Annotated in this window: 57 protein-coding genes, 1 other RNA gene and 1 pseudogene (1 of these 59 running past the window's edge); 34 read left to right on the top strand and 25 right to left on the bottom strand. The window is 43.5% G+C overall.

Annotated elements, in window-relative coordinates; translation table 11 throughout:
* Positions 1 to 41 carry the start of a hemerythrin gene (locus tag G458_RS0115925; RefSeq protein WP_026952777.1) on the bottom strand. The gene continues 718 nt to the left of window position 1, outside the view, so only the first 41 of its 759 coding nucleotides appear in the window; the start codon lies at positions 39 to 41; the stop codon falls past the left edge of the window.
* A gap of 157 nt (positions 42 to 198) precedes the next feature.
* On the opposite strand from G458_RS0115925, the gene G458_RS0115920 reads away from it, so the two are divergent.
* The 4 genes from G458_RS0115920 to G458_RS0115905 all read left to right on the top strand — a co-directional run bounded on the left by G458_RS0115920 (position 199) and on the right by G458_RS0115905 (position 4,609).
* Complete coding sequence (locus tag G458_RS0115920) at positions 199 to 1,851, top strand: S41 family peptidase (protein ID WP_026952776.1); 1,653 nt, start codon at positions 199 to 201, stop codon at positions 1,849 to 1,851.
* Positions 1,852 to 1,949: 98 nt separating this feature from the next.
* Positions 1,950 to 2,381 carry a VOC family protein gene (locus tag G458_RS0115915; protein ID WP_026952775.1) on the top strand — a complete coding sequence of 144 codons (432 nt, stop codon included), beginning with the start codon at positions 1,950 to 1,952 and terminating at the stop codon, positions 2,379 to 2,381.
* Between the two features lie 48 nt (positions 2,382 to 2,429).
* Positions 2,430 to 3,917, top strand: a complete 1,488-nt coding sequence (locus G458_RS0115910) for a DUF5687 family protein (RefSeq protein ID WP_026952774.1) — start codon at positions 2,430 to 2,432, stop codon at positions 3,915 to 3,917.
* Entirely contained in the window at positions 3,914 to 4,609 is a 696-nt protein-coding gene (locus tag G458_RS0115905) for an ABC transporter ATP-binding protein (protein ID WP_026952773.1), read from the top strand. Before G458_RS0115910 ends, G458_RS0115905 begins: the two co-directional genes overlap by 4 nt.
* Before the next feature lie 12 nt (positions 4,610 to 4,621).
* On the opposite strand, the gene G458_RS0115900 is transcribed toward G458_RS0115905, so the two are convergent.
* Together G458_RS0115900 and ssrA are read right to left on the bottom strand one after the other, a co-directional pair.
* Positions 4,622 to 4,975 (bottom strand): hypothetical protein, encoded by a 354-nt coding sequence (locus tag G458_RS0115900; protein WP_026952772.1) that lies wholly within the window; start codon positions 4,973 to 4,975, stop codon positions 4,622 to 4,624.
* Positions 4,976 to 5,095: 120 nt separating this feature from the next.
* Positions 5,096 to 5,496: a transfer-messenger RNA gene (gene ssrA / locus G458_RS21700) on the bottom strand.
* A 283-nt stretch (positions 5,497 to 5,779) separates the two neighbouring features.
* Here ssrA and G458_RS0115890 point away from each other — a divergent pair.
* Together G458_RS0115890 and G458_RS0115885 are read left to right on the top strand one after the other, a co-directional pair.
* Complete coding sequence (locus G458_RS0115890) at positions 5,780 to 6,922, top strand: DNA polymerase III subunit gamma/tau (protein ID WP_026952771.1); 1,143 nt, start codon at positions 5,780 to 5,782, stop codon at positions 6,920 to 6,922.
* Positions 6,923 to 7,041: 119 nt separating this feature from the next.
* Positions 7,042 to 7,494, top strand: a complete 453-nt coding sequence (locus G458_RS0115885; RefSeq protein WP_026952770.1) for a hypothetical protein — start codon at positions 7,042 to 7,044, stop codon at positions 7,492 to 7,494.
* On the opposite strand, the gene G458_RS0115880 is transcribed toward G458_RS0115885, so the two are convergent.
* From G458_RS0115880 to G458_RS0115865, 4 genes are all read right to left on the bottom strand, one after another.
* Entirely contained in the window at positions 7,491 to 8,483 is a 993-nt protein-coding gene (locus tag G458_RS0115880) for a DUF3078 domain-containing protein (RefSeq protein WP_026952769.1), read from the bottom strand. The genes G458_RS0115885 and G458_RS0115880 overlap by 4 nt on opposite strands.
* A gap of 22 nt (positions 8,484 to 8,505) precedes the next feature.
* Positions 8,506 to 10,095 carry a lytic transglycosylase domain-containing protein gene (locus tag G458_RS0115875; RefSeq protein ID WP_035468386.1) on the bottom strand — a complete coding sequence of 530 codons (1,590 nt, stop codon included), beginning with the start codon at positions 10,093 to 10,095 and terminating at the stop codon, positions 8,506 to 8,508.
* A gap of 61 nt (positions 10,096 to 10,156) precedes the next feature.
* Entirely contained in the window at positions 10,157 to 10,801 is a 645-nt protein-coding gene (locus G458_RS0115870) for an O-methyltransferase (protein ID WP_026952767.1), read from the bottom strand.
* Position 10,802: 1 nt separating this feature from the next.
* Positions 10,803 to 12,029: a M16 family metallopeptidase gene (locus tag G458_RS0115865; RefSeq protein WP_026952766.1), complete on the bottom strand. Its 1,227-nt coding sequence runs from the start codon at positions 12,027 to 12,029 to the stop codon at positions 10,803 to 10,805.
* Positions 12,030 to 12,253: 224 nt separating this feature from the next.
* On the opposite strand from G458_RS0115865, the gene G458_RS0115860 reads away from it, so the two are divergent.
* Complete coding sequence (locus G458_RS0115860) at positions 12,254 to 13,543, top strand: aminopeptidase P family protein (RefSeq protein ID WP_026952765.1); 1,290 nt, start codon at positions 12,254 to 12,256, stop codon at positions 13,541 to 13,543.
* Between the two features lie 162 nt (positions 13,544 to 13,705).
* Here G458_RS0115860 and tsf read toward each other — a convergent pair whose 3' ends face one another.
* The 5 genes from tsf to G458_RS0115835 form a co-directional block, all read right to left on the bottom strand.
* Positions 13,706 to 14,536, bottom strand: coding sequence for a translation elongation factor Ts (tsf, locus tag G458_RS0115855; protein WP_026952764.1), 831 nt, complete (start codon positions 14,534 to 14,536; stop codon positions 13,706 to 13,708).
* 188 nt (positions 14,537 to 14,724) lie between these two features.
* Positions 14,725 to 15,486, bottom strand: a complete 762-nt coding sequence (gene rpsB, locus G458_RS0115850) for a 30S ribosomal protein S2 (protein WP_026952763.1) — start codon at positions 15,484 to 15,486, stop codon at positions 14,725 to 14,727.
* Between the two features lie 38 nt (positions 15,487 to 15,524).
* A complete protein-coding gene (gene rpsI, locus G458_RS0115845) occupies positions 15,525 to 15,911 on the bottom strand; it encodes a 30S ribosomal protein S9 (RefSeq protein WP_026952762.1) in 387 nt (128 codons plus the stop codon).
* 10 nt (positions 15,912 to 15,921) lie between these two features.
* Positions 15,922 to 16,365, bottom strand: a complete 444-nt coding sequence (gene rplM / locus G458_RS0115840; protein ID WP_026952761.1) for a 50S ribosomal protein L13 — start codon at positions 16,363 to 16,365, stop codon at positions 15,922 to 15,924.
* Positions 16,366 to 16,542: 177 nt separating this feature from the next.
* The gene (locus tag G458_RS0115835; protein WP_026952760.1) at positions 16,543 to 17,253 is read right to left on the bottom strand and encodes an RluA family pseudouridine synthase; all 711 of its coding nucleotides are present in this window, start codon (positions 17,251 to 17,253) and stop codon (positions 16,543 to 16,545) included.
* 154 nt (positions 17,254 to 17,407) lie between these two features.
* Between G458_RS0115835 and G458_RS0115830 the strand changes: the two genes are divergently transcribed.
* Both G458_RS0115830 and G458_RS0115825 read left to right on the top strand, forming a co-directional pair.
* Positions 17,408 to 18,205 carry a HipA family kinase gene (locus tag G458_RS0115830; RefSeq protein WP_026952759.1) on the top strand — a complete coding sequence of 266 codons (798 nt, stop codon included), beginning with the start codon at positions 17,408 to 17,410 and terminating at the stop codon, positions 18,203 to 18,205.
* Positions 18,195 to 18,578, top strand: coding sequence for a DUF3037 domain-containing protein (locus G458_RS0115825; protein ID WP_026952758.1), 384 nt, complete (start codon positions 18,195 to 18,197; stop codon positions 18,576 to 18,578). Before G458_RS0115830 ends, G458_RS0115825 begins: the two co-directional genes overlap by 11 nt.
* Before the next feature lie 25 nt (positions 18,579 to 18,603).
* Here G458_RS0115825 and G458_RS0115820 read toward each other — a convergent pair whose 3' ends face one another.
* From G458_RS0115820 to G458_RS0115810, 3 genes are all read right to left on the bottom strand, one after another.
* Positions 18,604 to 19,659: a sensor histidine kinase gene (locus G458_RS0115820; protein ID WP_026952757.1), complete on the bottom strand. Its 1,056-nt coding sequence runs from the start codon at positions 19,657 to 19,659 to the stop codon at positions 18,604 to 18,606.
* A 3-nt stretch (positions 19,660 to 19,662) separates the two neighbouring features.
* Positions 19,663 to 20,352 carry a response regulator transcription factor gene (locus tag G458_RS0115815; protein WP_026952756.1) on the bottom strand — a complete coding sequence of 230 codons (690 nt, stop codon included), beginning with the start codon at positions 20,350 to 20,352 and terminating at the stop codon, positions 19,663 to 19,665.
* Positions 20,353 to 20,501: 149 nt separating this feature from the next.
* The gene (locus tag G458_RS0115810; protein ID WP_026952755.1) at positions 20,502 to 21,290 is read right to left on the bottom strand and encodes a DUF3108 domain-containing protein; all 789 of its coding nucleotides are present in this window, start codon (positions 21,288 to 21,290) and stop codon (positions 20,502 to 20,504) included.
* Between the two features lie 179 nt (positions 21,291 to 21,469).
* Between G458_RS0115810 and recA the strand changes: the two genes are divergently transcribed.
* Positions 21,470 to 22,498, top strand: coding sequence for a recombinase RecA (gene recA / locus G458_RS0115805; protein WP_026952754.1), 1,029 nt, complete (start codon positions 21,470 to 21,472; stop codon positions 22,496 to 22,498).
* 83 nt (positions 22,499 to 22,581) lie between these two features.
* Here recA and G458_RS0115800 read toward each other — a convergent pair whose 3' ends face one another.
* Positions 22,582 to 23,829 (bottom strand): ABC transporter permease, encoded by a 1,248-nt coding sequence (locus G458_RS0115800; protein ID WP_026952753.1) that lies wholly within the window; start codon positions 23,827 to 23,829, stop codon positions 22,582 to 22,584.
* Between the two features lie 128 nt (positions 23,830 to 23,957).
* Between G458_RS0115800 and queA the strand changes: the two genes are divergently transcribed.
* The 5 genes from queA (at position 23,958) to G458_RS0115775 (ending at position 28,588) form a co-directional block, all read left to right on the top strand.
* Positions 23,958 to 25,007, top strand: a complete 1,050-nt coding sequence (gene queA, locus G458_RS0115795) for a tRNA preQ1(34) S-adenosylmethionine ribosyltransferase-isomerase QueA (RefSeq protein WP_026952752.1) — start codon at positions 23,958 to 23,960, stop codon at positions 25,005 to 25,007.
* A 109-nt stretch (positions 25,008 to 25,116) separates the two neighbouring features.
* A complete protein-coding gene (locus G458_RS0115790) occupies positions 25,117 to 25,803 on the top strand; it encodes a 2-C-methyl-D-erythritol 4-phosphate cytidylyltransferase (protein ID WP_026952751.1) in 687 nt (228 codons plus the stop codon).
* Positions 25,804 to 25,929: 126 nt separating this feature from the next.
* The gene (locus G458_RS0115785) at positions 25,930 to 26,784 is read left to right on the top strand and encodes a LiaF transmembrane domain-containing protein (RefSeq protein WP_026952750.1); all 855 of its coding nucleotides are present in this window, start codon (positions 25,930 to 25,932) and stop codon (positions 26,782 to 26,784) included.
* Between the two features lie 62 nt (positions 26,785 to 26,846).
* Positions 26,847 to 27,860: a sensor histidine kinase gene (locus G458_RS0115780; RefSeq protein ID WP_026952749.1), complete on the top strand. Its 1,014-nt coding sequence runs from the start codon at positions 26,847 to 26,849 to the stop codon at positions 27,858 to 27,860.
* Positions 27,857 to 28,588, top strand: a complete 732-nt coding sequence (locus G458_RS0115775) for a LytR/AlgR family response regulator transcription factor (protein ID WP_026952748.1) — start codon at positions 27,857 to 27,859, stop codon at positions 28,586 to 28,588. The genes G458_RS0115780 and G458_RS0115775 overlap by 4 nt, the downstream gene beginning before the upstream one ends.
* 45 nt (positions 28,589 to 28,633) lie before the next feature.
* Here the strand turns inward: G458_RS0115775 and G458_RS0115770 are convergent, their stop codons facing one another.
* Together G458_RS0115770 and G458_RS0115765 are read right to left on the bottom strand one after the other, a co-directional pair.
* The gene (locus tag G458_RS0115770) at positions 28,634 to 28,855 is read right to left on the bottom strand and encodes a DUF2795 domain-containing protein (RefSeq protein ID WP_026952747.1); all 222 of its coding nucleotides are present in this window, start codon (positions 28,853 to 28,855) and stop codon (positions 28,634 to 28,636) included.
* 70 nt (positions 28,856 to 28,925) lie between these two features.
* Positions 28,926 to 30,176, bottom strand: a complete 1,251-nt coding sequence (locus tag G458_RS0115765) for a DUF349 domain-containing protein (protein ID WP_026952746.1) — start codon at positions 30,174 to 30,176, stop codon at positions 28,926 to 28,928.
* 132 nt (positions 30,177 to 30,308) lie between these two features.
* Here G458_RS0115765 and ettA point away from each other — a divergent pair, with 132 nt between their 5' ends.
* The 6 genes from ettA to G458_RS0115720 all read left to right on the top strand — a co-directional run bounded on the left by ettA (position 30,309) and on the right by G458_RS0115720 (position 35,776).
* Complete coding sequence (gene ettA, locus G458_RS0115760) at positions 30,309 to 31,988, top strand: energy-dependent translational throttle protein EttA (RefSeq protein WP_026952745.1); 1,680 nt, start codon at positions 30,309 to 30,311, stop codon at positions 31,986 to 31,988.
* A gap of 122 nt (positions 31,989 to 32,110) precedes the next feature.
* Positions 32,111 to 32,308, top strand: coding sequence for a hypothetical protein (locus G458_RS0115755; RefSeq protein ID WP_026952744.1), 198 nt, complete (start codon positions 32,111 to 32,113; stop codon positions 32,306 to 32,308).
* 225 nt (positions 32,309 to 32,533) lie between these two features.
* Positions 32,534 to 32,713 (top strand): hypothetical protein, encoded by a 180-nt coding sequence (locus tag G458_RS0115745; RefSeq protein WP_026952742.1) that lies wholly within the window; start codon positions 32,534 to 32,536, stop codon positions 32,711 to 32,713.
* 477 nt (positions 32,714 to 33,190) lie between these two features.
* Entirely contained in the window at positions 33,191 to 33,622 is a 432-nt protein-coding gene (locus G458_RS0115730) for a peptidase associated/transthyretin-like domain-containing protein (RefSeq protein WP_026952739.1), read from the top strand.
* A complete protein-coding gene (locus tag G458_RS0115725; RefSeq protein WP_026952738.1) occupies positions 33,619 to 34,260 on the top strand; it encodes a hypothetical protein in 642 nt (213 codons plus the stop codon). The genes G458_RS0115730 and G458_RS0115725 overlap by 4 nt, the downstream gene beginning before the upstream one ends.
* Positions 34,261 to 34,471: 211 nt before the next feature.
* Entirely contained in the window at positions 34,472 to 35,776 is a 1,305-nt protein-coding gene (locus tag G458_RS0115720; RefSeq protein WP_026952737.1) for a pyridoxal phosphate-dependent aminotransferase, read from the top strand.
* Positions 35,777 to 35,908: 132 nt separating this feature from the next.
* Here G458_RS0115720 and G458_RS0115715 read toward each other — a convergent pair whose 3' ends face one another.
* A complete protein-coding gene (locus tag G458_RS0115715; protein ID WP_026952736.1) occupies positions 35,909 to 36,844 on the bottom strand; it encodes a zinc dependent phospholipase C family protein in 936 nt (311 codons plus the stop codon).
* Between the two features lie 210 nt (positions 36,845 to 37,054).
* On the opposite strand from G458_RS0115715, the gene rpsT reads away from it, so the two are divergent.
* The 9 genes from rpsT to G458_RS0115665 all read left to right on the top strand — a co-directional run bounded on the left by rpsT (position 37,055) and on the right by G458_RS0115665 (position 45,301).
* Positions 37,055 to 37,309: a 30S ribosomal protein S20 gene (gene rpsT, locus G458_RS0115705; RefSeq protein WP_026952735.1), complete on the top strand. Its 255-nt coding sequence runs from the start codon at positions 37,055 to 37,057 to the stop codon at positions 37,307 to 37,309.
* 97 nt (positions 37,310 to 37,406) lie between these two features.
* The gene (radC, locus tag G458_RS0115700; RefSeq protein ID WP_026952734.1) at positions 37,407 to 38,102 is read left to right on the top strand and encodes a RadC family protein; all 696 of its coding nucleotides are present in this window, start codon (positions 37,407 to 37,409) and stop codon (positions 38,100 to 38,102) included.
* A 3-nt stretch (positions 38,103 to 38,105) separates the two neighbouring features.
* A complete protein-coding gene (locus tag G458_RS0115695) occupies positions 38,106 to 38,723 on the top strand; it encodes a DUF1684 domain-containing protein (RefSeq protein WP_026952733.1) in 618 nt (205 codons plus the stop codon).
* Positions 38,724 to 38,828: 105 nt separating this feature from the next.
* On the top strand, positions 38,829 to 41,243 hold the full coding sequence (pheT, locus tag G458_RS0115690) for a phenylalanine--tRNA ligase subunit beta (RefSeq protein ID WP_026952732.1): 2,415 nt from the start codon (positions 38,829 to 38,831) through the stop codon (positions 41,241 to 41,243).
* 3 nt (positions 41,244 to 41,246) lie between these two features.
* Positions 41,247 to 41,531 (top strand): hypothetical protein, encoded by a 285-nt coding sequence (locus G458_RS0115685; protein ID WP_026952731.1) that lies wholly within the window; start codon positions 41,247 to 41,249, stop codon positions 41,529 to 41,531.
* A gap of 1 nt (position 41,532) precedes the next feature.
* Positions 41,533 to 41,817 carry a cell division protein ZapA gene (locus G458_RS0115680; protein ID WP_026952730.1) on the top strand — a complete coding sequence of 95 codons (285 nt, stop codon included), beginning with the start codon at positions 41,533 to 41,535 and terminating at the stop codon, positions 41,815 to 41,817.
* Positions 41,818 to 41,881: 64 nt separating this feature from the next.
* Positions 41,882 to 43,447, top strand: a complete 1,566-nt coding sequence (gene rny / locus G458_RS0115675) for a ribonuclease Y (RefSeq protein WP_026952729.1) — start codon at positions 41,882 to 41,884, stop codon at positions 43,445 to 43,447.
* Between the two features lie 116 nt (positions 43,448 to 43,563).
* Positions 43,564 to 44,259: a zinc-dependent peptidase gene (locus G458_RS0115670; RefSeq protein WP_051287378.1), complete on the top strand. Its 696-nt coding sequence runs from the start codon at positions 43,564 to 43,566 to the stop codon at positions 44,257 to 44,259.
* Positions 44,260 to 44,263: 4 nt separating this feature from the next.
* Positions 44,264 to 45,301 (top strand): Gfo/Idh/MocA family protein, encoded by a 1,038-nt coding sequence (locus G458_RS0115665; RefSeq protein WP_026952727.1) that lies wholly within the window; start codon positions 44,264 to 44,266, stop codon positions 45,299 to 45,301.
* 132 nt (positions 45,302 to 45,433) lie between these two features.
* Here G458_RS0115665 and G458_RS0115660 read toward each other — a convergent pair whose 3' ends face one another.
* Positions 45,434 to 47,071, bottom strand: a complete 1,638-nt coding sequence (locus G458_RS0115660) for an ABC-F family ATP-binding cassette domain-containing protein (protein ID WP_026952726.1) — start codon at positions 47,069 to 47,071, stop codon at positions 45,434 to 45,436.
* A gap of 196 nt (positions 47,072 to 47,267) precedes the next feature.
* On the opposite strand from G458_RS0115660, the gene gndA reads away from it, so the two are divergent.
* From gndA to G458_RS0115635, 3 genes are all read left to right on the top strand, one after another.
* The gene (gene gndA, locus G458_RS0115650) at positions 47,268 to 49,166 is read left to right on the top strand and encodes an NADP-dependent phosphogluconate dehydrogenase (protein WP_026952725.1); all 1,899 of its coding nucleotides are present in this window, start codon (positions 47,268 to 47,270) and stop codon (positions 49,164 to 49,166) included.
* A gap of 238 nt (positions 49,167 to 49,404) precedes the next feature.
* Positions 49,405 to 50,772, top strand: a complete 1,368-nt coding sequence (locus G458_RS0115640; RefSeq protein ID WP_026952723.1) for an amidohydrolase family protein — start codon at positions 49,405 to 49,407, stop codon at positions 50,770 to 50,772.
* Between the two features lie 152 nt (positions 50,773 to 50,924).
* Positions 50,925 to 52,061 (top strand): aldose epimerase family protein, encoded by a 1,137-nt coding sequence (locus G458_RS0115635; RefSeq protein ID WP_026952722.1) that lies wholly within the window; start codon positions 50,925 to 50,927, stop codon positions 52,059 to 52,061.
* A 56-nt stretch (positions 52,062 to 52,117) separates the two neighbouring features.
* Here G458_RS0115635 and G458_RS0115630 read toward each other — a convergent pair whose 3' ends face one another.
* The 5 genes from G458_RS0115630 to G458_RS21030 form a co-directional block, all read right to left on the bottom strand.
* A complete protein-coding gene (locus tag G458_RS0115630; RefSeq protein WP_026952721.1) occupies positions 52,118 to 52,414 on the bottom strand; it encodes a HigA family addiction module antitoxin in 297 nt (98 codons plus the stop codon).
* An 80-nt stretch (positions 52,415 to 52,494) separates the two neighbouring features.
* Positions 52,495 to 53,538, bottom strand: a complete 1,044-nt coding sequence (locus G458_RS0115625) for a serine hydrolase domain-containing protein (protein WP_026952720.1) — start codon at positions 53,536 to 53,538, stop codon at positions 52,495 to 52,497.
* A 50-nt stretch (positions 53,539 to 53,588) separates the two neighbouring features.
* Positions 53,589 to 54,500 carry a helix-turn-helix domain-containing protein gene (locus G458_RS0115620; RefSeq protein ID WP_026952719.1) on the bottom strand — a complete coding sequence of 304 codons (912 nt, stop codon included), beginning with the start codon at positions 54,498 to 54,500 and terminating at the stop codon, positions 53,589 to 53,591.
* A 1-nt stretch (position 54,501) separates the two neighbouring features.
* On the bottom strand, positions 54,502 to 55,014 hold the full coding sequence (locus G458_RS0115615; RefSeq protein ID WP_026952718.1) for a hypothetical protein: 513 nt from the start codon (positions 55,012 to 55,014) through the stop codon (positions 54,502 to 54,504).
* 184 nt (positions 55,015 to 55,198) lie between these two features.
* On the bottom strand, positions 55,199 to 55,969 hold the full coding sequence (locus G458_RS21030) for an SDR family NAD(P)-dependent oxidoreductase (protein ID WP_084438887.1): 771 nt from the start codon (positions 55,967 to 55,969) through the stop codon (positions 55,199 to 55,201).
* 63 nt (positions 55,970 to 56,032) lie between these two features.
* Here G458_RS21030 and G458_RS0115600 point away from each other — a divergent pair.
* Positions 56,033 to 56,293 (top strand): annotated as a pseudogene (locus G458_RS0115600) (transposase); the annotation flags it as partial.
* Positions 56,294 to 56,303: the final 10 nt, after the last annotated feature.

Below are 56,303 nucleotides of genomic sequence, written 5' to 3'. Positions count from 1 at the left end.
TCTCCTACTGACACTTTCGCGAAATCCCGGTTTAACTCCATTGGACAAAAATAATTTTTTTTGGATGAAAAAAGGGGAATTATTATGACCTTTATCTTCCTCTCCCGTATAAACAATCGTTAATTTTATCTAAAATCCGTTTGTTCTGAGATCAATTTACGGTAGTTTGAGTTTATTAGAGTAGACAAAGAAAAAATCGTGAGCGAGACTAAAAATACGAAAGCCCAAATCAAGTTGCCCATCCTTTTGGCATTATCAATTTCTGCGGGAATTTGGATTGGAGCAACTTTTGCCGAGCCTAAAGGCAATCAAAATGACCTTCGAGCTGCCCTTTACAAGCTTCAGGAGATTATGACATATATCAATCGGGATTATGTCGATAGTGTCAATACCAATGAGCTGGTAGAATATGGCATTAATAAAATGCTCGAGCATCTGGATCCACATTCCAGCTATATTCCAGCAGCAGACGCCACCTTAGCCCAATCTCAATTGGAAGGTGAATATGATGGAATCGGGGTAGAGTTTGGGATCATTCGGGATACCATATATGTAGTGGCACCTCTTCAGGGAGGACCATCTGAAGCCTTGGGTATCCAGTCAGGGGACCAGATCATCAAGGTGGACGGAAAGAATGTAGCGGGAATTGGTATTACCAACAGAGATGTGTTTGATCATCTTCGGGGTCCTAGAGGGTCCAAAGTAATGGTTGATATCAAACGGAAAAACAATCCGACTCTCATCAGCTACGAAATCACAAGGGATAAAATTCCTCAATACAGTATTCCTGCAGCGTACATGGTCAATGATGAAATCGGCTATGTAAAAGTTACCCGATTTGCAGCGACAACTTACGATGAGTTTAAGAAGGCCGTCTCTGACCTGAAAATAAAAGGTATGAAAAAGCTGATCATTGACCTTCAGGGTAATCCTGGTGGATACATGGGGGCTGCAATCAATATGGCAGATGAGCTTCTGGGCGATAGAGATTTGATTGTTTCACAGGAAGGAAAAGTGAGCCAATACAGCCAGAAAGCCTTTGCATTCAAACCAGGTATGTTCGAAGAAGGATCTGTAATCGTTTTGATCAACGAAGGATCTGCTTCTGCTTCTGAAATTTTGGCCGGTGCGGTACAGGATAATGACAGAGGATTGATCGTCGGAAGACGTTCGTTTGGAAAAGGGTTGGTACAAATGCCGATTGACCTATCTGACGGTGCAGAATTGAGATTGACGATTGCGAGATATTTCACTCCTTCAGGAAGATCTATTCAAAAGCCTTATAACAGCAATTATGAGGCCTATGAAAGGGATTGGATTAACCGATTTGAGCATGGTGAATTTTTCTCCGCCGACAGCATCAAGTTCAATGATAGCTTAAAGTACCAGACCAAAAAGGGCAGAACAGTTTATGGAGGCGGAGGAATCATGCCGGATTATTTTGTGCCTTTGGATACTTCCATGAACAGTGCCTATGTTACCAGATTATTCAATTCAGACTCTTCTAGGGAGTATATCCTTGACTACTTGAACAAGAACAAGGATAACTTCAAAAACATGACTTTGGATCAATACTATACCACTTATAAAGTGTCAGATGCCATGCTGATGGAGTTGACTGAATATGGTAAGAAAAACAAAGTGGCTTTTGATGCCAAGGATTTTAATAAATCCAAAGAGTATCTGAGACTTTTAGTAAAAGCTCACATGGGCAGACAGATTTATGACGACAATGCTTTCTACAAAGTAGTCAACGATATCAATGAAGTTTATCTTCAAGCACTGAATCTCTTTGATGAGGCCGATCGGATTGCGATGGCGACCGTTTTGAACTCGACGATCGAAGAATAGTATATTCTTAAATAATCCTTAAAGCCAACCTCTCATCAGGTTGGCTTTTTTCATATTCCAAAAAATGACTTATCATTAGTATCCAAACCCAAAAGGCTATGAAACTTCTTTCCACTCTTTTCTTATTGTTTTTGACCATGACTGCATTTGCACAAATCAAAGTAAACCACATCGCTGTTCATGTCTCTGAGCTGGAGAGAAGCATGGAGTTTTATCAAAAAGTTCTCGCGTTGAAGGAAATTGAGGAGCCATTCAAGGATGGGCTACATGCCTGGTATGACATCGGGGGAGGAGCAGCCTTGCACTTGATAGAGGCGCCAAATTGGCCCAAAGAAATTTCCAAGACGAATCATCTCTGCTTTAGCATTCCGGATATGGCTGCATTTGTTCAGAATATGAAAGCTAGAAATTACCCATTCGAAAGCTGGGCTGGGGTAAAGGGAGAAATCACCAATCGCGTGGATGGGATCAAGCAGATATATATTCAGGATCCGGACGGGTATTGGATTGAGATTAATGATGACTTCTGAGTCCGGGAGTTTTAATTACATGAATTAACCAAACAGTACCCTTTCTCTATGTTTTTCACACTGATTCGATTACAAATCCTCAAAAGCTTTCGGTCAACCGCATTTGCCAAAAGCTTGCTGGCCAATTTGCTACTAGGTTTTCTTGCGCTTTTGCTCCTGAGTTATGTCTTGGGGGCAGGGATTTTTCTAAGAAGAATCATCGAGCATTTTGCGGATGGAGAGGACTTGTTGGGAGTATTGAACAGCTACTTGGTGTTCTTTTTCCTCACCGAGTTTATGTACCGCTATTTTGTGCAGAGTCTTCCAGTCATAGAGCTGGAAAGTCTTCTTCACCTTCCGATTGGAAAAAGGAAGATCATTCACATGCTTTTGTTTCGATCTTTCATTTCTCCCTTATCTGTCATTGCGCTTCTGTTGTTTTTGCCATTCGGGATTCAGGTGGTATTAGTTTCTTATGGTTGGATGGGATTAGTGACATGGCTTGGTTCGATCCTGATGACCAGTTGGACCTTGCATTGGTTTATGCTTTGGTTCAAGCAAAGATTTGAGGATAGTTTGATCGGCCTGTTAGTAGTGTTTGGTGTATTGCTTGTAGGGGCGGGATCCAGCTATATGGGTTGGTATAACTTGGGAGAAATTACCAAACCGGTTTTTGATTTGGCCTTGGTTAGCCCGTTTCCCTTCTTGGCCTTGGTGGGTTTGGTGGTGGGAGCTTATTCCCTTTGCTTCCTTTTCTATGTTTCCAATGCCTATTTGGAAGACCTATCGGAAGAAGAAAATGTCAGGTTTGTCAACCAAAGTTTTGGATGGCTATCCAGGTTTGGAATGCCGGGTGAAATGGCCAATGTGGAATGGAAGCTGATCGTCCGACATAAAAAAAGCAGGACTTTTCTGATGCTTTCGGCATTTTTCCTTTTGTATGGCTTGATATTTTACAACAACCCCGCCTACAAGTCTGAAGATGGATTTAGCTTTATTTTCATTTTCGTTGGGGTGTTTATTACCGGGATTTTCATGATCCAATACGGTCAGTTATTTCTCAGTTGGAATTCCTCCAACTTTGACTTTTACCTCAGTAAAAAATCAGGAGTTGAAGCATTGGTTCGCGGGAAGTATTTATTGTTTTTTGGAATATCCATGGTTTGCTTTTTGGCATCCGTGCCATATGCCTATTTCGGTTGGCATTTTCTGCTGATTCATTTGGCCACCTTTCTTTTCAATATTGGAATATTGGTGCATGTCATCATCTGGTTTGCACTATGGAAGCCAAAGCCAATGGATCTAAACAAAGGAGCGATGTTTAACTATGAAGGGGTAGGGGCCGCCCAGTTTTTGATCATAATTCCTATGATGCTGGGACCTTACCTGATTTATGTGCCCTTTTCTTTATTGTTCAATGATTATATAGGGCTATTTGCTTTGGGGACCATAGGTATCCTCGGCATCATATTTTATAACCGACTTGCTCAGATCAATATCAACCGAGTACTCAACAACCGATACGAAATCTCTTCCTCCTTTAGACAAGAATTATGATACAGATATCCCAACTTAAGAAACAATACAAAGATGCTGTTGTGCTCAATATAGACTCCCTGGAGATCTCAAAAGGTCAATGCTTTGGACTAGTAGGGAACAATGGAGCTGGGAAAACCACACTTTTCCGAATCATGCTTGACTTGGTGAGGGCCACTGAGGGCTATGTCAAAATAGCCGGACAGGATGTTTCCAAGACCGAAGAGTGGAAGTCAATCATGGGAGCATACTTGGATGAACATATGCTTTTGGCTTATCTGACACCGGATGAATACTTCGAGACACTTCGAAAAATATACGGGATGTCAGAAGCAGACCTTAGAAACCATTTGGAAAAGTTTATGGAGCTTTTCAACGGAGAGGTTCTGGAAAAAAAGAAATATATCCGCGATCTCTCCAAAGGGAACCTGAAAAAGGTGGGAATTGCAGCAGCCATGATGGGAAATCCGGAAGTGGTGATGCTGGATGAACCTTTCGAAAATCTGGATCCGAGCTCACAAATCCGCCTTAAAAAGTTGATTCAAAAAGAAACAGAGAATTCGAAGATTACTTTTCTGATCTCCAGCCATGACCTAAATCACGTGACAGATATCTGTGATCGGATTGTGCTTTTGGAAAAAGGGAAGGTTATCAGAGACCTTAGAGAAAAGGCAGAGATGATGTCAGAACTGGAGGCTTACTTTACTGGGTAAGCCTTTGGCTTTTTATTGAAGAAAGAAAGTAGCCTCCCCACAAATCCGTCTGGTATTGGAAACGATGCAGCCTTTGTAAAGGTACTGACCAGTCTGACTACCTTTGAATTTTTTGATCTCAGAACGATTTCCTGCCTGTCCTGCCACCACCTGGGTAAATACATCCTGCCCATTGACCTCCCAAACCATCTTCCAAGCATTGGTTGGAGGAAGTCCTCTGACCATCAGCTTAAGTCCTACACTGTCCCGAACACTATGGACTGGGCCACCCACAATAGACACTTCTTCTATGGTGAAGTCGGATGGTTCAGGGGGAATGATATTGCAGGCAAAAAGAATAAAGACCAGTAGAAATAGCTTTTTCATAGAATAGGAAGCTCAACTTTGAGTAGTTACCAGAAAGCCGAAAAGTGGACTAATTAACAAGGATATAGATAACAGGGTGAAAAACAAAAAAATCCCTCTCAAATTATTCTGAGAGGGATTTTGTGGAGCTGGCGAGATTCGAACTCGCGTCCAGATAAGGAAACACCGTACCGTCTACATGCTTAGTCACCGGTTGGGTTTTCGACCAAACTATGCTGGGTGACACACCTGAGTTTGGCTTATCGATTAGTCTTAAGCTTGCTTAATCGCATCACAAGCAGCAGTCCGATCAAGTCGACACCTCAGATCCACCCGGATCAGACCACAGGTGGTGAGATGTGGCTGGGGAATCACTCTCGTGACTCAACCCTTTAAGCGATCTATCCTATAAGGTTAGATTAAGCAGCCATGGCGTAAGAAGTTTCGCCATTTATTGTTCGTATGAATCTTTCAAGGCCGTACATACTCCAGCCTGCATGCGAGCCCGATCTTTACACTTACTGTCAAAACCGGTCAGCCCCATTTGGTATTGGGATGACAAATGTAAGCGAAAAAAGGTTCCGGTCGGAATTACGAATTAAGATTTACGAATTACGAGGATGTAAGAGGGATTGAGCCTTCCTTGCATCCATTTCACATTACTACCTAACCACAATTCAACTTCACAATTTGGTCCTTCCAATTTTTGAATCTTCCAATTTTTCAATTTTCCAATTGAGTTAAAAATCAATTTCTTAGCGAAAATCTTTCCCAAAGGCTCAATTTCTTCCTTTCCGAGTATCCACTTTTTTATATCTTGCAGCGATGGAAAATTTCGTCGTTTCGGCAAGAAAATACAGACCGGCAGATTTCAAAAGCGTCGTGGGACAGCAGCATATCACCACTACGCTTCAGAATGCCATCAAGAACAATCACCTTGCTCAAGCTTTCCTTTTTTGCGGCCCACGTGGGGTGGGTAAGACTACCTGTGCCCGAATTCTGGCGAAAACCATCAACTGTGAGAATGTAACCAAGGACTTCGAAGCTTGCGGGCAATGTGAGTCTTGCGTTTCATTTCAAAATAGCTCCTCATTCAATATTTACGAGTTGGATGCCGCATCCAACAACTCGGTGGATGATATCCGAAATCTTGTCGATCAGGTACGCTACGCTCCTCAAAAGGGTCAGTACAAAGTGTATATCATTGACGAAGTTCACATGCTTTCTACAGCGGCCTTCAATGCTTTTTTGAAGACCCTGGAAGAGCCGCCTAAATATGCCATTTTCATTTTGGCTACTACGGAAAAGCATAAAATCATCCCAACCATTCTTTCGCGTTGCCAGATTTTTGACTTTAACCGAATTCAGATCAAGCATATTTCTGAGCACCTGAAATACATCGCTGAAAAGGAGAAAGTTGATTATGAGGAAGAAGCCCTTCGCTTGATTGCCACCAAGGCGGATGGTGCATTACGTGATGCTCTGTCAATCTTTGACCTGATTGTCACCTACTCAGCGGGTAAAAAGGTTACCTATCAGGAGACGATCGCCAACTTGAATATTCTCGACTATGATTACTATTTCAAAGTTGTGGATGCACTGCTTGCGGAGGATATCTCTTCTACTTTGCTGATTTTTGATGAAATCCTAAAGAAGGGATTTGACGGACATAACTTCATCGTAGGGCTAAGTGAGCATTTCAGGGACCTTTTGGTAGTCAAAGATGAAGCTACGTTGGAACTGCTTCAGGTTTCCGAGGCTGCACGTGATCGATACATTCAGCAGACTCAGCAGGCTTCAGTTTCTTTTTTGCTATCGGCGCTTAACCTCGCCAACCAGTGCGACATTCAGTACAAAACCAGTAAGAACCAGCGTCTCCATGTGGAGCTAGCCTTGATGAAGATGGCTAAGCTTCCCCAGGCATTCCGTTTGGCGGTTTTGGCGGAAGAGTCAAAAAAAAAAGCCTGAGTGAGGCCACCGAGGAAAAAGCAACTGATTCCGTTGTAATCCCTTCCTTGCCAAAAGCAAAGCCTACGGCAATAAAATCCACTATTTCAATCCCAACTAGCCTTCATCACACCAAAAAAATGGTTGAGGAAAAGGCAAAAGTGGAAGTTGTCGTGGAGAAAAAAGAAGTGGTGGTTGAGACCGTTCAGGAAGATAGACCTAAAACGGTTTTGAAGCAGGAGATGCTTGATTCGTGTCTTTTTGAGATTAGAGATTTTTACAAAAGGGCTAATAAAAACCTTGAATTGGCCATTTTGGATCAAAAAATGAAGGTGGTTGATTCTGTGATTTATCTACAGGTGATGGGGCATGTCCAGGAAGAGATCGCCAATAAAATCCGTCCTGAATTAACCGGGTTGATAAGGAAAATAACCGGTGCAGATCTGTTTTCCATTAAAGTTGAACTCAAAGAAGAGGTAGAAAGCCAGGGGCCTAAACTTTACACGAATTCAGATAAGTTTAACCACCTCAAAGCCAAACATCCGGCTTTGGCAGAACTTCAGCGGAAGTTCGGTTTAGATGTTGATTTCTAAAAGTCCAAAGAGATCCCGAAATTGATCAGATTTTGAATCTGGACCGATTGTTTGCTAGTGCCGTCGTCTTGCTTGATAAAGACATCCTCATCGTAAATCAATACAGTTTCAATCCGTGTGGATATGTATTTATTGACCTTAAGGCGGATGTCGGAGTTGAAGTTTACGACCATATTTCCAAAGCTTTCATAATTGGAGAAAAGGTTCAGATTGGATTTCCAGGTCACATTATCCATCAATTTGAAATCTGTCACCTGAGCTGTGACGGACATCCCGGCCTCTGCCCGGACATTCTCTCCCGGAGTTACCCCGAAAGCCCCTGCATTGCTCAGGGAATCATTCAAAACGATCGTAAATCGTCCAGTGAAAGGAGAGGCGATAATGGATAGTTTACTTTTATCTTTCATCGTTTTCCGGTAATTCAGACCAGTGGAGGACTGCACATATCCAGGGGACAAAAAATCAGAAATTTGCGTGCGGATATCTGATTCACTTCCCGAAGGTCTGCTGTATTTATAACCGGCTAAAAGCTGGGTTCTGGCATCCAGTTGGGTAGACAGGTAGTAGGTTTCAGAAAGCTCACGCCCGTAATTACTGGAAAAAAGAAAATTGTCATTGGTCTTTCGGGTTTCATAGGATCGACCGGTTTGCCGGTTAAAACCCAAATTGATATTCAACTGGGTGTCCCAGACTTTTTTATCCTTCTTGAAATTTGCAAACAGGGAAATACCTGAATTCAACGCAAAGGAGCTAGTACCCCCTGCCGCCCAATTGCTGAGAGTGACTTGTTGGATGTTGAGGTTATAGTTTCCCCCAGTTTTCCAAAAGATTTCTTTCACGGGCTCATCCACCAATATAGAATCACCCAGCATGATCAGGGTGTCTCCATTGATCAAGACAGTATCGGGTAGGATAATCCTGTCCTGACCATAGCTTTTCAATCCAATCAATAAAAACAGGAAACCGAAAAAAGGTAGATACTTAGGCATTCAGAGAGCTGTGAAAGGCAAATTAAGGCGTGAAGATAACCAATTTCTGTCCGACGGATATGATGTTCTGGCTTCCGATTTTGTTCCAGGTTTTGAGCTGGTCAACGGTTACGCCATACCTTTTGGAGATAGAGTACAAGGTTTCTCCCTGGCTTACCGTATGGTAAGAAGAGCTAGGAGTATATTTCTTTTCCTCAATTTTGGGAGTGGTTTCCACTTGGACAGGCGTGGGATCTGGTTCGTTTTGAGCGATCACCGTTCTTTGGGATTCGGTAGCTGGGGAAATTTGAACTCTCGGAATTTCCTCTCCACGTTTTCTGGGTTCCTGAAGATTCAGAACCATTCCAGGTTTCAAATCAGAGTCTTTTCGGATTCTGTTTTTGGATTTAAGGGAAGAAAGCCGGATGCCGTACTTTTGGGAAATCGTCCAGAGAGTTTCTCCCGGTTGGACAATATGGGTTTCTATTTCAGCACTGGTTTTCTTCTTTTCAGTGTAATAATATTTACCTGTTTCAATCCTTTCCCCTTCTTCCATGTCGTTTAGCTTTCTAAACTTTTTCTCCTTCATTCCGATTTCATCGGCGAATCTGGACTGTGAAGTAGTAGCGGCTGCCTGTACGCCATCCAGTTCATTGACAGTGATCTGGTTTGGCTGATTGGCCTTCGTGGTATTTCCGCTGATTCTTGGATAAGAATTGGCTTGTCTGTAAGCAGGGGAGGATTTGGTTGAAGTCGATTTTTGGGTAGTCGATTGCTTTGGTTTTTCTTCCACCTGGGTAATAGCGGGCTGAACCGGCAGAGATCCTGAAGCAATGTAGAAAAGAGTATAAGTACCAGCGGGCACTTTTCCATTGACTGCCCACTTGTTGTATTCTTTGAGATGTTCCTCATGCACCCCAAACCTTTTCGCCAAGGCAGCCAGGCTTACCGGCCCTTGTACTTGTACTTCTGCAAGTCGTTGATTGGAAGCAAAAACGTTGATTTGGCTTTCATAAGCGACTTTATGTGCTAAGAATTTCTTGAAATACCAGTGGGTGTTCCGATCTACTTCCACGATTTTTTTTCCGGCATATTGGTTGCCAAAATAGGATTTTGCTCCGCCTAAGCCCATTTGATAAGCCACTACAGCAGTCATCCAGTTGTCCATGGCTGCTTGCTGTTTCTTAAAATATTTGGCAGCACCCCGGGTGGAAGTGACGATATTCTTTCTTTCATCGACCTGTCCATCCACTCGTAGCCCGACTTCTTCGGCTGTTCCTTGTTTGAATTGCCAAAAACCAACGGCATTGGAAGTGGAGACAGCGTCTGGAATCAGTCCGCTTTCCTGGATGGCAATGTATTTCAGATCCTCCGGAGCTCCTTGGCTTCGAAGTTCCCTTTCGATAATTGGCATGTACAGATTGACCCGATCCTGCTTTACCTTGAAATAGGTGGGATTTCTATATTGAGCATCCACGTCGAGCTGGATTTCTCTTCTCGCTTGAGGGTTGATTCTGATGATCAGATCGGCAAATTCCATTTCTGCAGGGACCTGAGGAATCTGCGCAAAAAGAAGTCCTGAAGGCATCAGTAAGAAAAGTGTCCAAAAGGCGCTTAGTCTTCGGAATTTCATGGGGGCTGAATTTGATTTCATTCAGCCCAGTTTTAGCAAAAATGATTCCCTTTTTAGGATATCAGAGTTTTCGGGCTATTAATATCCCATCACGAATCGGTAAAATGGTGTTTTCCACTCTTGGATCAAGGTGGACATTTTGGTTAAAGTCCAGAAGAGCTTGAGTGTCTTTGTCGATTTTTTTACCTTCTTCCACGAGGACTTTGCCAGACCAAAGCACATTGTCCGCCAAAATAATTCCTCCTTTACTGACTTTGTCAATCACCAGATCAAAATATTCCTGGTAATAATACTTGTCCGCATCGATAAACACGAAGTCAAAGGGACCTTCCAAAGTGGGGATGATTTCCCTGGCATTGCCGAGCCTGTAGTCAATTTGGGGACCTAGACCACTTTCTTCAAAAAATCCCCTTACCATGGTTTCCAGCTCATCATTGATGTCCAAGGTGATCAATTTTCCGTCTGATTTGAGCCCTCTGGCCATGCAGATGCCTGAATACCCGGTGTAAGTGCCGATTTCCAAAATGGTTTTAGGCTGGTGCATTTTCACAAGCAACTCAAGAACTTTCCCCTGAAGATGGCCTGAAAGCATTCTAGGCATCAGAACTTTGGCCTGTGTTTCTCTGGTGATTTTTTTCAGGAGAGCATCTTCTGCACTAGTATGTGCTTCACAATAGGCTAAAAGTTCAGGGTCAATAAATTCCATATTAGGCGGGGATGTAGGTCAGAAATGTCAATTGGTTGGGGTCGAAGATTTCCTGGGCGATATCCTGCAAATCCTCTGCGGTAGTCGCTCTTATTTTTTCGAAAATTAATTCCAAGGGGTCGATTTTTCCGTGATCGATCAGGGATTTCCCATATACCAGCATCAAGGCAGCATAATTTTCCTCCGCCATTGCCATTTGTCCAATGGCTTGCTCTTTGGCCATGTGGAGTTGATTGGTTCCCAGTTTTTTGGTTCGGAGTTTTTCCATCTCCCGAATGACTACAGCCTGAGCTTTTTTGAGAGTTTTTTCTTCGGTTCCGAAGTAAATTCCAAAGAACCCTGTGTCCGAAAACGGCTGGAAACTGCTCTCAATACTGTAGACATAGCCATAATTTTCCCTTAAGGAAAGATTAAGCCGACTATTCATGCTGGGGCCGCCAAAGATATTGTTGAGCAAATAGAGCTTGTACCGATTGGGGTCATGTAAGGAATAAGCAGGTCTTCCGATGGCGCATAAGGACTGGGTAATGTCCCGTTCCACGGTTTTCCGCTTGGCAGCGTATTCATGGAAACCGTTGCGGACGTACAAGGTATGTTTTGTGGGGATTTGATTGAGTGGACCTTCGATGGCTTTCAGGGCTTTTTCGAAGGAGATATTGCCCACTATGGAAAATACAATCTTGGAGGTGTCAAGATGAGTGGAGATAAAGTCAAAGAAAGTCTGTTGGGAAAAGCTTTTGACTGTATCCTCAGTCCCCAGGATATTTCTTCCTAAGGCATGATTTTCAAAAACAAGTGCATCGAGGTCATCCTGAATGGAGTCATCCGGAGAATCCCGATACATGGCCATTTCCTCCAAGATCACCTGTCGCTCTTTTTCAATTTGCTTTTCGGGAAAAGTACTATTGAAGGTAATGTCGAAGAGTAATTCAGCGGCCTTTGGGTAATGATCTTTGAGAACTGAGGCGTAAAAACAGACTTTTTCCTTGGTGGTGTAGGCATTGAGCTCCCCGCCTAAGGATTCGAGTCGGTTGATGATATGAAAAGTCTTTCGCTTGTGTGTGCCTTTGAAGGCCATATGTTCCCAGAAGTGGGCCAGTCCTTCCTGCTCCTTGTCTTCATCCCTGCTGCCGATGTTGAGGATAAATCCACAATGAACCAAGCGGGTATGGGTGACTTGCTGATGAACTATCCGGATGCCGTTTGCTAGTTCCTTGATTTGGTACATAAATTCAGTTTGAAATTGAAAGTAGTGAAAAAATCAACTTTTTATCTTCCTTGGATTAGCCTTAAGTTTGTGCTGATGGATTTTGTAACACCAAAAATCCAAGTTGAGTTTGTTTCCCCTTGTTTTCTTCGATAAATCTCTTGAATAACAGGATTGCGTCAAGAGGAAGATTTTCGAGATGTAAAGAGAAATCATCTACAAAACTAATTTGAATCTTTTACCCTATGAAATATAACCCACTACCCAAAGAACTTTACATCCGCAACCGAGACAAATTTGCGGCTAAAATTGCCCTGAATTCAGTGGCTATTTTCAACTCCAATGACATCATGCCGACCAATGCGGATGGCACGATGAAATTCCGGCAGAACAATGATCTTTTTTACCTCACAGGAATCGATCAGGAGGAAACGATTTTGCTGATCGCCCCGGATTGTCCCAATCCCGCCTGGAGAGAGGTGTTGTTCCTGAGGGAAACTAATGAGCATATCGCAGTTTGGGAAGGGCATAAATACACCAAGGAGGAAGCAGAAGCGGCATCCGGGATCAAGAATATCCAGTGGCTAGCTGCGTTCGACCAGATTTTTAACTCGGTGATGGCACTCTCCAAGACAGTTTACCTGAACACCAATGAGCACCTCAGAGCTGGGGTAGTGGTAGAAACCCGGGATGCTAGATTTATCAAAACCTGCAAGGAGAAGTTTCCGCTCCACACTTATGAGCGCTCGGCTCCGATCATGCATGACCTTAGAGGAGTCAAGGAACAGGAGGAAATCAATCAAATGCAGATTGCCTGTGATATCACAGAGAAAGGCTTTCGAAGAATTCTTTCCTTTGTCAAACCCGGCGTGACAGAATACGAAATCGAAGCGGAATACTTGCATGAATTTGTCCGAAACCGTAGCAAGGGGTTTGCTTATGAGCCGATTATTGCTTCAGGACCCTCTGCCTGCGTCTTGCATTATATAGATAACAACAAAGCTTGTAATGCTGGAGAACTACTGCTGATGGACGTGGGTGCTGAATACGGGAATTACAATGCCGACATGACTAGGACGATTCCGGTAAGTGGAAGATTTACCGAACGCCAGCGAAAAGTATATGATGCGGTGCTTCGTGTCCAAAAGGAAGCTGCATCTATTCTTCGACCAGGAGTAAGTATTCAAGATTACCACAAAGAAGTCGGGTTGATCATGCAGTCTGAACTCCTTGGGTTGGGCTTGATTGACCAGACAGACATCAAAAATCAGGATCCCAACTGGCCTGCTTACAAAAAGTACTTTATGCACGGCACCTCCCACCATTTGGGATTGGATGTGCATGATGTGGGAACAATGCATTTTCCGATTACCCCTGGTATGGTCTTCACTGTGGAACCAGGAATCTATATTCCTGCCGAGGGATTTGGAGTCAGGCTGGAGAACAACATTGTCATCCAGCAGGAAGGATATTTTGATTTAATGAGAAATATACCGATCGAAGCAGAAGAGATCGAGGAACTGATGAATTCTTAAGATTTAAAAAACGGCCTGTGGGGACACTGGCCTCGGCATAGTAGGAACGCTTTTTCCAAAGTTTCAAACTTTGGAAAAGTTCTTTTAGAGCTGGAAAGGCAAAGAAAAACCCCTCTCAGATTTCTCTGAGAGGGGTTTTTAAGTTAAAGAACTAATCAGAAATTATCCGATAGAAATTCTTTTGAAAGTATTTACGGTCAAACCTTTGCTAACCCCGTCAAGGTATTGAGCGATAGATTTGGAGCTGTCTTTTACGAATTGCTGGCTCAACAAGGTATTTTCCTTGTAGAATTTCTGCAATTTACCCATTGCGATTTTTTCCAGCATTTCTTCAGGCTTGCCTTCAGCTCTAGCTTGCTCCTTACCGATTTCGATTTCTCTTTCGATCATAGAAGAATCCACACCGTCTTTATCTACCGCTACTGGGTTCATCGCAGCGATTTGCATGGCTACGTCTTTTCCAGCCTCTTCTACGTCAGCACCGGAAGTATTCACCATTCCAACCAATACACCCAATTTACCATTGGAGTGGATGTAAGGAACTACTTTCTCAGCATTCACTACTTCGTAATGGGAGATCTCGATTTTCTCACCGATTTTACCGGTCATTTCAATGATTTTCTCAGCTACAGTGATGTTTTCGAAAGGAAGAGCTAAGATTTGCTCAGCAGAAGTAGCTTTGTTAGCTACCGCCAAGTCGATCAAAGTATTGGCGAAAGCACCGAATTCTTCGTTTTTGGCTACAAAGTCAGTCTCGCAAGTCAAAGAAAGAAGAATCCCCTGAGCACCGTTTTCAGCTACTCGAGTTACAACAACACCTTCTTTAGTCTCACGGTCAGCTCTGGAAGCAGATACTTTTTGACCTTTTTTTCTGAGGATGTCCACTGCTTTTTCGAAGTCGCCTTCCGCTTCAGTCAAAGCTTTTTTGCAGTCCATCATACCGGCACCGGTCATTTGTCTCAGTTTGTTTACGTCTTGTGCAGTAATTGCCATGTTGTGATCAGTTTTTATATCAACGATTAATAATTTCTTTCAAAATCCTCCGGCAAATTTACCTGTAAATCCACCTTTGGGCTTTAAGACAATTTAAGTTCCTCTAAAGAGGGCTTGAGTAGAAACAAAAAATTGAACATCGACCAGAGCCAGATGTTCAATTTTTCTGTATTCAAATTGATTGTGGATTAGTCTTGAGTGTCGGCGTCCACAGCTCTTTTTGCTTCTTCCTCTTCAGAAAGTTTAGCATCGTCCTTGTCCTTCTTTCTTTCGGAAAGACCTTCTTCGATGGCAGCTCCGAAAGCTTTTACCAACAAAGACACAGACTTGAATGCATCATCGTTTGCAGGGATTGGGAAATCCACCTCGTTAGGGTTGGAGTTGGTATCTACCAATGCGAAAACTGGGATGCCTAATTTTTGAGCTTCAGCGATAGCAATATGTTCTCTTTTGATATCCACTACGAAAAGAGCTGCTGGAAGTCTGCTTAGGTCAGCGATACCGCCCAATACGGATTCCATTTTTTCTTTCTGACGGCTTACCATCAGACGCTCTTTCTTCGCCAAGTTCTTGTAAGAATCTTCCTTCATCAATTTCTCAAGGGAGGACATTTTCTTCAAGGACTTTCTGATAGTTGCGAAGTTGGTCAACATACCACCCAACCATCTTTCGGTCACGTAAGGCATATTCAGACGCTGAGCTTCTGCAGCTACTAAGTCTTTGGCTTGTTTTTTCGTAGCGACAAACATTACTTTTTTGCCGGAACGTACGATTTGCTTGATTGCGTTGGATGCTTCTTCGAGGCAAGCAAGCGTTTTGTTGAGGTCGATAATGTGGATACCGTTCTTCTCCATAAAAATATATGGAGCCATTCTTGGATCCCACTTTCTCGTCAAGTGTCCGAAGTGAACACCAGCATCCAGTAAGTCTTTGTATTCGATTTTTGACATGAATGAAATTGTTTTCTATTGAATGAAGATTGTTCCGATTAACGCTTGGAGAACTGGAATCTTCTTCTTGCTTTTCTACGTCCTGGCTTCTTACGTTCTACCATTCTAGGGTCACGAGTAAGGAAGCCTTCTTTTTTCAAAGGACCTCTGTGAGCTGCATCGAATTCGCAAAGCGCTCTGGAGATTGCCATACGGGCTGCTTCAGCTTGTCCTTTGATACCACCACCGTCTACATTGATTTGTACATCGTAGCTACCATCTACCCCTACAAGGGTCAAAGGCTGCTTCACGACGATTTGATGCAAATCGAAAGGGAAGTAAACTTCAATGGCTTGGTTATTTACGGTGATTTTTCCATTACCCGGAGTCATGTAGACACGAGCTACGGAGGTTTTTCTTCTACCGATTTTGTTGATCGTTTCCATGCTTTTCTACTTAAAGGGTAATGGTTTTTGGTTGCTGTGCCGCATGAGGATGCTCAGCACCTTCATATACGTACAGGTTTCCGTACAATTTTCTTCCCAATCTGTTTTTAGGCAACATGCCTCTTACAGCCTTTTCTACCAAGATTGCTGAAGACTTCTGCTTCAACAATTTAGGTGTAGAAATTCGCTGTCCACCTGGGTAACCGGTGTGGCGCACATATACTTTTGCATCCCACTTGTCACCTGTCAGTCTTACCTTGTCTGCGTTGATTACGATGACATTGTCTCCGCAATCCACGTTAGGAGTGAAGCTAGGCTTCGTCTTTCCTCTCAAGATTTTTGCAACCTCACTCGCCAATCTACCTAGAATTGCAGCCTGGGCATCCACAATGACCCATTGCTTTTCTACGGTGGAGTTGTTGGCTGAGATGGTTTTATAGCTCAGAGTATCCACTGTGTAACTGTTTAATTTTTAGCTTTTTAATTAATTATCGACCCCAAAAAGGGACACAAAGATAGAAGTATTATTTTTTCCATGCAAACTATTCCCAATCCTAATCCCTAATTTTCACTTGCTTAAGTGAAAATTTCAAAATGGAATTTGGTTTACCTCTTTCGAGTAGTGAGTGCTTTAGCTGTTTTTTTCCAACTGTTGCACCAAAACTTGAAAGTCTTTGGGGTAGGGGGCTTCCACTTGAATCTGCTTTCCATCCCTTCCTTCGAAAGAAATTGAAAAAGCATGAAGTGACACCCGCTGCATGATCGGTAATTCTTCCGTGTCCTTTTTGAGATTGAAGCGGCGCTTGAGTGAAGAAAGGAACAAAGGCTTGCCTCCATATAAAGTGTCACCGCAGATGGGGGACTTTAAGTAGGCCAAATGTACCCGGATCTGATGCAAACGGCCTGTTATCGGCTTGCATTCGACCAAGGTGTGCGCATAGTAGGTTTTCAAGGTGTTGAAAACGGTCTGTGCCGACTTTCCTTCTTTACTGACTTTGGCGATTCCCTTGTTTGTCGCGACGAGATTTCGATCTACCAGCTCCTGCCGGAAATCCTTGATCCCATCAATGACTGCGTGGTAGACTTTTTCTACTTCCCTATTTTCAAACTGAATAGCCAAGTGCCTGTAGGCCTCTGGATTCTTGGCAATCACCAGACATCCGGAAGTTTCCTTGTCCAATCGATGGCACAGCTGGGCATCTGCTGTGTGCATCTTGGCAAGGTCCAGGATGTTCTGCGCCTCATGTCTGTCGTCTAAGCTCGATAGATAGGGCGGCTTGTTGATTACTAGGTAATCCTCGTTTTCAAATAGAATAAGATGTTGAAAATCTACTTTCTTCATGGATCTCCTGCCTCTTCAAAGAGCGGGCAAAGGTAGGGATTTCAAAAGATAAAAGTTAATTCTTCCTCAAAGGTTGTTCGGTTAATTTTCTCCGGGATTCTGATTTTCCGATTTCAAATGTAATTTGCCTGAGTATTTAGCTTGGTCAGCTCTAATGTCAGAAAGAATCACCTCCTCGTTGCATGCCTTAAGAAGAGTTCAGGTCGTCAGGTATGTGATGCCTTTGAGAGAAGGTGGCTCCCTCCCGGCTTTAGCAGAAGCAGATGATGGGTTTAGCTATGTGCTTAAATTCAAAGGAGCAGGACAAAGAGAGAAAGCTCTTATTGCAGAGCTGGTAGGAGGTGAGTTGGCCAGAAAGTTGGGTTTCAAAGTGCCTGAACTGGTTTTTGCAGATTTGGATGAGGCTTTTGGAAGATCTGAAGGAGATGAGGAAATCCAGGATTTGCTGAAAGGAAGTCAGGGACTCAACCTCGGTCTGCATTTTTTATCCAAAGCTTTGACATTTGATCCAGGAGCTACCCAAGCCGATGAGTATTTGGCTTCCCGCTTGGTCTGGTTTGATGCATGGATCACTAATGTAGATCGGACCTTCAGAAATACCAATCTCCTAATCTGGAACCGTGAACTCTGGCTGATAGACCATGGGGCCTCTATGATTTTTCAACATTCTTGGGAAAACTGGGAAAATCAGGTGAAAAGTACCTTTCCTATAATTAAAGACCATGTATTGCTTCCCAGAGCTACTCAATTGGAGAGGGTAGATGAAGAAATGAAATCCCTTATCACCGAGGAAATGATTGGGGAGGTTGTGGAAATGATCCCCGACGAATGGATTTTGACTTCCAGAGACACGGATTCAGCGGAAGAAGCCAGAAACGTCTATCGTGAGTTTCTATGGAGAAGATTTTTGAATTCTGAAGTATTTGTAAACGGAGCCAAAAATGTCCGATAAGCACCTATTTGAGTATGCCTTGATTCGAATCGTGCCCAGAGTAGAAAGGGAGGAGTTTGTCAATGTGGGCGTAGTGGTCTGTTGCAAGAAAAAGGACTGGATAGCGTGTAAGATCTATCTTCCTGAGGCAAAGTTGCTAGCCTTGGATCCCGAGGTTGATTTAGAAACCATTACATGTTATCTGGAGTCTTTCGAGAAAATCTGCCGAGGGGAAAAGATGGGGAATCCTATCGCTCTCCAGGATGCTGCCTCTAGATTTCGATGGTTGACAGCAATGAGAAGTTCAATGTTGCAGACTTCCAGACCACATACAGGCTTGACAGCAGATTTGGAGGGGACCTTAGAAAATTTGTTTGCGGAGTACGTCGCTTGATTTTCCGATAATTTTCCTGAGTAAATTAGGCCTCTGCTTTCTTGTCTTTTTCCAAAGGAAGTGAAAAGCTGAAAATAGATCCTTTTCCAACAGTGGAGCTGACGGAAATCTTGCTTTTATGCCCTTCCAAAATATGCTTGACAATAGCCAATCCAAGGCCCGTTCCCCCTTCTTTTTTGTTTCTGCTTTTTTCTACCCGGTAGAATCTCTCAAAAATCCGCTTTAAATCTTCCGGTGGAATGCCATGTCCGTTGTCTTTGATTTCCACTTGGATGGTGGATTTGTGGATTTTCAAGCCAACCCGCACTTCACCACCATTGTGATTGTATTTCACTGCATTAAAAATCAGGTTTTGGCAGACCCTGTAAATCTTCTGGCGGTCGGCGAGAGTGTTGTATTTTCTCTCAGCTTCAAATTCAAAAATAATCTTCACATCCCTTTTGGAAGCTTTGTGTTCCAGCTCTTCGATTACTTCTAAAATAAGTTCTTTCAAGTCAAATTCTGTGAAGTTGAATTTGATTACCCCGCTCTCCATTTGGTTCAGCGTAAGGAGATCCTGAACTAGAATGTCCAAAGAATCCAAACTTTTGGCCGCACGCTTTAGAAATTTCATTCGAACCTGCTTGTCCTCAATGGCTCCATCCAAGAGGGTATGGATATAACCTTGAGTGGCAAAAATCGGGGTTTTGAGCTCATGTGAAATGTCTGCGATAAATTCACGTCTAAACTCTGCGTTTTTTTGTAGCGTGTCGATCTCCCGCTGACGTGCGTTGGCGTAGGAGTTTATGACAGCGTTAATTCGTTTAAGGGGAGAAAGTGAGGATTTGATGGATTTGTCCTGGATTTCAGTCAACTCCTTTTTTTGGATTTTCTCCAAAAGGGAATAAATATTACCGATCTCCCGATACACCAAAAACTCCAGTGTGATCGTGATCAAAAGATAGGAAATAGAAAAAGTCAAAACCCATACTCCCAACAAAGTGGTGGAGGTGGTGGCAGGGAAAAGTGACAGAAAAGCCATCACCAAAGTGGAGATAGCCACCGCCAAAATCAAAGATATCCCTCTGGATCCTGTAAACATCAATTATCCCAAATCGAACTTGTATCCTACTCCTTTTACCGTAGAAATGTAGTCCTCTCCAATTTTTTCCCTGACTTTCCGGATGTGAACGTCCACAGTTCTTGCCAAAACAAACACATCAGATCCCCAAATATTGTGAAGCAACTCATCCCTACTGAAAACCATATTAGGGTTTTTGGCAAGAAAATACAATAATTCAAATTCCTTCTTGGGAAGAGTGATGGTTTTCCCGGATTGATCAATGGTATAACTCCCCCGGTCAATGATCAAATCCCGGATTTTAATTTGAGATTGTTCTTGTTCTTTTTTGCTTTCCCTTCGGAAAAGTGCCGCAATCCGACTCATCAAAGCTCTGGGCTTGATTGGCTTGGTGATGTAGTCATCGGCTCCAACGTCAAATGCTGCCACTTCTGAGTATTCTTCCATCCTTGCTGTCAGGAAGATGATAAAAGTATTTTTGAGTTCGGGGATCTGGCGGAGCTGAAGGCAAGTCTCCACGCCGTCCTGATTTGGCATCATGATATCCAGAAGGATGACATCTGGTTGGAATTTAATGGCGGTCTTCACGCCCTTGATTCCATCCTCAGCTGTGGCAACCTCGTACCCTTCTTTTTGGAGGTTGTACTTAAGAATTTCAACAATGTCTGATTCATCGTCAACGACCAGAACTTTGATTTTCTGTTTATCACCCATGGAGTTTTTGTAAAGGTTTGGTTAAAAATAGTGATTATTTGAAGATCCAAACCAAACATTAATTGGTCAAGAAGTAAATTCAATCTGCAAAAAATCGAAAATCAAGGATAATGTTACCTGAATGTTAACTTTTTGAAAGAGTTGTCCAATCAATTATTTCTCAATCCCTTGGCAGATTCAATGTCCAAGTTTAGGGAACCAATGAAGAGATTTGCCTTAATCTTAACAGGAATTTTGTTCTGATCCTTAGTTACCCAAACTTTCACCGGAAATTCACCTCGAAAGAGTTTGTTTTTGGGCATTCTAGGGGAAAAAATATAGGTTTCTTTTTTACCTAAGCTGGTTTGAAGGACATCCGTGCCCTCGTATATTAATTTTAGGTTATATATTTCTTTGTCGAAAAATCCGGTGATCAATATTTCTTGGCCTTTTTTGAGATTCGCCAGATCCATGGTCCTTAAGAAGTAAAATCCACTGACTAAATCCTGGACTGTCCCCGGAAGGTCAAATTCTTTGACTTCCTGAACAGATCGGTTGTCCCGATCATACAGTTCCATTTTTGCTACCTTTTTATCCTGATCAAAGTGAACCAGCTCATGTTTTCTGTAATTCCCCTCCTCGATATGTCGATAAGAGAGAGAAGGCAATAGACTGCTCGTGTCCAAATGGGTTCCCCAATTATCATTGACTTTACCAAAAATGGTGGCAGCTCCTTTGGTTTTGCCAAAGGCGTCAATCTTGTAATGGGTTTTGGCTCCGGTTTGAACTGGTCTTTTTGCCACTTGCATTCTGGCTTCTGCAAGATTAAGCCAGCCATAGCTTACTTGGAAAATCAATTCTTCTCCAAAGGTAAAAGCTTGGTTTTTAGCTTCTTTTTGACCGAATGCCAGTGGGAAGCATAGAAATAGCCCAAGGATAAGCAGGACGACTTTCTTCATTGAATTTGTGACAATAAATGACAAAAACGATTTTTTTTCTAATGGTAAACGAAAAAAAGGTCTGTTTGGATAAATAAAAGTACAAATTTGGGATTCTAAAACAATCCTACTTTTCCATTGAGAATGGGCGGGTATTTGGTAAATTTCGTTAATCCTAATTTTATAATCTTTCATACTATATGAATAATAATGCTGAAAAACTGAAAGCGCTTCAACTGACGATCGATAAGCTCGAAAAAGCTTATGGCAAAGGCACAGTGATGAAGCTCAGTGACAATACAGTCCAGGATATACCGGCTATTTCTACTGGTTCCTTGGGGCTGGATATGGCTTTGGGTGTAGGAGGGATTCCGCGTGGTAGAGTCATTGAAATCTATGGACCTGAATCCTCAGGTAAGACGACCTTAACGATGCATTGTATCGCTGAGGCCCAGAAAGCCGGTGGCATGGCAGCATTTATTGATGCGGAACATGCTTTTGATAAGTCATACGCAGAAAAGCTGGGAATAGATACCGAAAACCTCCTGATCTCCCAGCCTGACAATGGGGAACAAGCCTTGGAGATTGCAGAACATCTGATCCGTTCAGGTGCTATCGACATCATTGTAATTGACTCAGTGGCGGCTTTGGTTCCTAAAGGGGAATTGGAAGGTGAAATGGGCGAAAGCAAAATGGGTCTTCAGGCTAGATTGATGTCCCAAGCATTGAGAAAACTCACTGGAGCAATCAATAAGACTGGATGTGCCTGTATTTTTATCAACCAGTTGAGAGAGAAAATCGGTGTCATGTTTGGCAACCCAGAGACTACCACCGGCGGTAATGCCCTTAAATTCTATGCCTCTGTTCGATTAGATATCAGAAGAGTAGGTCAAATCAAGGAGGGAGCTGATAATGTATTAGGAAACCGTACCCGAGTGAAGGTGGTGAAAAACAAAGTTGCACCTCCGTTTAAAGTGGTAGAATTCGATATCATGTATGGCCAAGGTATTTCTAAAGTTGGCGAAGTGATAGACTTGGGCGTGGAACTTGAAATCATCAAAAAGGCGGGATCTTGGTTTAGCTACAATGGCGAAAAACTCGGTCAAGGTAGAGATGCGGTTAAAAACCTTCTTTTGGATAATCCGGAATTGATGGATGAATTGGAGACCAAAATCAAAGCTGCTTCTGGCCTGACGCCTACCGAACCAAAAGTGGATTTGGAAGATTAATTCTTCTTTCAAAAAAAGCAGAAAAGGCTGGCGAGTAATCTCACCAGCCTTTTTTAGTCTCTATACCTTTCTACCGGAATTCCTTATGCAGTCCGGATCGCTTCCACGGGATCCAGTCTGGCAGCCAGCGTCGCCGGAACGATCCCAGCTACCACTCCAATAATAGAAGAAACTCCTATTCCCAGGATGATATTTCCAAAGGAAAGCACCAGATCAAGACTTCCAATCGGAACAAAACTTAAGAAGAAAACCAGCAAAATGCCTGTTCCTCCTCCAATAAGACTTAAGAAAATAGCCTCAAAAAGGAATTGGAAAAGAATGAAATAATTTTTTGCACCAAGGGATTTTTGAATCCCAATAATATTGGTCCTTTCCCTTACTGACACGAACATGATGTTGGCAATTCCAAACCCACCAACCAAGATCGAAAATCCACCGATTACCCAACCGGCGACTGAAATCACATCGAAAATAGATCCGATGGCATTTTGGATAAACTCAGTTTTATTCAACGCAAAATTTTCTTCTTGTGTGGGTTTCAAGCCTCTTTTTGCCCGAAGAAGACCTGTTAGTTCATTTTCCAAAGCTACCAACCCAACATCTTCGTCTTTTCCCTTAAGTGCGATAGTGGGCTCTAGGCCATTTCGCCCTGTATAGTACATTTTGGTAAAGGCCCCATAAGGAATCAAGCAAGCTTCATCCTTGGAAGGTAAATCCAAAAAACCTTCTCCTTCTTCCTCAAATATTCCGATCACTCTGAATTTCATTCCTTTGATTTTCACTTCTTGTCCCAAGGGAGGCTGATTAGGGAATAATGTATTGGCAATCTTTTTTCCGAGAATGGCCAAATTTCTGGAAGCATTGATTTCAGCTTCAGAAAAATACCGACCTTCCTCCAATGCTACCTCGTAAACATCCTGGTAGGTATACGCAACTCCGGTCAAAGCCATTCCTTCAAATGCATTGCTGCCCGCTTGGGCAGTAGTGGTGGAGGACGCAGAGATCGTTACCCCTTCAGCATTTTTGACTTTCGATTCCAAAAATTTATACTCAGCGAAAGTGGCTGCAGGCCTCCTAAAATACTTCCACCATGGGTAATCCTGAGGGCCTGAGGCAAAAGGAAAACGATCCACACGCATTACATTGGTTCCAAGGAAGGCAAAGGAAGATTTGATTTTGTTCTCCAGTGAGTCCACCAAGGTGAATACCGTGATAATGGCGAAAATCCCCACTGTTACCCCCAAAAGAGATAAAACAGTGCGGGTAAGGTTGGTTCTTAGGGCGTTCAGAGCGAACCGCAAGCTTTCCAAAGTGAGTCGGAAAAAGAGCATGAGAGGAATAGTTGGTTAAAACAATTTGTTAAGTTAGCTGAAATTGGACATTATTGTTGTTAACTTTGCATTTTTTAAAGCAATATTACGCATAATACAAACTAGAGAAAGAATTCTAAATCTCCCATATGAAATTATCTGATTTCAAATTTGACGTTCCAAAAAAACTTATTGCCCTCTATCCGACTGAGAACCGTGATGAATCCCGCTTGATGGTTGTTCACCGGAAAACTGGTCAAATCGAACACAAAAGCTTCAAAGACATTCTGGATTATTTCGATGAAGGAGATGTCTTGGTGTCCAACGATACCAAAGTTTTTCCTGCTAGACTGTATGGCAATAAAGAAAAGACCGGGGCCAAAATCGAAGTTTTCTTGCTTCGTGAACTGAACCCTGACCTTCGTCTTTGGGACGTTTTGGTAGATCCAGCCCGAAAAATCCGGGTAGGCAACAAACTTTATTTTGGAGACAGCGATTTGGTAGCCGAAGTAATTGACAATACTACTTCCAGAGGACGAACCATCAGATTCCTTTTTGACGGAACCGAAGAAGAATTCCACAAAACCATCGATACTTTAGGTGAAACGCCCCTGTTGAAAGAATTTATCGACAGAAAAATTGAACCGGAAGATAGAGACCGTTACCAAACCGTTTTTGCAAAAAATGTAGGAGCCGTTGCTGCTCCAACTGCTGGATTGCACTTTACTCCACAATTGCTGAAGAGATTGGAATTGAAAGGAGTAGAGGTAACCCCGATCACACTTCATGTGGGCTTGGGTACTTTCCGTCAGGTGGATGTGGAAGATTTGACTAAGCATAAAATGGACTCTGAGAACTATGACATTCCTCAGAAAACCGTTGACTTGGTTAATGAAGCGCTGGACAACAAAAAACGAGTAGTGGCAGTAGGGACTACTTCCCTGAAGACTGTCGAATCATCTGTAACGGCAAACGGTCGCTTGAAAGCAAGCAGCGGCTGGACGGATAAGTTTATTATTCCTCCTTACGAATTCAAGATTGCAAATGCTTTGATCACTAATTTCCACCTTCCTGAATCCACACTTTTGATGACGGCTTCAGCATTTGGCGGATATGACCTGATCATGAAAGCCTATAAGGAAGCAGTAAAAGAAAAATATCGCTTCTTCTCCTACGGAGATGCAATGCTGATTTTATAAATCATCTAGCCCCGGAATCCGGGGCTTTTTTGTGTCTTCATATTTTGATAAAGTCAGACAGATTGTGGAATTGAAGACAGGTGATACCTTTGAGTTAAATAAGTCAGATATGAACAAAGCTGCGATTTTGGTAGCTGGAGGACGGGGAACCCGAATGGGTGGGCCTGTTTCCAAGCAATATCTTCCGATCGGAGGAAAGCCTGTCTTGATGCATACGCTGGAGGCTTTTCATAAAGTTGACCCATCCATCGCCTTAATTTTGGTGCTCCCCAAAGATGATTTCCCCTACTGGAAAGAGATTTGTGAGTCCTTTCATTTTCAACTTCCTCATCATGTCATCGCAGGAGGGAATTCCAGATTTCAGTCTGTGAAAAACGGATTGAATGCACTTCCTTTTGATACAGGATTAGTGGCGATTCATGACGGCGTCAGGCCATTTGTGAAAAAGGAGGTAATCCAGGAAAGTTTTGAGCAGGCAGCGATTACAGGCAGTGCAGTGGCTGTGCTCTCGATGAAGGACTCCATTCGAAAGTTGACAGATGATGGGAAGAGTTTTGCAAAGGAGAGGCAAAATTACAGGCTCGTACAGACTCCCCAGACTTTTCAGATCGAAAAAATCAGGAAAGCTTTCCAAGCTGAGGAAATTCCTCAATTTACCGACGATGCCACAGTCTATGAAAATCAAGGCTGGCAGGTGACTTTGATCGCCGGAAATGCAGAGAATATCAAAATCACCACACCGGAGGACCTGGAATACGCAGAGTTTTTGATTTCCAGAAAATCCGAAGTCGGTTAAAATCCTACTGTAGATTCACCGACTTTTTGTTCCTGTTCACCGACTTTTTGCCCCAAGAGACCTATTGTTCATTTCTCAGAGTAGGAAGGGAAAGTACTTTTGGTCATCAACTTTATCAAAAAGACCATGAACTCCTACAAACAAAAAAACAATGACGGCAGTATCGCAATAGGATTTGTCTTCCTAGGTGTAGGCTTGATTTTGCTGCTTAGAAAATTAGGCTTATTTATCCCAAGTTGGATTCTGACTTGGCCCATGATTTTGATCGTGATCGGTCTCTTTTCCCTGATCAAGCACGAATTCAAAAGTTTCTTCGGTGCCATTATGCTTTTCCTGGGTACTTACTTTTTGCTTCGCAATGAATTTGACTTGGATTTGGGTATAGGACAATATGTCTGGCCTTTGGGTTTTATTGCATTGGGAGTGTATCTAATCACTCAAAAGCGCAAGGAAAACCAGATTTTGGATGATCTCCGATCTAAGTGGGACCAGAAGCAAAAAAATCAGAAGTCAACTTCCAGTGCTTTTTCTTCTTCAGTAGAGGAGGCCAAAGTGGTAGATGAGGAATCCGGCTCTGCTGGGGCGTTTTCTGGTACCTCGAGCCAAGATCAAGGCTTTACCCGCACCACCGGGACATCTTTCGCTGACCGGTTGAATATTGATGCGATTTTCAGCGGGGTGACCCGGAAAATGATGTCCAAGAATTTCCAGGGGGGTAAGATTACCGCCGCATTTGGGGGAGCTGATCTTGACCTGACCCAAGTGGATTTCAATGGGGTGGTGACCATCCAAGTGGACATCATCTTTGGTGGGGTGAAAATGATCGTTCCTCCTCACTGGGATATCCGTACAGAGGTGACCAACATCGCCGCCGGATTGGAGGATAAAAGATATTTCCGTGAAGGTGGAGTGGACCCCAACAAAGTAGTGGTGCTGAAAGGAACCATTCTCTTCGGTGGTTTGGAAATCAAATCCTTTTAACGACCTTTTACCAACTATTAAAACCACGAATCTTGCTTTTTAATGCATTTTCAAATCCCAAGATGGGAAAATGGATCATCCCCGGAGCCGGAATCATCTGGCTCTCGGGATGCTTCTTTTTGTTGGTGAATATGGGCTGGGAAAAGGAAATCGCTTTCACGGACTCCTTTTTCTTTTCCCTGATTTTTGTTGGCGGAGTATTGGTCATCGATCGGGTTTTCAGTCTTTTTTCTCCCAAAGGGAAAAATCTGATTCTGGTTTTTCTGGTGCCGATTATGCTTAGTTTCTTGGCGATTTATTCACATAAGTTTCTATTGGCTTGGTGGTACGAAGACCGAGAGGATTATTGGCTTTTTCTGGATAGTTCCACCAATTTGAGATTGATCCTGTTCGCTTTGGTTCAGTTTATGGTTGCGCTGTTGGCTTTGATTGTTTCCAAGCTGGAGCGCCAGGAAGAGCTCAACAAGCGTGAAGCTCAAATGCTGCAGCTCTCCAAGGACGCGGAACTGGCCCAGCTTCGACAACAGCTACAGCCTCATTTTCTCTTCAATAGCCTTAATTCCATTAGCGCATTGGCAGTGGCGGAGCCCAAAAAGGCCAGAGAAATGGTGCTTTTGCTTTCTGAATTTCTGAGAGGAACCATTCGAAAAGACTCCAAAACGTGGAATACCCTCGAGGAGGAATTGAACTACCTAAAAATGTACCTTGAAATCGAGCGGGTAAGATTCGGGCATCGACTGAGCATCGATTTTGAAATTGAACAGGAGCTGGAAAAGTCTAAAATTCCCCAATTACTTATTCAGCCACTGGTCGAAAACGCAATCAAACACGGGCTTTATGGAATCACCGAAGAGGTAAATATTAAAGTCATTGGAAAAAAAGAGGGGCCTTATTCAATAGTTCAGGTGGAAAATCCATTTGACCCCACTGCCCCTGCGCCGGGAGGAACCGGGTTTGGCTTGAGCTCCGTGGAGCGAAGACTATATTTATTGTTTGGGAGAAAAGATCTTCTTCAGACCCGTGCACAAGAAAATTTGTTTACCGTAACCCTGAAAATCCCTCAATATCAGCAATGATAAAAACCATAATAATCGATGATGAGCCTTTGGCAGCCGGAATTGTCCGGGAATACCTCCAGGATTTCCCTCAATTCGAAATTGTACAAGTGTGTCAGGACGGTTTTCAGGGACTGAAAGCCATCCAGCAGCACAATCCGGACTTGATATTTCTGGATGTTCAAATGCCTAAAATTACAGGTTTTGAAATGCTGGAGCTCTTGGATGAGCCGCCAGCGGTGATTTTCACAACCGCTTTTGACCAATATGCCTTGAAAGCTTTTGATGCCAAGGCTTTGGATTATTTGTTAAAGCCATTTTCACAGTCCCGGTTTCAGCAAGCCATCGAGCGATTTTTGGGTCAAAATGAAAAAACAGCTCCATACGAATCTGAAACCGAACTTCAGCTATTGGCTGAGAAAAGTAACCGCCTAGTAGTCAGGGTAAAAAATGACATCAAGATCATTCCGGTTCAGGAGGTTGCCTACTTTGAGGCTGAGGATGATTATATCGGGATCCATACTTCGGAGGGAAAATTTCTGAAAAAAATGACCATGAAGCACTTGGAGGAAAGCTTGGATCCGGGAAAATTCACCAGAGTCCACCGGTCTTTTTTGATCAATCTGAATGGTGTCACAGGCATAGAACCTTATGAGAGGGATTCCTACTTGGTCAAGCTGAAAAATGGGGAGAAAATTCCAGTCAGCAAGACAGGGTATGCCCGACTCCGGCAGGTGCTCGGAATGTAATCTGAGGTACATGAAAAAGCCCCGAGTTGAATCGGGGCTTATTTTTTAGTATTCGTCTTCGTTAAAGAAGAAATCATCCTTGGTCGGATAGTCCGGCCAAATTTCTTCAATGGTCTCATAAGGCTCACCATCATCTTCTAGCTCCTGAAGGTTTTCCACTACTTCTAGTGGAGCACCCGAGCGGATCGCGTAGTCAATCAATTCATCTTTGGTGGCAGGCCATGGGGCGTCCTCGAGATAGGAAGCGAGTTCAAGTGTCCAGTACATAGAGTTAATTTTAAGTAGTTCCGGATTTTAAGATTGCAAGAATAGTGAATTTTTTTTATGTAGTTTCTACTCAAAGCCGAGGAGAAAGTTGTTTTAAAATATAATTTTTTACGTCGACCTTTCTTTTTAGACCTGAAAGTTTCTTTTTCATCATCATTTCAAAGTCTGGAGTCTGTACGCGGAAGTTATCAGAGTTACTCTGCATGGTTTCCAATTCACTTTGATCCCGGTGCAGTAAGTCCTTCAGTAAAGCTGATTTGATCTTGTTTTGTTCTTGAAGTTCCTTGGATTCAAAATCAGGATATTTCCCGTGGACTAACTTTTCGATAAAAGCCTTTTCGAAAATGATGTCCATGAAAAATTGGTAAGATCTTGCCGGAAGGTTGGCTTCTTTCGGTTTACGGACAGGAAGTTTTTTCCAGTCTTCCTGAATCGCCTTTGCTCTGGAGATCAAACTCGGAGAGGTAGGCTGATGGGCCATTTTCTTCAGCTCGTCCACCATGGCTTCAATTTTCTTGAGAACCTCCCGTGGATGCATCTGAGGACCTGGATTCAGATCTCTTTTATATCGGGAGAAAATCCTGTTGTTAAGCCTCGAAAATTCATCCCAAAGGGGTTGTCTTTTTTCAGCAGGAACTTTTCCGGCTTCTTTCCATTCTTTCTGAATCCGCTTGGAAATTTCGAAGGCCATTTTGGAATTGGGGAGATCATGAGCCTCCCTTGCCTGCACGACTAGGGCTTCATAGACTTTGATATTTTCCTCTGCTTGTAAAGCCAAACCTTCGTAAAAATGTCTTCGATTTTCGAAGAAAGTCTGGACGGCATCGTTGAACTGGGTTTCAATTTCCTCAGAAATCTCCTTGTCCACAGGTCCGGTTTTAATCCATCGAAGCTTCAATTCTTTGAATTTTTCAGCAGTTTCTTTCCAGTCCGTATCATTCTTCATTTCCTCAGCTTCGAGAATCAAGGCTTTTTTCACTTCGAGGTTTTTGGCTCGATTGGCCTGAATGATTTCGTTGAGGTATTCTTCTGACTGATTAAGGTCTTCAATCAAAGGGATAAAGTCACCCAAGGCGTCGCTCTCATAAAGAGAATCTCTCAGGTGAATGAGTTTCATCAAAAAAGACCCCTTGTTTTGGTTTTCCTGAATATCGGTTTTTAGCTTTTCGACCTTTTCTTTGATTTGTTCAAATCGGGCTTCGAAATAACTGATGGTTGAGGCTTCATCCTCTTTTACTTCCCCGATGATTCGGTCCGGCTTTCCTAAAAATCCTTTTAAAAAGACTTTACCGTCTTTAATATATCCATAAGGATGCTCCATTACACTACAATAGGTTATAGGTGGTCGTTTTCAATTTTCTGCAAAATAATCAATTAGCCCTCACTTATCCTAAGAAAGGCCTTTTTTTGCATCTTTGCTGTTTAACGCAAATTTTCAAGAAAAATTCATCCCATGAGTGCAGAAAAAATCATCTTTTCCATGGCCGGGGTATCCAAAATCTACCCCCCACAGAAAAAAGTGCTGAAAGATATTTATCTCTCATTTTTTTACGGAGCTAAGATCGGCGTCCTTGGTCTAAACGGTTCCGGTAAATCTTCCCTTCTGAAAATTATCGCCGGAATAGACAAAGAGTTTATCGGAGAAGTGGTCTGGTCACCGGGCTACACTGTGGGAATGCTCGAGCAAGAACCTAAGTTGGATCCTACCAAGACGGTCAAAGAAGTCGTGGAGGAAGCTGTTGCTGAGACCGTAGGCTTGCTTCGTGAATTCGACGAAATCAATGAGAAGTTCATGGATCCGGCTGTCATGGAGGATCCAAACGCGATGGATAAGCTTATTCTTCGTCAAGGGGAAGTTCAGGAAAAATTGGACGCTCTCAATGCCTGGGAACTGGACGTGATGCTGGACAAGGCGATGGATGCACTTCGTCTCCCTCCAGCTGATGCAAGTGTAGCCCATCTTTCCGGAGGTGAAAAACGCCGGGTGGCTCTTTGCCGCTTGCTTTTGCAGGAGCCGGATGTCCTTTTGCTTGACGAACCTACCAACCACCTCGATGCGGAATCTGTGCACTGGCTGGAGCAACACTTGCAAAACTATAAAGGAACGGTCATCGCAGTTACCCACGATAGATACTTCTTGGATAATGTGGCCGGATGGATTCTTGAATTGGATAGGGGAGAAGGTATTCCATGGAAAGGAAATTACTCTTCCTGGCTAGAGCAAAAGCAAAATCGCCTGAAGCAAGAGGAAAAAACTGAATCCAAGCGTCAGAAGACACTGGAGCGGGAATTGGAGTGGATTCGGATGTCTCCGAAAGCCCGTCAATCCAAAGGGAAAGCCCGTCTGAACGCCTACGACAAACTGGTCGGCGAGGAAGCGAAAGAAAGAGAAGCCAAACTGGAACTTTTCATCCCTCCAGGACCAAGGTTGGGAGCCAAAGTCATCGAAGTCAATGGTGTGTCCAAAGCTTATGGAGACAAACTGTTGTTCGAAAACCTCAGCTTCTCTTTGCCGCAAGGGGGTATTGTAGGAGTGATTGGACCTAACGGGGCCGGAAAAAGTACTTTGTTTAAACTGATCACTGGTCAAGAAAAGCCTGATGCAGGAAGTTTTGAAGTCGGGGAAACAGTTCAGCTCTCCTATGTGGATCAAGAGCATGGTGGCCTGGATCCCAACAAAACAGTCTACCAGATTATTTCCGGAGGAAATGAACTGATGAAGCTGGGCAACAAGGAGGTGAATTCAAGAGCCTATGTATCCAAGTTTAACTTTGCAGGAGCAGATCAGGAAAAGAAAGTCGGGGTACTCTCAGGTGGGGAGCGAAACCGAGTCCACCTAGCGATGATGCTGAAAGAAGGCGGAAACTTGCTGCTTTTGGACGAACCGACTAACGACTTGGATGTAAATACCCTGCGGGCTTTGGAAGAAGCCTTGGAGAACTTTGGAGGATGCGCAGTAGTCATTTCTCACGATCGTTGGTTCTTGGACAGAATCTGTACCCATATCCTGGCCTTTGAAGGAGATTCCCAAGTAGTTTGGTTTGAAGGTAACTTCTCCGATTATGAAGAGAACAAGAAGAAAAGGCTGGGCGATGTGACGCCGAAAAGGATTCGATATAAAAATCTGAAGTAAGCTTGGAAGTCAGAAGGCTAAAATCAGAAAGCTGAAAAAAACCTCTCGAGGAGAAATCTTCGAGAGGTTTTGTTATTATACCAAGATTTTGAGTGATTACTCTAAAATTAGTTTTTTTTAGAATGAGCAAGCGCCGATTGTATTTCCATCTTTCCATGATTCTGATTGCCCTAATGATCGGTGGTTTATCTCTTTGGCATTCCGGTTTTTGGATGGAGGGAAGAAATAAGGTTCCTAATTTTACCGCAATTGCTATGGTCTTATTGATAATCGGGCAAGGGGGAATGCTTTTGAGTGGACTTAAAAAAGGGAAGAAGTAGTTTGATTCTATGGAAAAAAAGATAAAAGTCTTTTAGTCATGTATTCAGTTCTTTTCACTTCTTCGCTTTTGATTGGTGGATTTTCGTGGTGGCACAGGGGACTTGTGCCTGAAGGCAAAAATTATCCGAATCCTATTATGGTTTCTATGTTTTTATATTGTATTTGGTCCGGTGTAGGCATAGTTCAGCAGTGGAAAAAGGCAAAAAAATTTAAATGAATAAGGTATGAAACTTGGGACCCTCAGTTTAATCTTTTTTCTCTTCTTTATTCAAAATGCAGAGCGCGACCCGCGCTTGGTTGGGAAATGGACGATACTTTTCTCCAAAGATGGAAATGGGGATACTATCAAAGATGAGTTTTACGGGAAGAGCTATGTGGAAACCTATACAAAGGATGGGAAGTAGATCGTAGATCCGCAGTTCTTTCGGGACGATGCAAAAAGGTTGGGGATAAATGCTCCTATTGATTATTCGGCCATTCCAACTTTCCAATGGAAAACCATCGATAACCAAATCCTTGAAATGAACACCAGTGAAGGGAGTCGGACTAATCGCTATGGCTTTTCCGGCGACACGCTCATTTTTGGCTATCCCAACGGTCACACGAGATATCTTTTGAAAAGAAAATGAGTAAGAAAATTATAGACCGAATTTATGGACTTCCTTTTTCATTGATTATTCTGATCTTATTGGCTAAATATTTGGACCTATTTATAATACCCACTTGGGTTTTGATGGTAGTAATCTGCTGGGGAGTATTTGCTTTTTTAGCTGAAGCATTGAAGAACAGGAAAAAGAAAGTTTGATATCTTTTGGAAGGTTGGTGCGGTGAAATTCGAAAACATGAAAGGGCTCAGGAAATATTTAAGATCAAGTTGAACAATGAATACTAGAATTCCAGGCTTCGTATTTTCCATTTTTTTCTTAGCTCTTTTACTTTTCCACTGGGGATGCAGGGAATTCGTCGATGATAGTTTTGATACTGTTACCGGCCGTATTGTCGACGAGTCAGGGAATGCACTGGAAGGGGTGGAATTGATATTCACAGATGATTTGGACTTTACTGATTTCCAAAGGCCGATAGCTAAGTCTCCTATCTACAAAGTAAAAACCAATTTGGTTGGAGAGTTTAGGTTTGTTGTTCCTTCCAAGAATTTGGAAAGTATTTATTTCATTGAGATTCAGACACCTTTCTTGGCAGAGGTAGATTCATTCGGCGAACTTGAGCTAAAAAATCATTTGATAGTTTTTTTTGCGAATAAAAATGAATCAGGAGTCGTCGAACTTGGATTAATTAAGGTATTAAATCAATGAAGAGTTTTTTTTATGGTTTGATTCTCATTCTATGGGTTTTTAGTCTCCCTCTAATTGCACAGGAAAAAGGAATGGTTCAAAATGAGCGATCTCATGGGTTTGTTTTTGAACCAAGCTTAGAGTTTCAGTTTAGGAATCTTAAAAAGGGAACTTACTTAGGTGATACCTATCAATTGGGACTAGGATACAGCGTCTCGTTAGGTCTTCGTTACGATAAGTTCCCCGGGATTGCTCTAGTAGTAGGCGGTCAAGGTGCTTCTTTGCAAGAAAATCGATTTTTGGGGAATTTTTTTGAGCAAGCTAGGTTAAGGGAACGCGGAGTTTTGGTGTATCACCAATTTAAGGTCACCCAACGCCTTTCTTTTCTCACTGATTTTGGTTTGGGATGGATGACTTTAAACCATGGTTACGGATTGTCTCGTTTCGCTCTTAATTTCAATGTATTACAAGGAAGTGGAGGATTTTCATACCGGATTTTTGAAAATGAAAGAGGAAAACTTCCCGTCAATTTGTTTATAAAGATCAGGTATGGAGGTTTAAATGGCAGGGAGATCGTTATCAATCCTACAGATCGAAATTATGTTCAAGGTTCCACCCAGATTTTAGGAAGTATAGGCTGTCAGGTACAGCTTCACTGATTTCAGTATTCCTGAGGTAAAAAGTTCTGTATCAGCTGTACTGTCGCTTTTAATCAAACTCAAAATTTGGCTGAAATAGTATTGACCTAATTAGAAGGATTGATTTTAAGGATCATGTTAAATCATTTGGATTTTTATCGATTCTCAGACTATTCCAAGGTCTTTTCCTTTTCTTTGTATCGGAATATTTTCCAAACCAGCCTATTGACCTATGAGACAGCTACTCCTGAGACCCGGAGCTGAAGAACTTTCCTATGAAATCCGGGGAATTGTAAAAAAAGCCCGGCAAATTGAATCCCTTGGATTTCCTATTACCTGGGAAAACATCGGTGATCCTATCCAAAAGAGCAATCACGTGCCGGAATGGATGAAAGCAATTATCGCCGATTTACTCAAAGAAGACAAAACCTATGGCTATGCGGATTCCAAAGGAGTGTTGGAAACCCGAAAGTTTTTGGCAAATCTGAATAATGAAAAAGGAGGGACCCAAATCACAGCAGAAGATATTCTCTTTTTCAACGGACTTGGAGATGCGATTGCCAAGCTGTATCAATTTCTGATACCAACAGCACGGATTATCGGGCCTTCACCGGCATACTCCACCCATAGTTCGGCAGAAGCTGCTCATGCGAATACCGCTCCGATCACCTATAAGCTCGACCCGGACAATCAATGGCTACCGGACATGGAAGATTTGTATTTGAAAGTAAAATATAACCCCTCCATCGTTGGTATTTTGATCATCAATCCTGACAATCCAACCGGGATGGTCTATCCAAAGGAAGTTTTGGAAGGATTTGTCCAAATCGCCGAGGAGTTTAACCTACTGTTGATTGCAGATGAGATCTACCAAAATATTACTTACAACGGGATTGAGGCGGTCGCCTTGGCAGAGGTAATCGGAAGTAGGCCGGCCATTTCGCTAAAAGGTATTTCCAAAGAATTTCCATGGCCAGGGGCGCGCTGTGGCTGGATGGAGTTTTACAATCGGGAAGCATCAGTTGAGTTTTCCAAATTATGCCAGACGCTGGAGAATGCGAAGATGATTGAGGTTTGTTCAACCATTTTACCTCAGTTGGCGATTCCTAAAATCATGAGTCACCCAGAGTATCACGCTTACCGTCAAAAGGCCAATGAAGCGATTGGAAAGAGAAGTGAGTGGATGAAAGAAATCCTGGGAGATATTCCGGGTATTAAATTTAATCCAACTCAGGGAGCTTTTTACAATACCATTGTTTTTGATGAGGTCTTACTCCATCCGCATCAAAAGCTTGAAATCAAGGACTCAAGGGTTCAGGGTCTCTTAGACAGTTGGCTGGACGATCCGAATATGCCATTGGACAAACGATTTGTGTATTATTTGTTAGCTGCAGAACAGATTTGCGTGGTGCCGATTTCCTCATTTTGCTCAGATCTGAGAGGATTCAGAGTGACCCTTTTAGAAGAAAAAGAAGAGGTGTTTAAGGATACATTTAGGAGGTTGGGGAATGCAATCCAGCTTTATTTGAGGTCATAAGAGTCAGTAATCAGTCGCAGTCTCAGTAAGCAACAAATTTTAAATAGTTCTAATAAATTAAATTCTGAAACCGGTCAGTTAGATTTTATACGTAACAATCTGCCTACTACTAACTGAGACTGCCCACTTTCTTCAGTGATCTCTCACCTTCAATTTTGTATCAGGCGTAAGTTTTTCTTCTTCGAACACAGTTCCGCCAAGCGTACTCAAGTCTGGTTGCCCCGCATTGACCCACGCGGTAAACCAAAAGTCAGCGATCATTTTGATAGACTTCCGCAATTGCCTTTCTACCATTCCGTCCAGCGCGGAAGCATAGGCTTCGGTAAATTCTCGGGAATAAACCCGAACTGTGATCCGGTTTCTCTCCTCAAAACTGAATTTTTGATCCTCTGGAAAAGCCTTGGTAAGCTCCCTTTCAAAAAATAATACGCTGTCCACCTGAGCATGGGCCTGAGCTACAGCTTTCCAGATAGCGAGTTGGGGTTTTTCTACATACTCAGCTTTTCCAACCCAGAAAGAATAGTTCTGGGACATAAGCTCAGGAACCCTGCTTTCCCAAAACCCGTGAATTCCTTCCTGTCCGGTCAGTTGGCCATTGTAATTTTTGGTAGTGTGCAAAGGAACGTTCAGGTCACCCAAATAATGTCCCAAATCTGCTGAAAGCCGGAGTATTGCTGCCTGGTTTTTTTGCTCAAATGCCTTAGTCAAGCTTAAGAAGGTCTGATAGGCGGACCAAGGTCCTATCCCGTGGGCCCGTAGACTATCCTCCGGAAATTTTTTGATGGCCTCTGGCCAATAGTTCGGCAGGATAAAAAGCGCGCTGTCTCCATAGTGGTCCAAGTCTATGTAGTGTTTCTCTGCTTCTCCTTGCACAGCATACCTTCGTCGGTCAGGGTTGACTGCATTGGTGCCTATAAATGTGATTTCGGCTTTATAGAGGATCATCATTTCAGGAGGTAAGGAGAAGACTGCCTGACGGTTGATCAACTCATGCGCAAAAAATCCCCAGAACTCTGAAGTGGGATGCCAAAAAAAGAAGGAAAAAATCCAAATAATAAAAATCTTCATTTAGGAAATTTATCAAAACAAATCTCTTTTTGAAAATGAAAAAATCTATATTTGCAGCCTGTATTGGACTGTTTGCCAAATTTTCCGAGTTGTCTCAAGTCCAAGACTCAAGGAATGTTTTAAATTCCTTTGGCAGAATTAATAATTTACAATAACTTTGCACTCCAATTCGGAATAGGGGAACGTAAAGAATTTATTTAACAACGAGATATGGCAAATCATAAATCAGCTCTTAAGAGAATTCGTGCCAACGAAGCGAAGCGTTTGAGAAACAGATATCAGGCCAAAACAACCAGAACTTTCATCAAAAGGCTGAAGGCTGCTACCGACAAAGTAGAAGCTATGGAGCTGTATCAGAAAGTATCTTCAATGTTGGACAAACTGGCTAAGAAGAATGTCATTCACAAAAACAACGCTAGCAACAAGAAATCAAGATTGGCCAAATTCGTTAACGCTTTGGCTTAATACTTCAGGACTTTCTTTATAAACCCTGCTCCAAAGGCAGGGTTTTTTTATTGACTTTTTCTAAATAACTTTAGTTATACTTTTTATCCAATGGATTATGGATCAAAACTTTTCCACCAAGATCTCCGAACTCGCGGAGGAGGATCGGCCCAGAGAAAAACTCCTTTTGAAAGGAAAATCAGCTTTGTCTGATGCAGAATTGATTGCCATTTTAATAGGCTCAGGTACCAAAACTCTCAGTGCGGTAGATCTCTCCAGGCTTATTTTGAAAAATGTCAGCTACGATCTATCCACTTTGGCCAAGCTTTCCATCAAAGACCTGATGAAATTCAAAGGAATTGGCGAGGCCAAAGCCATCTCGATAGTGGCAGCAATGGAGCTCGGCAGGAGGAGAAAAGAACAGGAGCCTCAGGCTAGGCCCAAGATTTCTTCTTCCAGAGATGTGTATGAATTGATGCGGCCTGAACTCTACGATGAGGTGGTGGAGCATTTTTACCTCGTGCTGATGAATCGGTCCAATCAGGTGATCAAAAAGCATCTCATCAGCCAAGGGGGTACCTCAGGCACGGTGGTAGATGCTAAAGTTGTTTTTAAAACTGCTCTGGAGCACTTGGCTCAATCAATGATTTTGGTCCATAATCATCCCAGTGGCAGCCTCACTCCCTCTGAGCAGGACAAAAGGCTTACCGAGAGATTGGTCAAAATTGGGAGGGATATGGATTTACCCGTATTAGATCATGTGATATTTTCAGATCGTGGCTATTTTAGCTTCGCCGATGAAGGTATCTTGTGAAATATGAAAGCCAGTCAGATTATTTTATTGCTTGTGGGGTTAGTGGTCGTGGTGGCCGTGGGTTATATGTTTACCGCTTCCGAAAGTCCCGAAGACTATATTGAGAAAATCGAAAAGGAACGGGAACGCCAGTTTAAATACATTCGCTTCAATGCTGAATCGCCTTTGACCGATGAGCAGAAGGCTAATTTCACTTCGCTGACTTTTTATGAAATCAATTCAGATTATAAAGTAAAGGCGAGGCTCCTTCCGATCGAAAACAAAAAAGTTAGGGAAGTTCCGATGACCGATGGGTCCAAAGAACGGTACATTGAGCATTCTTACGCAGAATTTGAATTGGGAGGAAAGACCAATAAGCTCTTGTTATTACAGTCAGTCAAGGAATCGGATATGCGGAATTTCTTCTTGGCTTTTGCCGATGAGACCAGTGGTAGAGATACTTATGGGGGAGGTAGATACCTGAATGTCCGCCAGGATGGGAAAAACAGCATCACGATTGATTTCAATCTGGCCTATAATCCCTATTGCGCTTACAATCCGGATTTTGCCTGTCCACTTCCGCCACGAGAAAATTTATTGGATATACCCATCGAAGCGGGGGAGAAAAATTATTCTAAATAGACTTCCCCTCCTGCAATTCTTCTAAATTTGTGACTTAGTCCAAAAAGGTGCCGATGCACCTTTTTTGTTAACCTATCGGGAAAGTGTCCCGAAAAGACAAGACCTATGAAAATTTCGATTAATCGACTTAAAAAATACATTCAACTGACCGAAAGCCCTGATCAAATTGCAGCGCTTTTGACCCAATCCGGTCTGGAAGTCGAAGCGGTAGAGGAGTTTCAGTCCGTTCCAGGTGGTTTGGAAGGGATCGTGATAGGGGAGGTTTTGACTTGTGAAAAACACCCGGATGCAGATAAGCTTAGCCTTACCACTGTTGATATTGGCACAGGCACTCCTTCTCAAATAGTCTGCGGGGCCCCTAATGTAGCCGCAGGCCAGAAAGTCGTCGTGGCTACTGTAGGAGCGAAACTTTATCCCTCAGAAGGCGAACCTTTTGAAATTAAGAAAGCTAAAATCCGTGGTCAGGTTTCCGAGGGAATGATCTGTGCAGAGGACGAAATCGGTATCGGGAAGTCTCATGCCGGGATCATGATTTTGGATACGGATTTACCCAATGGTACACCTGCCTCGGCGTATTTTGAGGTGGAGAATGATGCAGTTTTAGAAATTGGATTGACGCCCAATAGGGCAGATGCGGCTTCTCACTTGGGAGTTGCAAGAGATCTCAAGGCACTTTTAGGCAGACCAATCTGCCTTCCTCAAGAAAAGCCTCTTTCCCCGGAGAAATCTGGGCCAGCCATTACCGTGAAGGTTCAGGATTCCAAGGATTGTCCAAGATATGCTGGAGTGGTCATTTCAGACTTGAAAGTAGGGCCTTCTCCTCAGTGGTTGCAAAATTTCCTGAGATCCCTGGATTTGGAGCCAATCAACAATGTGGTAGATATCACCAATTTCATCCTGCATGACCTAGGGCAGCCTCTGCATGCATTTGATACCGACAAGATTTCCGATGGGAAAATCATCGTTGGAAAGCTTGCCAAAGGGACTCCTTTCGTCACTTTGGACGAAAAAGAAAGAAAGCTTTCAGGGGAAGAATTGATGATTTGTGATTCCAAAGGAGGGATGTGCATTGCCGGGATTTTCGGGGGACTTCATTCTGGCGTAAGTGAATCTACTACTTCGATTTTCTTGGAGTCAGCATATTTCTCTCCGGATGTGATCCGAAAAGGATCCCAATTTCATGGGCTGAAGACAGATGCATCCTTCCGTTTTGAACGAGGGACAGATCCTAATATGCCTGTATTTGCCTTGAAAAGAGCGGTGGAGCTTCTGCAGGAAATAGCAGGTGGAAAGGTGTGTTCAGAAATTATTGACCTTTATCCTGATCCGGTACAGGATTTTAAAATTGAGGTGGAGTATGGTCATATCAACCGTCTAATTGGTAAAAAGATCGAGCCCAAAGAGGTGAAGTCAATTTTGGAAAGTTTGGACATCCGAGTGACAGAAGAAACGGGGGTTGGATTTACTGCCATCGTGAAGCCCTACCGGGTGGATGTCACGCGAGAGGCAGACATTATTGAGGAAGTCTTGAGAATTCACGGTTTTCATCAGGTGGAACTTGTAGAAAATCTCAGCACAGACTATCTGGCCGAGCACCCTGTCAAGGATCTGAACAAGCTTCAGTTCAAACTTTCAGAAATACTCGCTGGACAAGGTTACTTCGAATTGATTACCAATAGCTTGACAAAGCCTCAGTACGCAGAGAAATCCGGATTTTTGGATGCGTCCAAGAATGTGGAGATCTACAACAAGCTCAGTGAAGACTTAGGTGTGATGCGTCAGACCTTGCTATTCTCTGGCCTGGAAGTCATGGCACATAATATCAACCGACGCCAAACGGACCTGAAAGGCTTTGAATTTGGCACGGTTTATCAAAAAACACCTGAAGGCTATCAGGAAGGTAGGAGACTGGCGATTTTCCATTCGGGCAATAGATCCGCAGAAAGCTGGGTGGAGCCATCTAAGCCATTCGGGTTTGCGGATTTGTATTCTACCGTAGAGAAGGTCCTGGAAAAGCTGAACATCGAAGTCGGGCAGGTAAATCCTATCGAATCCGCCCCTTTCACCTATGGTTTGGAATTGAAGCTGGGAGAAAAAATCTTGGGGACACTTGGCTTGGTGGATGACAAAATCCTAAAACTCGCCGAAGTTCGTCAAGAAGTATGGTATGCTGATTTGGATTGGGACTTGCTTTGCAAGAAAGCTTCCGGACTGAAGCGCTATCAGGAAATCTCCAAATTCCCTGAAGTCCGTCGTGATCTTTCTTTGGTCATTGACAAAGCGGTGACCTACGATCAGGTTAAATCTGTAGCAGAGAAGGCTGGTGGAAAATTATTAAAGCGGATTGGCGTTTTTGATGTGTACCAGGGAGATAAGATCGATTCAGGTAAAAAGGCCTATGCTTTGAGCTTTATTCTTCAGGATTCAGAAAATACACTTACCGACAAGGTAATTGATAAAACAATGAGTAAATTGATTCAGGCCTTCCAAGATCAGGTGGGGGCGTATATCAGAAGTTAAAAAATGATACACGAGGAACTGCAAAAACTGGAGAGGCTTGCTGTGCAGGCCAGTAAGAAAATTGAAGCTTTGGGAGCTGAAAATGAGCTTTTAAGAGAAAAATTAGCCCAATTAGAGCAAGAAATTCAGGGAAAAGAGCAGGAAATCCATCATTTTAAAAATAAGATTAAAATTAGTAACATTGTGGACAACCGACCGGTGAATTCGGAAGATGCCACCGAAATGAGTGACTTAATCAATAATTATATACAAGAAATCGATCATTTGATCACCTACCTTTCCGAATGATATGGAGACGCTGGCCATTAGAGTGAAAATCGGAGATAGGGAATATCCCATGCGCGTAAAGCCTGAAGATGAGGCTAAAATTCGCCATGCAGGTAAACTGATTAATGAAAAATTGAGAAAGTATAAGGCCGAGTTTGGGCTCGATGATTCCATGGATCTTTTGGCAATGGTTGCCTTTGATTGTATGGTAGAATCCTTGGAGACCAACGAGGTTAATGCGGAGGACAGCGAACATATACAGCGAAGTCTTACCCATATTTCAGCCTTGTTGTCCAAGGCCGTTTGATTGTTGATATCCACTTATTTCTGGAGTTTTCTGAGCCGGTTAGGTAGCAATTCTATACATACCTATGGCAGACGTACTATTTATCATCCTTGCAGCCCTGGCGGGGCTCGGTGGGGGTGCCGCATTAGCGGGATTTTTCATTAAAAATAAACATGCAAAGCTGGAAGAAGAAACCAAAGAACGGGTGAAATCCATGCTTAGGGAGGCCGAAATCAATGCTGAATCCATCAAAAAGGATCGCATTCTGGAGGCTAAAGAGAAGTTTTTGAAGATGAAGGCGGAGTTTGATGAAGAGATGAGTAACAAGAAAAACATCATCATCACCAACGAAAACAAAGTCAAGCAGCTTCAAAGCCAAGTATCCAAAGAGCAAGAACAGCTCAAGAGAAAAGAGGCTGAACTGGATAGCAAAAAGGAAAATCTACAAGCCCAATTGCATGCCGTTCAGGTCAAAAAAGAGGAGTTGGACCGCATTACCAATCAGCGAATTGCTGACCTGGAGAAGATTGCAGGACTGACCCGCGAAGAGGCTAAGGAGCAACTGATCAACATGCTCACTGAAGAGGCTCAGACCAAAGCTTCTTCACAAATCAAAGACATTCTTGACGAGGCAAAATTGACTGCTACCAAGCAGGCCAAAAAGATCGTGCTGGACACCATTCAGCGGACAGCAACAGAGCATGCCGTGGAAAACTGTGTTTCAGTTTTCAATATTGAAAGCGACGATATCAAAGGTAAAATCATCGGTAGAGAAGGTCGGAATATCCGTGCCCTTGAGGCTGCTACCGGAGTGGAAATCGTCGTGGACGATACCCCGGAGGCTATTATTATTTCCGGCTTTGATCCGGTGAGAAGAGAGATCGCAAGATTGTCACTCCATAGACTGGTGCAGGATGGTAGAATTCACCCCGCAAGAATTGAAGAGGTAGTGGCTAAAACCGAGAAAAACATCGAAGAAGAAATCGTGGAAATCGGGGAAAGAACGGCCATTGATTTGGGAATTCACGGGCTTCATCCGGAATTGATCAAAATGGTCGGGCGAATGAGATTCCGTTCTTCCTATGGGCAAAACTTGCTTCAGCACTCCCGAGAGGTAGCCAAATTGGCTTCTACGATGGCGGCTGAGATGGGCTTGAATGCCAAACTTGCCAAGCGGGCAGGCTTGCTTCATGACATCGGGAAAGTATGGCCGGAAGAGCAGGAATTACCTCATGCGATCTTGGGCATGGAACTGGCCAAGCGCTACAAAGAACACCCTGAGGTATGCAATGCAATCGGTGCTCACCATGATGAGATCGAAATGACTTCGATGATTTCGCCCATTGTCCAGGCATCGGATGCGATTTCAGGTTCCAGACCTGGAGCTCGCCGTGAAATCATGGACAGCTATATTAAGCGACTGAAAGAACTGGAAGAGTTGGCCTTGAACTTTGACGGAGTCAACAAATGCTTCGCCATGCAGGCGGGACGTGAACTGAGAGTTTTGGTAGATGCAGATAATGTGGACGACCAAAAGGCAAGTCAGCTTTCTTTTGACATTTCCCAAAAAATCGAAAAAGAAATGCAGTATCCTGGTCAAATCAAAATCACCGTGATCCGGGAAATGAGAGCGGTAAACTACGCGAGATAAACTAATTATTGCTTTTAAAAGGAATGGCAAGTACTTTAGGTGCTTGCCATTTTTGTTTGATGATATTTCTACCCTATAGCCAGATAATTAATTTATTCAATGAGGCCCGTTGGAGAATGTTTCAGCGGAAAATCTCAACGAAAGATGTTCAATTTTTGGAGGAGTACTTTTTTTATTTTGCCAGACTCCAACCCCGGTACAAAACTGAGTTTCTAAATAAACTGAAGGATATACTTACCCGAAAGCGGATAATTCCCCGAGGAGATATGCGTCAGGTCAGCCCGGAGCTCGAGTTGCTGATCGGAGCTACCATCACGATGGTTACCTTCGGTTGGAATTCCCTTCGGCTCAATCACTTTCATACCATCTTGGTGTACCCGGATGAATATTACAGCCAAATCAATCAAACGTATCATCGGGGAGAGGTCAATCCAAAATACGGCTTGATCATCCTTTCCCTCAAGCCCTTTCTGGAGGGATTCATTGATCCTACCGATGGAATCAATCTCGGTATCCATGAGGTTGCTCATGCCCTGAAACTGGCTCATTTTATCCATACCGATGAAGAAAGAGAGTTTTCCCCCAAAGCTTGGGAAACTTATAAAAAATGGGTTCCTGATGAAATGAAAAAAATCCGGCTGGGTTTGCCTACGGTATTCCGGGAAAGGGGAGGAGTGGATGAGCATGAGTTCTTTGCCGTGGTTGTGGAGACTTTCTTTGAAAAAAGTCAGGAGTTCAAGGCCTATAATCCCAAATTTTATCAAACAATGGTTTACTTGCTGAAACAGGACCCTTTGGTGCTTTTAAGCTAGCTATATGAATAGAGTTTTCGGAATAGGAATCATCGGTACAGGAGCCATTGCGCTCAAGCATGCCCAGGCAATCTCAAGTCTTTCCAATGCCAAGTTGCTGGGACTTTTTAACCCCAATCCTACAAGTGCCCAAAAGGCTCAGGGAAATTATTCTGTGCCGGTGATAAGTGATTGGGAAAAGTTTTCTAAGATTCCCGGACTGGACGTGGTCTGCATATGCACCCCCAGTGGACTGCATTTAGACCCTGCGCTAAAGGCCATTGAAGCTGGACTGCATTTGTTTATTGAGAAACCCATCGAGGTCACTTTAAGACGGGCTGATGAACTGATCCAGTCAGCTGAGCAAAAGGGGGTAAAGCTTGGGGTAGTATTCCAGAATCGCTTCTCTCCTGATTTTCAAATGCTCAATACTGCTGTAAAGCAAGGCGAGTTTGGAAAATTACTGATGGGAAATGCTGCCGTAAATTGGTTTCGGTCCGCTGAGTATTATTCCAGTAGCCAATGGAAAGGCACCCTCAAAGGAGATGGGGGCGGAGCCCTGATCAACCAAGCCATCCATACCTTGGACTTACTTCTCGAAGTAATGGGAGAAGTAGATTCGGTTTTCGGCAAAATAAAAACGGCCCTTTATCCCATCGAAGGAGAGGATTTGGGAGCTGCTTTGGTCAATTTTAAGTCTGGTGCCATAGGAACCATTACAGCTGGAACTTCTCTTTTCCCCGGATATCCAGAACGTCTGGAAATTTTTGGAACGGAGGGCAGTGCCATTCTCGAAGCTGGAAAACTGGTGCAGTGGAATGTGAAAGGGAAAGAAAGTCCTATCCGAACGGAGGGGACAGTACAGACATCCGGATCCTCCGATCCCAATGCGATTGGGTTTGAACTGCACGCGGCTCAATGGAGGGATTTTTTAGGTTCGATCGAAACAGGAAATCTGCCGGAAGTGGATGGACTCAAATCCCGAAAATCATTGGAACTCATCCAAGGCATTTATCAATCCAGCAAGGATGAGAAGTTGATCCGCTTCCCTTTTGAGGAATAAAGGCTTCGACTTCGCTCAGCCTGACACTGATGTACACTGGTAAAATAAAAATCCGAAGCTTTCACTCCGGATTTTCAGCTTTCTGACTTTTTACTTTAGTCTTTCCGTCTGCTAACTGCAAACGGAGACTGCCTACTGCTTGCGCTCCACTTCCCTCAGGTTCTCCAGTTTCTTGTTTCTCAGGAATCCGTTGATGTCTTCGAAGTGCTCCCTTACTCTCTTATTCCCAAATTCAAAGACTTTGGTAGCCAAGCCGTCCAAGAAATCCCGGTCGTGCGAAACCAGAATCAAGGTGCCGTCAAAGGCCTTCAAGGCATCCTTGATGATGTCCTTGGTTTTCATGTCCAAGTGGTTGGTAGGTTCATCGAGGATCAGCAGGTTGACAGGTTCCAGCAAAAGTTTGATCATTGCCAGTCGGGTTTTTTCCCCTCCGGAAAGGACTTTCACCTTCTTGTTGATGTCATCCCCTTTAAACATGAATGCCCCTAAAATGTCTTTGATTTTGGTTCGGACTTCCCCTACGGCAATGTTGTCAATGGTTTCAAAAATCGTCAAGGATTCATCCAAAAGGGATGCTTGATTTTGGGCAAAGTAGCCCACCATCGCATTGTGGCCCAATTCACATTTGCCTTGGAAGTCGATCTCACCCATGATAGCTTTGATCATGGTGGATTTTCCTTCCCCGTTTTTCCCCACAAAAGCCACCTTTTGGCCCTGTTCGATAGTCATCGAAGCATCCTTGAAGACCACGTGATCTCCATAGGATTTGCTCATTTCTTCCACGATGACAGGATATTTCCCAGATCTGGGGGAAGGAGGAAATCGGAGTTTCAGGGCTGAAGTATCGACTTCATCCACCTCGATGATCTCCATTTTTTCCAGCATTTTTACTCTGGACTGAACTTGGAGAGTTTTGGAGTAGGTGCCTTTAAATCGGTCAATGAATTCCTGAATATCTGCGATTTGGCGTTGCTGTTCTTCGTAATGCTTTTGTTGCTGCTCGCGGCGCTCTTTGCGGAGCTCTAGGTAATGACTGTACTTGGCCTTGTAGTCGTAAATACGACCCATGGTCACTTCGATGGTTCGGGTGGTAATGTTGTCCACAAATGCCCGGTCGTGGGAAATGACCACCACAGCTTTGGCTTTGTTGATCAAAAAATCCTCCAGCCATTGGATGGACTCAATGTCTAGGTGGTTGGTCGGTTCATCCAAAAGGATCAGATCTGGCTTCTGCAAAAGGATTTTTGCCAATTCAATTCGCATTCTCCATCCTCCGGAAAATTCAGAAGTTGAGCGTTGAAAATCGGCTCTTTCGAAGCCTAAGCCCAAAAGCACTTTCTCCACTTCCGCCTCGTAGTTGATTTCCTCGATGGCGTAAAATTTTTCACTCAGTTCGGATACCTGTTCGATCAGCTTGTAATACTCCTCTGATTCGTAGTCCGTTCTTACAGTCAATTCCTCATTGATTCGGTCGATTTCAGCCTTCATTCCCAAATAAGAAGCAAAGGCCTTGGCCGTTTCCTCCATTACCGTGCAGTCATCAGCAGTCAGCAAATGCTGGGGAAGGTAGGCTACCACATATCCTTTGGGGGCTGAAACGGCTCCGGATGTTGGCTTATTTACTCCGGCAATGATCTTAAGCAAGGTGGATTTACCGGCTCCGTTTTTGCCCATGAGGGCAATTTTATCGGTTTCGTTGATGTTAAAGGTGATGTTGCTGAAAAGCGGAGTGCCGCCGTGCATAACACTCACATTATCGACTGAAATCATGATTATTGGAATTGAAGGCGCAAAGGTAAGGATTGAAAAATTGAAATATTGGAAGATTGGAAAAATAGTCCACGGACCACCGTCGACCGTCCACTGAGTGATGCTTATTCTCAATTCGGCGGACTGTGGTCTGTCGACTGTGGACTATTTCATTTTTCCTCTGGGGAGTTGATTGCAAATAAATTAACTTCGCCCCATGCTTGTGATCGTTACCGGTGTCTCCGGGACTGGGAAAACCACCCTGGGTACTCTTTTGGCCGAAAGGCTTCAGCTTCCTTTCTTTGATGCGGATCATTTTCACCCCGCTGAAAACATCGCCAAAATGAGTGCAGGACATCCCTTGAATGACGAAGATCGGCAGCCTTGGCTTCAGGCTTTGGCGGATCAACTCCATAGTTCTGAAGAAAAAGGAGGAGCAGTTTTGGCCTGTTCTGCATTAAAAAACTCCTATCGGGAAAAACTCGGGGTTTCAGAAAACCTCCGTTGGATTCACCTGGTCGGAGATCGGGATTTGATCTGGGAACGGATGCAGGCCCGGAAAAACCATTACATGAAAGCCGGTATGCTGGACTCCCAATTTGAAGTCTGGGAAAAGCCGGAAGATGGATATATGCTGGAAATTTCGGGGACTCCAGAACAAATGCTGGAAGAATCCCTCAACTACTTAAAATCTCAACCTATGAACATGAAAATGGGAGTGATCGGAATGGGTGTCATGGGCAAAAGCCTGGCGCTCAATTTGGCCGAAAAAGGCGTTCCGGTCTCACTTTACAACCGATTTGTGGCAGGCAAGGAAGAAGGTGTGGCGCAAAAGGTCTTGGACGAAAATCCGGAATTTGCCAACATGATAGCCTTTGAGGATCTTCAAAAATTTGTGGATTCTCTGGAAAAGCCCCGTCGGATTTTGATGATGATTCCTGCCGGAGCAGCTATAGATGCACAGTTGGATACGTTAATTCCGCTTTTGGATAAGGATGATCTGGTGATCGATGGAGGAAATTCTTTCTACAAAGACTCGGAAAAAAGAGTAGACCGGATGAAGGAAGTGGGTATGCACTTTTTGCCGATGGGTGTTTCCGGAGGTGAAGAGGGAGCCCGAAAAGGTCCTTCCATTATGCCAGGAGGAAATGCTGAAGGCTACGCGATGGTGGAGGATTTCTTGGGAAGAATCTCTGCCAAAGACAAAAACGGTAAGCCTTGTGTGACCTATGTTGGTCCGGGCGGTTCGGGACATTTTATCAAGATGGTCCATAATTCCATTGAATATGGTGAAATGCAAGTTTTGGCTGAGCTGGTTCATCTGCTCCGATTTGGTTTTGGATGTTCTGCAGAGCAAGTGTCCGGGATTTTTGCCGAATGGGGAAAAGGTGAATTGAAATCCTTTTTGTTGGAAATCACTGCGGATTTGCTTCTTTTCAAAGAAAACGGAGAGCTTCTTTTAGATAAAATCCTAGATCAGGCCGGACAAAAAGGAACTGGAGCCTGGTCTTTGACTACCGCCTTGGAATATGGGATTCCTTATAGCCCTCTGGCGGAATCTGTGAATGCCCGGGGAGTATCAGGAGAAAAAGCCATGCGCGTGGCATTTTCCAAAACTTTCCGGCATGAGTTCCAAAAGGTAAATGGCTCCTTGGAAGAGTGGCTTCCAAAAATCAAATCAGCTTATACTTTAGCAAGAATCATCAACCATGAAGTCGGATTCCGATTGATGAAAACCGTCTCCGATACCAAAGATTGGAAGCTCAACTTCAATGAGATCTCCAGAATCTGGACCAATGGCTGTATCATTCGCTCCGGTTTGATGGAAAATATTTCGGCAAACTATTCGGACTCTAAACTTTTCTTTGAAATGGATGGAGTGAAAGAACAAGTGATTGCTGGAAGAAAAGACTTGGCAGAATTGGTGGGTCTTGGCTTGACGCATGGATTTGCCTTGCCGGTGATGAGCGCAGGAATCAATTATCTTCTGGGCAGAATTACGGCGGAATCTTCGGCATCTGTCATCCAAGCGCAGCGGGATTATTTTGGGGCACATACCTATCAGCGAAAAGACGACCCAAGCGGGAAGTTCTACCACACGCAGTGGAATTCATAAATCAGAAGTTTGAAATCTGAAAAGGAAGGGACTGGAGCGATCCAGTCCTTTTTTTATTCCTGGTTGTTTTTGGTTCCCGCAGATTCACACAGAAAAAGACACAGATTTTCGCAGATATTCTTTTTGATCTTTATAAATTTTGATTGCGTCTTTGGAGTGATTTCAAAAAAATCTACTTCCGGATTGGTTTCCAAGGGGGAATGGACGAAATTAAGTTTTGCATAATAACCTCTGCCTTATGAAAGCTTTTAAAATTCTTTGTTTTCTACTCCTTGGAAGTAGCTTTTTGTCCTCTGCTTTTGCCCAGGAATTGATCATCAACCATCTGAATGTAATTACCATGCTGGATGATCAGGTATTGGAGGATCATTCCATTTACGTCAAAGATGGGGTGATTATGGAGATCGCTCCCATGGAAAAAATCAGCGTAGCCGGGGTCAGGTCTTTGGACGGTAGAGGCATGTATGTTTTTCCCGGACTGGCCGAGTTTCACGCTCACTTGCCCAATCCAGAACAGTTTGGGGCTGTTTTTCAGGAAGAAGTGCTTTGGATGTATTTGGCCAATGGGGTGTTGAGGATTCGGAGTATGCTGGGGCATGAGTCTCATTTGGACTTAAAAAAGCGGGTAGATTCAGGAGAGATATCCGGACCTAGAATGTTTATTTCCGGCCCTTCCTTAAATGGAACTTCAGTCGAAAATCCGGATGCCGGCCGCAAGATGGTTCGGGATCAAAAAGCAGCAGGATATGATCATTTGAAATTACATCCGGGCTTGGATGATCCAAAGTTTCTGGCTATTGCCGATGAAGCTAAAAAAGTAGGAATTTACTATGGAGGACACGTTTCTTTAGATGTAGGCCTAGTGACCTCGGTGAAGAATGGCTACCGTTCAGTGGAGCATATCGACGGGTTTTTGGAAGCCATGCTTCCGGATGGATCCGTGATAGATCCGACCGTTTCTGGTCCCTTTAACATGAACTTGGTCGGACAAGTGGACCAAAGCAAACTTGCAGGATTGATTCAGCTATGCTTGGATAACAAAACCTGGATTGCTCCTACCTTGACGCTTTTCGAGCGGTATTTTGGCTACCAGCCTGCGTATGAATTGCGCCAGCAGCCTGAGATGTTTTACCTTCCGGGACAGTTGACCACTCAATGGTTTAATACCAAATCCAAACTCGAAGCTGATGGAGTACTGGCAGAGGCGAAAGTGAAGCCTTATTTGGAGTTTAGACAAAAGCTTTTCCTCGATCTACACAAAGCCGGAGTTCCGATGATCATGAGTTCGGATTCCCCTCAGGTTTTCAATGTCCCGGGTTTTTCTATTCATCGAGAAATAGAATCCATGTCCCAAGCAGGGATGTCCAATTATGAAATTTTGAAGACAGGCTCAGTCAATTGTGCAGACTATTTCGAAGAAAGTGGGGAATGGGGAGTCTTGAAGCCAGGAGCTGCGGCCGAGTTTGTCTTGGTTCAGAAAAATCCATTGGAAGATCTGGAAACCATGCAAAAACCTCAGGCGATCATGATTCAGGGCAAATTTATCCAAAGAGATGAATTGCAGCTTCAGCTGAATTTGATCCGGCAGAAGTACCTCAGACAGTAGTTCTTGCTAATATTTATCAATTCTTCGACGTTCAATATTCAGTGTTCATTATTCGATATTAGAAAATAAAGAATGTCGAATATCGAATAATGAATATCGAATTAGCTTCACCAATAAAGCTTCTTTCCATCAAATTTTGCAATAAACACCCCATGAAATACACCTCATTCCTAGCCGCGGCCGCTATTCTTTCCCTAGCTTTTGCCTGCACCCAAAAACAAACCCAAGAACCTAATCAAGAAGAAATCAAGCTTATGATCAAAGCAGAAAAAGTTGCTGACCACAACGGAAAGCCTGTTTACCACTATGTACTGGACAATGGAACCATGCAGGTGGAACTCTCCAATTATGGGGGGTTAATCCATAAAATCATCACTCCGGACAAAGATGGAAATCTCGAAAACATCACCTTGACTTTCGATACTGTGGAGGAATATCTGAGCAAGCCCAATCCGTTTTTTGGAGCCACTGCAGGAAGAGTGGCCAACCGCATTGCAGATGCGGAATTTATGCTTGACGGAACCAAGTATACTCTTGCCAAAACCAACGGGGACAATCATCTTCATGGTGGGGTAGAAGGCTTCAATAAGAAGGTTTGGGATGCAGAGCCTTACAGCAATGATTCTATTTTAGGAGTGAAAATGAGCTATCTCAGCGTGGATGGAGAAGAAGGCTATCCAGGCAATTTGCAAACCACGCTTTGGATGGAGTTGACCACAGACAATACCCTGCGAATCCGTTTTGAGAGCACTACCGATAAAAAGACCATCCTTAACCTCACCAATCACACCTATTTCAATTTGGGAGGAGCTAAAAGAGATGTATTGGATCATCAATTTCAGTTTTGGGCGGACGCCTATACCCCGGTAGACGAAGAGTTGATCCCAACAGGAGAAGTGAAAGATGTGAGCGGAACACCTTTTGACTTCCGAACCCCAAAAACTCTGGGTGAACAGATCAATGCCAATGGGGGCGGTTTTGACCACAACATGGTGATGAAAAGGGAAAAGTCTTCAGAAATGAAGCATTTCGTCCAAGTGAAACACCCTGAAAGCGGTCGAGTGATGGACATGTATTCCAATAATATGGGGGTGCAGTTTTACACCGGGAATTTCCTGCAAAACTTTGCCGGAGCTGATGGAAAAACCTACGACAAGCATTGGGGCTTTTGCTTGGAATCCCAAATCTGGCCTGATGCGATCAACCATGATAACTTCCCAAGTCCAATCCTGAATCCTGGAGAAAAATACAGCCACACCATAGAATATAAATTTTCTGTGGAAAAGTAAATGAGAAGCCCTCCAGAATTGATTTCTGGAGGGCTTTCGATTTTTTAAAATTGATTTTATGCGTTTTCCTCAGCGGGCTTAATGCTGGCAAGCTCTTTTTCCAGATGTGATTTTTCTTCTTCCAAGTCAAAGTCGTTTTGAAGACCTAGCCAAAATTTCGCACTAGTGCCGAAGAATTTTGAAAATCTTAAAGCCGTGTCAGCAGTTATTCTTCGGTTTCCTTTAATTATTTCGGAAATTCTGGTTTGAGGAATAAAGGTCTCCTTTGCCAATCGATAAGCTGTAATTTCCAATGGGATTAGGAATTCTTCCAAAAGAATTTCTCCAGGGTGAATATTTTTCAATTTTTCCATAGCATTCTTTTTAGTGGTAATCTATGATTTGGGTTTCATGAGCATCCTTGGATATCCATTTAAAGATTATTCTCCATCGATTATTTCTTTCTTAAAATCTTTACAATCCTATTGTAAAAAATCTCCGATACATTCCACATCGTGCCTCCGCTGGTATTGACAAACTGGACCACCACAGCATCGATATCCGGATGGTAGAATGCATGGCTCTGATAGCCAGGAAGCAGGCCCGTGTGTCCATATTCGTAGATGGAGGAGTAGATCGCTTGCTCTTCTTCGGAAAGCAAGGTTCCATCATTCAGGGCCCTGAGAAAGATCCCCACTTCCTGAGCCGTGGAAATCATGGAGCCACCCGGCTGGGTAAAGTCATTGCCCTTGATATCCGGGGGATAGCCGACAAAATACCCACTCATTAACTCATCGGGGTCGATTTCGCTCATCAGGCTATACGTATGGGTGAGTCCTAAGGGCTGCAGAATTTCCTCTTGGATATACTGATGATGACTATAGCCCAAGGTTCTATCCAGAATTTCTCCGATCAGCAGGTAGTTGGTATTGGAATAGGCATACTTTTCGTCTGGCGCAAAATCTGCCGGCTGACCGAATACGAGCTGGTAGGTATCGCTGGTTTTCTTAAAAGGATCAGTCCAGGGATAGTCCGGATGATCTGTGTAGTTGGGAATTCCGCTTCGGTGCCGCACCAGCATGCGAAGGGTGATTTGGGCTGAGTTTTCGATCTTATCCGCAAAATCCGGAAGATACTCCGTGAGGCTTTTGTCCAAGGTGAGAACCCCTGAATGGGTCAGTTTGGCCACTGCCACGGCGATGTAGAGCTTGCTGATGCTAGCGATTTTAAACAATGCATTTGGGTCTACTGGGATTTGGTTTTCCCGGTTTTTCCAGCCTGCAGCATAGAGTTCAGGTTTTTTTTCCTTTTGGTCCACGTAGACGATCATCCCGTCTATCCCATAGGAGATGGCTTCATCCACCTGCTCCTGCACAGTGTCGGGTAAAGGCATAATCCAGGCTTTGACCAGGTTCCAAGGAGGAAAAACAATCAGGCTGATCAAGCCAGCCAAAGGCATCGCAATCTGAAAAAATCGCTTGGTCTTGCTTCTTGTCATCGGTCCAAGATAAAAAAGCCAAGGAGAGGATAAAAATTTTTATCCTCCAATCAATTCATCAGATACTTTTCCCGAAACTCGGTAGGACTTAGTCCCTCTTTTTTCTTGAATAGTCGGGAGAAATAGGCTGGGTATTCAAATCCCAATTCATAAGCTACTTCAGAAATGGTTTTTTTGGGATCCAATAAGTGATTTTTGGCTACGTCGATGAGGTAAAGCTGCAAGTGTTCGGTGGTGGATTTGCCGGTTTCTTTCTTTAAGGTATCACTCAGGTACCGTTGGGAAACCGACAGCTTTTCGGCAATTTCCTCGATGCTCGGAAGGCCTTTTTCCTGCAATTTCCCGGATTCAAAATAGGCATCCAACTGCCTGTTTAACAGCTCCAACAGGTCGGTCGACAATTCTTTTCGGTTGATAAACTGCCTTTCATAAAACCGGTCGGCGTATTTCAACAGGGTGCTTAATTGTGAAATAATGATGTCCTTGCTAAAGGCATCCGGGTTGTTATGGTATTCGATATCGATGTTTTCGACGATTGAGGCAATTTGTTTTTCCTCTCTCGGGGAAAGATGCAAGGCTTCATTGGCAGAGTAGGAGAAGAACCCGTACTTTTTGATCTGTTGGGCCAGTTCTGTCCCTTTTAGAAAATCTTCATGAAAATTGATCGAAAAGCCTTTTTGATCATACACCACGCTGGTGTCCCATTGCAAAACCTGTCGGGGGGCAATGAAAAACAGGGCTCCATGGCTGAAATCATACTTGGTTCTTCCATAGGTCAGGTCTCCTTTGACAATCTTCTTGAAGCTGATCGAGTAGCAGTCGTTGGTGATAGGAGGAGAGCTTTCTTTGGGGCAAGGTAAAAATCCTTCCCCCATGGCCGTAAATACACTGAGCATAGGGTGCTCCGGCCGAGGAAGTCCTAAATAATCAAGGTAGGCAGAGAGAGTTTTGAAGTGTTGCATCTTACTTTTTCAATTCTTGTTGAGCTTGAAGTAAATCTTGCTGATACTTGGCAAATCGGGCATGAGCCAATCCGTCGATCAGCAGGATAACCACCAGCATGGCCATTGTGGTAATCAGGCTTGCTCGCCAGACAGGTGCTTGAAACCACAATAAGCCCAAAGCACAGGCGGCAATGATCAACGGCACTGCGGTAAACACCACGTTTTGATATTCTTTCAAGGTTTTTTCGGCCCGGACCAGTTCCGATTCCACAAAAGCAGAGGCATTCGCTTGGTAGTCCCTCTCAAACTGGGTAATTCTGGATTTGTTGGTAAAAAACAAACCCAGTCCTACAATCATAAGCAGAGTGCCTACCACTAAGCCGGGAATGATGTAGGCTTTTGCCAAATCTGTTTTTCCCCATTGCCAAAAGCCCAGGCTTGCTGCCAAAAAGAGCAGTCCAAAGAGGATGAAAAAGGGAGTGGAGACCAACTCGGCTTTCGCCCAAGCTGTGGCTGATTTCAGAATTTCCATAGGTGATGATTTAGAATGTGTAATTTATATTTATCGCCTATCCGCTTAATTACCAGTAGGCCATATTCAATGAATAAAATCCCGCTTGAAGTTCAGTATTGCCCAACCTCGGGCTTCGGGCTTCGGGCTTCCGACCGCTCAACCCAAGGAACTTTGGATGGTGGTGCAAATGCGGATAATCCTATTAAATATTCCACTTGATCCCAGTAGCCTTTTCGGATACTTCCCAAAGCTTCTTAGCTACCACTTTGTCTTTGGCGTGTGGTTCTAATTTACACGATCCAACCGGTCCTGTCCAATAATTTCTTCCGGTAGGGCCATAAAAGCCAGCTTGATCCAGGTTTGGTTCGGTAGCACACATCAGTTCGGGGTAAGCTCCTTTTTCAGCCGATTGTACAAAAGGGGATAGCTTCATGATTTGCCAGACGAAGCGGGTCATCAGGCTTCCGCTGGTTCTGATCAGGGAAGTTCTCGAAGCACCGGGATGACAGGCAAATACTTTTACGTCGGTCTTATCCGCTTTTTCCAGTCGGTCCTGCAATTCATAGACGGTCATGATCTGCGCCAATTTACTCTGGCTATAGGCATCATTAGCCGTATAGTTTTTGTCCCAATTCAAGTCATTAAACTTGATGGTTTTCAAGCCCATATTGTACCCCATACTACCAACTGTCACGATTCGGCCTTTGGATTTTTCGATCAAGGGGAAAAGCAAGGCTTGTAAGGTAAAGTGGCCGTAGTGATTGGTCCCCATCTGGCTTTCAAAGCCATCCACGGTAAGCTTTTGACTGGGAACCTGGGCAATTGCCCCATTGCAGATTAGGGCATCGATTTGGGTGACGGTTTCCAAAACCTCCTTGGCGGCTTTTCGCACGGAAGCCTGAACACCCAAGTCCAGAAGGATAAAGGAAACGTCAATCGTGTTTCCGAGATCATTTTTCAGGGAGGCGGTCACCTTGTAAGCTTCCCCAAAAACTGGACAGTTTAAAAGACGACAAAGTCACTAACTTTAAACTGTATGAAGAAGTCAAGATTTACCGAAAGCCAGATCATCAAGGCAGTCAAGGATCATGAATCGGGCAGGGATGTAAATGAACTCTGCCGGGAATTGGGTATCCATCGAGGCACATTTTATCTCTGGAAAAAGAAGTATGGAGGCATTGAAGTTCAGGAGCTCAAGCGGCTCAAGGAGCTGGAGGAAGAAAACCGGAAGCTCAAGCAGATGTACGCGGAGCTGGCCCTAGATAACAAGATTCTCAAGGATGTTCTGGGAAAAAAGTTCTGAGCCC

This window comes from Algoriphagus mannitolivorans DSM 15301, from assembly GCF_000429425.1.
GTDB lineage: Bacteria > Bacteroidota > Bacteroidia > Cytophagales > Cyclobacteriaceae > Algoriphagus > Algoriphagus mannitolivorans.
The sequence above is the reverse complement of the archived record's forward strand: the minus strand, read 5'-3'. Positions and strand labels throughout refer to the sequence as shown.

Excerpts from the sequence above, each read along its gene's own strand:
- G458_RS0115915 (WP_026952775.1), top strand. The coding sequence starts at position 1,950 with ATGAAACTTCTTTCCACTCTTTTCTTATTGTTTTTGACCATGACTGCA.
- G458_RS0115910 (WP_026952774.1), top strand. The coding sequence starts at position 2,430 with ATGTTTTTCACACTGATTCGATTACAAATCCTCAAAAGCTTTCGGTCA.
- G458_RS0115905 (WP_026952773.1), top strand. The coding sequence starts at position 3,914 with ATGATACAGATATCCCAACTTAAGAAACAATACAAAGATGCTGTTGTG.
- G458_RS0115900 (WP_026952772.1), bottom strand. The coding sequence starts at position 4,975 with ATGAAAAAGCTATTTCTACTGGTCTTTATTCTTTTTGCCTGCAATATC.
- G458_RS0115890 (WP_026952771.1), top strand. The coding sequence starts at position 5,780 with ATGGAAAATTTCGTCGTTTCGGCAAGAAAATACAGACCGGCAGATTTC.
- G458_RS0115885 (WP_026952770.1), top strand. The coding sequence starts at position 7,042 with ATGGTTGAGGAAAAGGCAAAAGTGGAAGTTGTCGTGGAGAAAAAAGAA.
- G458_RS0115880 (WP_026952769.1), bottom strand. The coding sequence starts at position 8,483 with ATGCCTAAGTATCTACCTTTTTTCGGTTTCCTGTTTTTATTGATTGGA.
- G458_RS0115875 (WP_035468386.1), bottom strand. The coding sequence starts at position 10,095 with ATGAAATTCCGAAGACTAAGCGCCTTTTGGACACTTTTCTTACTGATG.
- G458_RS0115870 (WP_026952767.1), bottom strand. The coding sequence starts at position 10,801 with ATGGAATTTATTGACCCTGAACTTTTAGCCTATTGTGAAGCACATACT.
- G458_RS0115865 (WP_026952766.1), bottom strand. The coding sequence starts at position 12,029 with ATGTACCAAATCAAGGAACTAGCAAACGGCATCCGGATAGTTCATCAG.
- G458_RS0115860 (WP_026952765.1), top strand. The coding sequence starts at position 12,254 with ATGAAATATAACCCACTACCCAAAGAACTTTACATCCGCAACCGAGAC.
- tsf (WP_026952764.1), bottom strand. The coding sequence starts at position 14,536 with ATGGCAATTACTGCACAAGACGTAAACAAACTGAGACAAATGACCGGT.
- rpsB (WP_026952763.1), bottom strand. The coding sequence starts at position 15,486 with ATGTCAAAAATCGAATACAAAGACTTACTGGATGCTGGTGTTCACTTC.
- rpsI (WP_026952762.1), bottom strand. The coding sequence starts at position 15,911 with ATGGAAACGATCAACAAAATCGGTAGAAGAAAAACCTCCGTAGCTCGT.
- G458_RS0115835 (WP_026952760.1), bottom strand. The coding sequence starts at position 17,253 with ATGAAGAAAGTAGATTTTCAACATCTTATTCTATTTGAAAACGAGGAT.
- G458_RS0115830 (WP_026952759.1), top strand. The coding sequence starts at position 17,408 with ATGTCAGAAAGAATCACCTCCTCGTTGCATGCCTTAAGAAGAGTTCAG.
- G458_RS0115825 (WP_026952758.1), top strand. The coding sequence starts at position 18,195 with ATGTCCGATAAGCACCTATTTGAGTATGCCTTGATTCGAATCGTGCCC.
- G458_RS0115820 (WP_026952757.1), bottom strand. The coding sequence starts at position 19,659 with ATGTTTACAGGATCCAGAGGGATATCTTTGATTTTGGCGGTGGCTATC.
- G458_RS0115815 (WP_026952756.1), bottom strand. The coding sequence starts at position 20,352 with ATGGGTGATAAACAGAAAATCAAAGTTCTGGTCGTTGACGATGAATCA.
- G458_RS0115810 (WP_026952755.1), bottom strand. The coding sequence starts at position 21,290 with ATGAAGAAAGTCGTCCTGCTTATCCTTGGGCTATTTCTATGCTTCCCA.
- recA (WP_026952754.1), top strand. The coding sequence starts at position 21,470 with ATGAATAATAATGCTGAAAAACTGAAAGCGCTTCAACTGACGATCGAT.
- G458_RS0115800 (WP_026952753.1), bottom strand. The coding sequence starts at position 23,829 with ATGCTCTTTTTCCGACTCACTTTGGAAAGCTTGCGGTTCGCTCTGAAC.
- queA (WP_026952752.1), top strand. The coding sequence starts at position 23,958 with ATGAAATTATCTGATTTCAAATTTGACGTTCCAAAAAAACTTATTGCC.
- G458_RS0115790 (WP_026952751.1), top strand. The coding sequence starts at position 25,117 with ATGAACAAAGCTGCGATTTTGGTAGCTGGAGGACGGGGAACCCGAATG.
- G458_RS0115785 (WP_026952750.1), top strand. The coding sequence starts at position 25,930 with ATGAACTCCTACAAACAAAAAAACAATGACGGCAGTATCGCAATAGGA.
- G458_RS0115780 (WP_026952749.1), top strand. The coding sequence starts at position 26,847 with ATGGGAAAATGGATCATCCCCGGAGCCGGAATCATCTGGCTCTCGGGA.
- G458_RS0115775 (WP_026952748.1), top strand. The coding sequence starts at position 27,857 with ATGATAAAAACCATAATAATCGATGATGAGCCTTTGGCAGCCGGAATT.
- G458_RS0115770 (WP_026952747.1), bottom strand. The coding sequence starts at position 28,855 with ATGTACTGGACACTTGAACTCGCTTCCTATCTCGAGGACGCCCCATGG.
- G458_RS0115765 (WP_026952746.1), bottom strand. The coding sequence starts at position 30,176 with ATGGAGCATCCTTATGGATATATTAAAGACGGTAAAGTCTTTTTAAAA.
- ettA (WP_026952745.1), top strand. The coding sequence starts at position 30,309 with ATGAGTGCAGAAAAAATCATCTTTTCCATGGCCGGGGTATCCAAAATC.
- G458_RS0115755 (WP_026952744.1), top strand. The coding sequence starts at position 32,111 with ATGAGCAAGCGCCGATTGTATTTCCATCTTTCCATGATTCTGATTGCC.
- G458_RS0115745 (WP_026952742.1), top strand. The coding sequence starts at position 32,534 with ATGAAACTTGGGACCCTCAGTTTAATCTTTTTTCTCTTCTTTATTCAA.
- G458_RS0115730 (WP_026952739.1), top strand. The coding sequence starts at position 33,191 with ATGAATACTAGAATTCCAGGCTTCGTATTTTCCATTTTTTTCTTAGCT.
- G458_RS0115725 (WP_026952738.1), top strand. The coding sequence starts at position 33,619 with ATGAAGAGTTTTTTTTATGGTTTGATTCTCATTCTATGGGTTTTTAGT.
- G458_RS0115720 (WP_026952737.1), top strand. The coding sequence starts at position 34,472 with ATGAGACAGCTACTCCTGAGACCCGGAGCTGAAGAACTTTCCTATGAA.
- G458_RS0115715 (WP_026952736.1), bottom strand. The coding sequence starts at position 36,844 with ATGAAGATTTTTATTATTTGGATTTTTTCCTTCTTTTTTTGGCATCCC.
- rpsT (WP_026952735.1), top strand. The coding sequence starts at position 37,055 with ATGGCAAATCATAAATCAGCTCTTAAGAGAATTCGTGCCAACGAAGCG.
- radC (WP_026952734.1), top strand. The coding sequence starts at position 37,407 with ATGGATCAAAACTTTTCCACCAAGATCTCCGAACTCGCGGAGGAGGAT.
- G458_RS0115695 (WP_026952733.1), top strand. The coding sequence starts at position 38,106 with ATGAAAGCCAGTCAGATTATTTTATTGCTTGTGGGGTTAGTGGTCGTG.
- pheT (WP_026952732.1), top strand. The coding sequence starts at position 38,829 with ATGAAAATTTCGATTAATCGACTTAAAAAATACATTCAACTGACCGAA.
- G458_RS0115685 (WP_026952731.1), top strand. The coding sequence starts at position 41,247 with ATGATACACGAGGAACTGCAAAAACTGGAGAGGCTTGCTGTGCAGGCC.
- G458_RS0115680 (WP_026952730.1), top strand. The coding sequence starts at position 41,533 with ATGGAGACGCTGGCCATTAGAGTGAAAATCGGAGATAGGGAATATCCC.
- rny (WP_026952729.1), top strand. The coding sequence starts at position 41,882 with ATGGCAGACGTACTATTTATCATCCTTGCAGCCCTGGCGGGGCTCGGT.
- G458_RS0115670 (WP_051287378.1), top strand. The coding sequence starts at position 43,564 with ATGTTTCAGCGGAAAATCTCAACGAAAGATGTTCAATTTTTGGAGGAG.
- G458_RS0115665 (WP_026952727.1), top strand. The coding sequence starts at position 44,264 with ATGAATAGAGTTTTCGGAATAGGAATCATCGGTACAGGAGCCATTGCG.
- G458_RS0115660 (WP_026952726.1), bottom strand. The coding sequence starts at position 47,071 with ATGATTTCAGTCGATAATGTGAGTGTTATGCACGGCGGCACTCCGCTT.
- gndA (WP_026952725.1), top strand. The coding sequence starts at position 47,268 with ATGCTTGTGATCGTTACCGGTGTCTCCGGGACTGGGAAAACCACCCTG.
- G458_RS0115640 (WP_026952723.1), top strand. The coding sequence starts at position 49,405 with ATGAAAGCTTTTAAAATTCTTTGTTTTCTACTCCTTGGAAGTAGCTTT.
- G458_RS0115635 (WP_026952722.1), top strand. The coding sequence starts at position 50,925 with ATGAAATACACCTCATTCCTAGCCGCGGCCGCTATTCTTTCCCTAGCT.
- G458_RS0115630 (WP_026952721.1), bottom strand. The coding sequence starts at position 52,414 with ATGGAAAAATTGAAAAATATTCACCCTGGAGAAATTCTTTTGGAAGAA.
- G458_RS0115625 (WP_026952720.1), bottom strand. The coding sequence starts at position 53,538 with ATGACAAGAAGCAAGACCAAGCGATTTTTTCAGATTGCGATGCCTTTG.
- G458_RS0115620 (WP_026952719.1), bottom strand. The coding sequence starts at position 54,500 with ATGCAACACTTCAAAACTCTCTCTGCCTACCTTGATTATTTAGGACTT.
- G458_RS0115615 (WP_026952718.1), bottom strand. The coding sequence starts at position 55,014 with ATGGAAATTCTGAAATCAGCCACAGCTTGGGCGAAAGCCGAGTTGGTC.